The 56,186-nt window shown below is 58.4% G+C and carries 57 protein-coding genes and 2 riboswitches (1 of these 59 running past the window's edge); of the genes, 42 read left to right on the top strand and 15 right to left on the bottom strand.

The window, feature by feature from the left end:
- Positions 1–101 precede the first annotated feature (101 nt).
- Complete coding sequence (locus HMPREF1985_RS06970) at positions 102–1,007, bottom strand: LysR family transcriptional regulator (RefSeq protein ID WP_021771848.1); 906 nt, start codon at positions 1,005–1,007, stop codon at positions 102–104.
- Between the two features lie 146 nt (positions 1,008–1,153).
- Between HMPREF1985_RS06970 and HMPREF1985_RS06975 the strand changes: the two genes are divergently transcribed.
- Positions 1,154–2,380 carry an MFS transporter gene (locus tag HMPREF1985_RS06975; RefSeq protein ID WP_040637377.1) on the top strand — a complete coding sequence of 409 codons (1,227 nt, stop codon included), beginning with the start codon at positions 1,154–1,156 and terminating at the stop codon, positions 2,378–2,380.
- A 151-nt stretch (positions 2,381–2,531) separates the two neighbouring features.
- Here the strand turns inward: HMPREF1985_RS06975 and HMPREF1985_RS06980 are convergent, their stop codons facing one another.
- Positions 2,532–3,353 carry a carbon-nitrogen family hydrolase gene (locus HMPREF1985_RS06980; RefSeq protein ID WP_021771850.1) on the bottom strand — a complete coding sequence of 274 codons (822 nt, stop codon included), beginning with the start codon at positions 3,351–3,353 and terminating at the stop codon, positions 2,532–2,534.
- A gap of 39 nt (positions 3,354–3,392) precedes the next feature.
- On the opposite strand from HMPREF1985_RS06980, the gene HMPREF1985_RS06985 reads away from it, so the two are divergent.
- Positions 3,393–3,596 (top strand): DUF951 domain-containing protein, encoded by a 204-nt coding sequence (locus tag HMPREF1985_RS06985; protein WP_021771851.1) that lies wholly within the window; start codon positions 3,393–3,395, stop codon positions 3,594–3,596.
- 287 nt (positions 3,597–3,883) lie between these two features.
- Entirely contained in the window at positions 3,884–5,146 is a 1,263-nt protein-coding gene (locus HMPREF1985_RS06990) for an S-layer homology domain-containing protein (RefSeq protein WP_021771852.1), read from the top strand.
- 34 nt (positions 5,147–5,180) lie between these two features.
- Here HMPREF1985_RS06990 and HMPREF1985_RS06995 read toward each other — a convergent pair whose 3' ends face one another.
- Together HMPREF1985_RS06995 and HMPREF1985_RS07000 are read right to left on the bottom strand one after the other, a co-directional pair.
- Positions 5,181–5,753 (bottom strand): Gx transporter family protein, encoded by a 573-nt coding sequence (locus HMPREF1985_RS06995; RefSeq protein WP_021771853.1) that lies wholly within the window; start codon positions 5,751–5,753, stop codon positions 5,181–5,183.
- Positions 5,750–6,127 (bottom strand): NusG domain II-containing protein, encoded by a 378-nt coding sequence (locus tag HMPREF1985_RS07000; RefSeq protein WP_021771854.1) that lies wholly within the window; start codon positions 6,125–6,127, stop codon positions 5,750–5,752. Before HMPREF1985_RS07000 ends, HMPREF1985_RS06995 begins: the two co-directional genes overlap by 4 nt.
- 96 nt (positions 6,128–6,223) lie before the next feature.
- On the opposite strand from HMPREF1985_RS07000, the gene alr reads away from it, so the two are divergent.
- Positions 6,224–7,333, top strand: coding sequence for an alanine racemase (gene alr, locus HMPREF1985_RS07005; RefSeq protein WP_021771855.1), 1,110 nt, complete (start codon positions 6,224–6,226; stop codon positions 7,331–7,333).
- A gap of 9 nt (positions 7,334–7,342) precedes the next feature.
- Here the strand turns inward: alr and HMPREF1985_RS07010 are convergent, their stop codons facing one another.
- Positions 7,343–7,834: a hypothetical protein gene (locus HMPREF1985_RS07010; RefSeq protein ID WP_021771856.1), complete on the bottom strand. Its 492-nt coding sequence runs from the start codon at positions 7,832–7,834 to the stop codon at positions 7,343–7,345.
- A gap of 165 nt (positions 7,835–7,999) precedes the next feature.
- On the opposite strand from HMPREF1985_RS07010, the gene HMPREF1985_RS07015 reads away from it, so the two are divergent.
- From HMPREF1985_RS07015 to HMPREF1985_RS07065, 12 genes are all read left to right on the top strand, one after another.
- The gene (locus tag HMPREF1985_RS07015) at positions 8,000–8,827 is read left to right on the top strand and encodes a MurR/RpiR family transcriptional regulator (RefSeq protein WP_051349080.1); all 828 of its coding nucleotides are present in this window, start codon (positions 8,000–8,002) and stop codon (positions 8,825–8,827) included.
- Positions 8,828–8,996: 169 nt separating this feature from the next.
- The gene (locus HMPREF1985_RS07020; RefSeq protein WP_040637379.1) at positions 8,997–10,082 is read left to right on the top strand and encodes a 2-hydroxyacid dehydrogenase; all 1,086 of its coding nucleotides are present in this window, start codon (positions 8,997–8,999) and stop codon (positions 10,080–10,082) included.
- A gap of 142 nt (positions 10,083–10,224) precedes the next feature.
- Positions 10,225–11,133, top strand: a complete 909-nt coding sequence (locus HMPREF1985_RS11730) for a GntP family permease (RefSeq protein WP_021771860.1) — start codon at positions 10,225–10,227, stop codon at positions 11,131–11,133.
- Between the two features lie 43 nt (positions 11,134–11,176).
- Positions 11,177–11,617, top strand: coding sequence for a GntP family permease (locus tag HMPREF1985_RS11735; protein WP_255349303.1), 441 nt, complete (start codon positions 11,177–11,179; stop codon positions 11,615–11,617).
- Between the two features lie 20 nt (positions 11,618–11,637).
- Entirely contained in the window at positions 11,638–13,143 is a 1,506-nt protein-coding gene (locus HMPREF1985_RS07030; RefSeq protein WP_021771862.1) for an FGGY-family carbohydrate kinase, read from the top strand.
- A 132-nt stretch (positions 13,144–13,275) separates the two neighbouring features.
- Entirely contained in the window at positions 13,276–14,115 is an 840-nt protein-coding gene (locus HMPREF1985_RS07035) for a class II fructose-bisphosphate aldolase (RefSeq protein WP_021771863.1), read from the top strand.
- A gap of 505 nt (positions 14,116–14,620) precedes the next feature.
- Positions 14,621–14,908 carry a 30S ribosomal protein S6 gene (gene rpsF, locus HMPREF1985_RS07040; protein WP_040637380.1) on the top strand — a complete coding sequence of 96 codons (288 nt, stop codon included), beginning with the start codon at positions 14,621–14,623 and terminating at the stop codon, positions 14,906–14,908.
- Positions 14,909–14,979: 71 nt separating this feature from the next.
- The gene (locus tag HMPREF1985_RS07045; protein WP_021771865.1) at positions 14,980–15,429 is read left to right on the top strand and encodes a single-stranded DNA-binding protein; all 450 of its coding nucleotides are present in this window, start codon (positions 14,980–14,982) and stop codon (positions 15,427–15,429) included.
- Positions 15,430–15,449: 20 nt separating this feature from the next.
- Positions 15,450–15,680 (top strand): 30S ribosomal protein S18, encoded by a 231-nt coding sequence (gene rpsR / locus HMPREF1985_RS07050; protein ID WP_196805360.1) that lies wholly within the window; start codon positions 15,450–15,452, stop codon positions 15,678–15,680.
- A gap of 251 nt (positions 15,681–15,931) precedes the next feature.
- Complete coding sequence (locus tag HMPREF1985_RS07055; protein WP_021771868.1) at positions 15,932–16,699, top strand: DeoR/GlpR family DNA-binding transcription regulator; 768 nt, start codon at positions 15,932–15,934, stop codon at positions 16,697–16,699.
- Positions 16,696–18,711, top strand: coding sequence for an LTA synthase family protein (locus HMPREF1985_RS07060; RefSeq protein ID WP_021771869.1), 2,016 nt, complete (start codon positions 16,696–16,698; stop codon positions 18,709–18,711). The genes HMPREF1985_RS07055 and HMPREF1985_RS07060 overlap by 4 nt, the downstream gene beginning before the upstream one ends.
- Before the next feature lies 1 nt (position 18,712).
- Entirely contained in the window at positions 18,713–19,624 is a 912-nt protein-coding gene (locus HMPREF1985_RS07065) for a radical SAM protein (RefSeq protein WP_021771870.1), read from the top strand.
- Between the two features lie 262 nt (positions 19,625–19,886).
- Here HMPREF1985_RS07065 and HMPREF1985_RS07070 read toward each other — a convergent pair whose 3' ends face one another.
- From HMPREF1985_RS07070 to HMPREF1985_RS07095, 6 genes are all read right to left on the bottom strand, one after another.
- Positions 19,887–21,377, bottom strand: coding sequence for an ABC transporter ATP-binding protein (locus HMPREF1985_RS07070; RefSeq protein ID WP_021771871.1), 1,491 nt, complete (start codon positions 21,375–21,377; stop codon positions 19,887–19,889).
- Positions 21,374–22,186, bottom strand: a complete 813-nt coding sequence (locus HMPREF1985_RS07075) for an ABC transporter permease (RefSeq protein WP_021771872.1) — start codon at positions 22,184–22,186, stop codon at positions 21,374–21,376. The genes HMPREF1985_RS07070 and HMPREF1985_RS07075 overlap by 4 nt, the downstream gene beginning before the upstream one ends.
- Entirely contained in the window at positions 22,186–23,133 is a 948-nt protein-coding gene (locus HMPREF1985_RS07080) for an ABC transporter permease (RefSeq protein ID WP_021771873.1), read from the bottom strand. Before HMPREF1985_RS07080 ends, HMPREF1985_RS07075 begins: the two co-directional genes overlap by 1 nt.
- Positions 23,130–24,680 (bottom strand): ABC transporter substrate-binding protein, encoded by a 1,551-nt coding sequence (locus HMPREF1985_RS07085; RefSeq protein ID WP_021771874.1) that lies wholly within the window; start codon positions 24,678–24,680, stop codon positions 23,130–23,132. Before HMPREF1985_RS07085 ends, HMPREF1985_RS07080 begins: the two co-directional genes overlap by 4 nt.
- 71 nt (positions 24,681–24,751) lie before the next feature.
- Positions 24,752–26,965, bottom strand: a complete 2,214-nt coding sequence (locus tag HMPREF1985_RS07090; RefSeq protein WP_081695818.1) for a TonB-dependent receptor — start codon at positions 26,963–26,965, stop codon at positions 24,752–24,754.
- Between the two features lie 157 nt (positions 26,966–27,122).
- Positions 27,123–27,295: riboswitch (cobalamin riboswitch) on the bottom strand.
- Between the two features lie 99 nt (positions 27,296–27,394).
- Positions 27,395–29,653 (bottom strand): alpha-galactosidase, encoded by a 2,259-nt coding sequence (locus HMPREF1985_RS07095; RefSeq protein WP_021771876.1) that lies wholly within the window; start codon positions 29,651–29,653, stop codon positions 27,395–27,397.
- A gap of 369 nt (positions 29,654–30,022) precedes the next feature.
- On the opposite strand from HMPREF1985_RS07095, the gene HMPREF1985_RS07100 reads away from it, so the two are divergent.
- From HMPREF1985_RS07100 to HMPREF1985_RS07165, 14 genes are all read left to right on the top strand, one after another.
- Positions 30,023–31,120, top strand: coding sequence for a hydrogenase small subunit (locus HMPREF1985_RS07100; protein ID WP_040637384.1), 1,098 nt, complete (start codon positions 30,023–30,025; stop codon positions 31,118–31,120).
- The gene (locus HMPREF1985_RS07105; RefSeq protein ID WP_021771878.1) at positions 31,121–33,034 is read left to right on the top strand and encodes a nickel-dependent hydrogenase large subunit; all 1,914 of its coding nucleotides are present in this window, start codon (positions 31,121–31,123) and stop codon (positions 33,032–33,034) included. It begins immediately after the preceding gene.
- 25 nt (positions 33,035–33,059) lie between these two features.
- Positions 33,060–33,761 carry a Ni/Fe-hydrogenase, b-type cytochrome subunit gene (gene cybH / locus HMPREF1985_RS07110; protein ID WP_040637386.1) on the top strand — a complete coding sequence of 234 codons (702 nt, stop codon included), beginning with the start codon at positions 33,060–33,062 and terminating at the stop codon, positions 33,759–33,761.
- Between the two features lie 70 nt (positions 33,762–33,831).
- A complete protein-coding gene (locus tag HMPREF1985_RS07115; protein WP_021771880.1) occupies positions 33,832–34,074 on the top strand; it encodes a hypothetical protein in 243 nt (80 codons plus the stop codon).
- Positions 34,075–34,153: 79 nt separating this feature from the next.
- Positions 34,154–34,375, top strand: coding sequence for a hypothetical protein (locus tag HMPREF1985_RS11600; RefSeq protein ID WP_021771881.1), 222 nt, complete (start codon positions 34,154–34,156; stop codon positions 34,373–34,375).
- 80 nt (positions 34,376–34,455) lie between these two features.
- Positions 34,456–34,797, top strand: a complete 342-nt coding sequence (hypA, locus tag HMPREF1985_RS07125) for a hydrogenase maturation nickel metallochaperone HypA (RefSeq protein ID WP_040637387.1) — start codon at positions 34,456–34,458, stop codon at positions 34,795–34,797.
- 19 nt (positions 34,798–34,816) lie between these two features.
- On the top strand, positions 34,817–35,461 hold the full coding sequence (hypB, locus tag HMPREF1985_RS07130; RefSeq protein ID WP_021771883.1) for a hydrogenase nickel incorporation protein HypB: 645 nt from the start codon (positions 34,817–34,819) through the stop codon (positions 35,459–35,461).
- Between the two features lie 11 nt (positions 35,462–35,472).
- On the top strand, positions 35,473–36,057 hold the full coding sequence (locus HMPREF1985_RS07135) for a HyaD/HybD family hydrogenase maturation endopeptidase (RefSeq protein WP_040637388.1): 585 nt from the start codon (positions 35,473–35,475) through the stop codon (positions 36,055–36,057).
- 56 nt (positions 36,058–36,113) lie between these two features.
- The gene (locus tag HMPREF1985_RS07140; protein ID WP_021771885.1) at positions 36,114–36,395 is read left to right on the top strand and encodes a HypC/HybG/HupF family hydrogenase formation chaperone; all 282 of its coding nucleotides are present in this window, start codon (positions 36,114–36,116) and stop codon (positions 36,393–36,395) included.
- A complete protein-coding gene (gene hypD / locus HMPREF1985_RS07145) occupies positions 36,392–37,498 on the top strand; it encodes a hydrogenase formation protein HypD (protein ID WP_021771886.1) in 1,107 nt (368 codons plus the stop codon). Before HMPREF1985_RS07140 ends, hypD begins: the two co-directional genes overlap by 4 nt.
- Complete coding sequence (hypE, locus tag HMPREF1985_RS07150; protein ID WP_021771887.1) at positions 37,485–38,492, top strand: hydrogenase expression/formation protein HypE; 1,008 nt, start codon at positions 37,485–37,487, stop codon at positions 38,490–38,492. The genes hypD and hypE overlap by 14 nt, the downstream gene beginning before the upstream one ends.
- Before the next feature lie 207 nt (positions 38,493–38,699).
- Complete coding sequence (locus HMPREF1985_RS07155) at positions 38,700–39,356, top strand: hypothetical protein (protein WP_021771888.1); 657 nt, start codon at positions 38,700–38,702, stop codon at positions 39,354–39,356.
- Positions 39,357–39,440: 84 nt separating this feature from the next.
- Positions 39,441–39,543, top strand: a riboswitch (SAM riboswitch).
- A gap of 102 nt (positions 39,544–39,645) precedes the next feature.
- On the top strand, positions 39,646–40,836 hold the full coding sequence (metK, locus tag HMPREF1985_RS07160) for a methionine adenosyltransferase (protein ID WP_021771889.1): 1,191 nt from the start codon (positions 39,646–39,648) through the stop codon (positions 40,834–40,836).
- Positions 40,837–41,191: 355 nt separating this feature from the next.
- The gene (locus HMPREF1985_RS07165) at positions 41,192–42,535 is read left to right on the top strand and encodes an anaerobic C4-dicarboxylate transporter (protein WP_021771891.1); all 1,344 of its coding nucleotides are present in this window, start codon (positions 41,192–41,194) and stop codon (positions 42,533–42,535) included.
- Positions 42,536–42,602: 67 nt separating this feature from the next.
- On the opposite strand, the gene HMPREF1985_RS07170 is transcribed toward HMPREF1985_RS07165, so the two are convergent.
- Positions 42,603–43,931 (bottom strand): MFS transporter, encoded by a 1,329-nt coding sequence (locus HMPREF1985_RS07170; protein WP_021771892.1) that lies wholly within the window; start codon positions 43,929–43,931, stop codon positions 42,603–42,605.
- A 633-nt stretch (positions 43,932–44,564) separates the two neighbouring features.
- Between HMPREF1985_RS07170 and HMPREF1985_RS07175 the strand changes: the two genes are divergently transcribed.
- From HMPREF1985_RS07175 to HMPREF1985_RS07230, 12 genes are all read left to right on the top strand, one after another.
- Positions 44,565–45,503: a sugar-binding transcriptional regulator gene (locus HMPREF1985_RS07175; protein ID WP_040637392.1), complete on the top strand. Its 939-nt coding sequence runs from the start codon at positions 44,565–44,567 to the stop codon at positions 45,501–45,503.
- A gap of 41 nt (positions 45,504–45,544) precedes the next feature.
- Entirely contained in the window at positions 45,545–45,976 is a 432-nt protein-coding gene (locus HMPREF1985_RS07180) for a transcriptional regulator GutM (RefSeq protein ID WP_040637394.1), read from the top strand.
- A 41-nt stretch (positions 45,977–46,017) separates the two neighbouring features.
- Positions 46,018–46,572: a PTS glucitol/sorbitol transporter subunit IIC gene (locus tag HMPREF1985_RS07185; protein WP_040637398.1), complete on the top strand. Its 555-nt coding sequence runs from the start codon at positions 46,018–46,020 to the stop codon at positions 46,570–46,572.
- Between the two features lie 34 nt (positions 46,573–46,606).
- On the top strand, positions 46,607–47,620 hold the full coding sequence (locus HMPREF1985_RS07190) for a PTS glucitol/sorbitol transporter subunit IIB (RefSeq protein WP_021771896.1): 1,014 nt from the start codon (positions 46,607–46,609) through the stop codon (positions 47,618–47,620).
- A 38-nt stretch (positions 47,621–47,658) separates the two neighbouring features.
- The gene (locus HMPREF1985_RS07195; protein ID WP_021771897.1) at positions 47,659–48,027 is read left to right on the top strand and encodes a PTS glucitol/sorbitol transporter subunit IIA; all 369 of its coding nucleotides are present in this window, start codon (positions 47,659–47,661) and stop codon (positions 48,025–48,027) included.
- A gap of 38 nt (positions 48,028–48,065) precedes the next feature.
- Positions 48,066–48,884, top strand: a complete 819-nt coding sequence (locus HMPREF1985_RS07200) for an SDR family oxidoreductase (RefSeq protein ID WP_021771898.1) — start codon at positions 48,066–48,068, stop codon at positions 48,882–48,884.
- A gap of 187 nt (positions 48,885–49,071) precedes the next feature.
- Positions 49,072–49,545 (top strand): mannose/fructose/sorbose PTS transporter subunit IIB, encoded by a 474-nt coding sequence (locus tag HMPREF1985_RS07205; protein WP_021771899.1) that lies wholly within the window; start codon positions 49,072–49,074, stop codon positions 49,543–49,545.
- A gap of 27 nt (positions 49,546–49,572) precedes the next feature.
- Positions 49,573–50,379: a PTS mannose/fructose/sorbose transporter subunit IIC gene (locus HMPREF1985_RS07210; protein ID WP_021771900.1), complete on the top strand. Its 807-nt coding sequence runs from the start codon at positions 49,573–49,575 to the stop codon at positions 50,377–50,379.
- 16 nt (positions 50,380–50,395) lie between these two features.
- A complete protein-coding gene (locus tag HMPREF1985_RS07215; protein WP_040637401.1) occupies positions 50,396–51,229 on the top strand; it encodes a PTS system mannose/fructose/sorbose family transporter subunit IID in 834 nt (277 codons plus the stop codon).
- 28 nt (positions 51,230–51,257) lie between these two features.
- Positions 51,258–52,502, top strand: coding sequence for a zinc-binding dehydrogenase (locus HMPREF1985_RS07220; protein WP_021771902.1), 1,245 nt, complete (start codon positions 51,258–51,260; stop codon positions 52,500–52,502).
- 110 nt (positions 52,503–52,612) lie between these two features.
- Entirely contained in the window at positions 52,613–53,449 is an 837-nt protein-coding gene (locus tag HMPREF1985_RS07225; RefSeq protein WP_051349087.1) for a MurR/RpiR family transcriptional regulator, read from the top strand.
- Between the two features lie 84 nt (positions 53,450–53,533).
- Positions 53,534–54,214 carry a fructose-6-phosphate aldolase gene (locus tag HMPREF1985_RS07230; RefSeq protein ID WP_021771904.1) on the top strand — a complete coding sequence of 227 codons (681 nt, stop codon included), beginning with the start codon at positions 53,534–53,536 and terminating at the stop codon, positions 54,212–54,214.
- 88 nt (positions 54,215–54,302) lie between these two features.
- On the opposite strand, the gene HMPREF1985_RS07235 is transcribed toward HMPREF1985_RS07230, so the two are convergent.
- The 3 genes in view from HMPREF1985_RS07235 to HMPREF1985_RS07245 are tightly spaced (at most 35 nt apart) and all read right to left on the bottom strand, a layout consistent with a single transcriptional unit that may run on beyond the window.
- The gene (locus tag HMPREF1985_RS07235; RefSeq protein WP_021771905.1) at positions 54,303–55,151 is read right to left on the bottom strand and encodes a MetQ/NlpA family ABC transporter substrate-binding protein; all 849 of its coding nucleotides are present in this window, start codon (positions 55,149–55,151) and stop codon (positions 54,303–54,305) included.
- Positions 55,152–55,186: 35 nt separating this feature from the next.
- Positions 55,187–55,840: a methionine ABC transporter permease gene (locus HMPREF1985_RS07240; RefSeq protein WP_021771906.1), complete on the bottom strand. Its 654-nt coding sequence runs from the start codon at positions 55,838–55,840 to the stop codon at positions 55,187–55,189.
- Positions 55,809–56,186: the 3' portion of a methionine ABC transporter ATP-binding protein gene (locus tag HMPREF1985_RS07245; RefSeq protein ID WP_040637447.1), read on the bottom strand. Its footprint extends 684 nt past the window's final position; the window shows 378 of its 1,062 coding nt (coding positions 685–1,062); the start codon falls outside the window, past its right edge; its stop codon occupies positions 55,809–55,811. The genes HMPREF1985_RS07240 and HMPREF1985_RS07245 overlap by 32 nt, the downstream gene beginning before the upstream one ends.

Consider the following 56,186-nt stretch of genomic DNA (forward strand, 5'->3'; position numbering starts at 1 on the left):
GGCGCAGCGACGCCTTGCGTCACTGCGCCCGCCGGGAACCCAAAAAGTTGGTTCGGCCTTGCGCGTAGCAGCTGTCATGCTGCTGCGCTTTTTCTATGCGGCTATTGCTGCTCTTCGACTTGCGCTGCCCAGTAGCCGCAGATATAGTCGACGAACGTGTGGATCGCGCGCCGCTTCGGCGCGTTTTTCTTGTAGATGAGCACGGCCGTGATCGAGAGCGGCGGGTCGAGCGGGAACGCGCATTCCGTGCGGCCCAGCTCCGCGAGCAGGCGGTGCGGCAGGAGCGCGCAGGCACGCTCTGCCGCCGCATAGCGGATCATCGCGTACGGCGTCGAGAGACGGGCGCAGACGGTGGGCGTCACGCCACCCGCGCAGAAGTAGCCGGCGACGGTGTCCTGGATGAAGTATTTGGATGGATAGGCGATGAGCGGCAGCTTGGCGAGCTCGGCGCGCGATACGGCTCCTGCGTCCGCCGCGCGGAGGTTCGGGGCGTAGCAGATGAGTTCGTCCCGCGCGAACGGCACGACCTCATAGCCCGCGAACTCCTCGCGGCGCAGGAGGTAGGCGGAGGCGAGGTCGATGTGTTCGTTCTTTAGGCTGGCGAGAAGCTCTTCTTCCTCCATGTCGTAGATGCAGAGGGTCAGTCCGTGATTTTTTTCGGAAAAGTGCGCGACGTGGCGGTTCATGAGCACATCGCCGAGCGTGCGCAGCACGCCGATGTGCAGGTCGACGGGCGCAGCGGCTTGTTCCTGCACGAGCGCCACAGTTTCCGCGAGATGCCCTAGGATCTCCGCTGCCCGCTCGGCGAAGAGAACGCCTGCGGGCGTCAGGTGGCTGCTCTTTCGCGTGCGCTCGATGAGGCGCGCGCCGACCGTCTCTTCGAGTTTCTGGATCTGCGCGCTGAGTGTCGACTGCGCGATGTTCGCCGTCTGTGCCGCCTGCGTGAAATTCCCCGTGCGTGCATACGCGACGAGATACGTGAGCTGCTGGATGCTTGGCAGTTCCATGCGAATCCTTTCTGTTATCGAAAAAAGCGATAAGTCATATTATAATTATCCATTATACAAAGTAGATGGAAATGGTTATAATCTTGCCTGTCGTTACAACTGGAATATTAGATTTATTTATGGAAAAGGGAAGGTATCATCATTTTATGGCAACGAAAGAACCGTTATGGACACGGGACTTTATCCTGGACACACTGGTCAATTTTCTCATCTACATCGTTTACTACATGCTCGTCGTCATCATTGCGTCGGAGGCCATTCACAGCCTGAACGCATCGCTAAGCGAAGCGGGCCTTGCCGCCGGCATCTTTATCCTCGGCACGCTGCTCGCGCGTCTCACGGCAGGCCGCTCGATCGAGCTTTTCGGCCGCAAGAAGATGCTCTATGCAGGGCTCGTTTTTTACCTCGTTACGACGGTCCTCTATCTTTTCGTGAATAGCCTCTCCGTCATGTACGTTGTCCGCTTTTTGAACGGCATCGGCTACGGCGTCACCTCGACGGCGACGAGCACGATCATCGCGGGCTGCATCCCGCTTTCGCGCAAGGGCGAGGGCATCAACTACTACGCGCTGAGCATGAGCCTTGCCGCTGCGATCGGCCCGCTCATCGGCATGGCGATGCAGCAGGTCGTTTCATTCCATTATATCATAGGCTTCAATGTCGCGGTACTCATCATCTGCTGTGTCTCTTCCGTCATTCTCCACGTCGAGGAAGTTCAGCTCACGGCGGAACATCTCGCAGAAATCAAGAAGTTCACCATCGACAACTTCATCGAGCCGCGCGTCTATGGCATTTCGCTCGTCGCGTTCTTCGTTGGGGTCTGTTACTCGGGCGTCCTCGGCTTCCTCGCAACGTACAGCCAGGAGCTCAACCTCCTTGCGGCAGGCACGCTCTTCTTCGCCGTCTACGCGGGCGTCGTCACGCTCGCACGTCCGGTCGCAGGCGTTCTCTTTGATCGCCGCGGCGAGGATTTCGTCACGTATCCGACGTTCGTCTGCCTTGCGATCGGTCTTTTGATCCTCTCCGTCACGACGCAGAGCTGGCAGCTCCTGCTTGCAGGCGTATTCGTCGGTCTTGGCTACGGGACATTCATGTCCAATGGGCAGGCGATCTGCGTCAAGCTCACGCCGCCGCACCGCATCGGCGTCGCCGTCTCGACGTACTTCGTCGCACTCGACCTCGGACTCGGCGTCGGCCCGTATCTGCTCGGCTTCGCAAAGCCGAGCTTCGGATTCACCGGCATCTACTTCAGCACGGGAATCGCGGCGCTTCTCTGCGGCGTGCTGTACTACCTGATCTACGTTCGCCCACGCGACCGCAAGGCGGCGCTTGCAGCGGCGCAGGGCGAGGGCGGCAGCCATCGCCTCAGGTAAAGCGCGGGGCGTGCCGTGCGCTTTACCGTTTGCTTCACCAGGGCTTGCCTGGAAGCATTGCATTTAACCGGAACCGTTTCGATGGAACCACAGGCCTGGCGGATTTGCCGTCAGGCCTGTTTTTCGGTAAAATGAACGATAGGCGCGGATTTTACGATTCCTTGCGCAAAGGCGTGCAGGATACCGGCGGCTTTTGGTAGAGCGCTTCGCGCCAGTCGTCGAAGATGTCGAGCTTTTCCTTGACGCTGCGGCGGCGCGCGAGCGGCAGATCGGCCGTGACGATCGCTTCCGTGCCTGCCGCCTCGCCGAGCGATTCGCCCCACGGATCCAGGAGCACGGAGTGCCCGCCGAGCGTCCTGTCTTTGCTTGCCGCATTGCAGGCGCAGACGAAAATCTGATTTTCGATCGCGCGGGCGCGCAGGAGCACGCGCCAGTGCGGGAGGCGCACCTTCGGCCATGCGGCGGGAAGGAAGAGGACTTCGGCTCCTGCGCGCGCAAGCGCGGAGAAGAGGGCGGGGAAGCGCAGATCGTAGCAGATGGCGACGGCGCATGACACGCCGTCGAGCGCGAACGTCACGAGCCGATCGCCTGCCGTAAAATCGTGGTCTTCGCCGCTCGGCGTGAAGAGGTGGCACTTGTCGTAGGATGCGATGATCGCGCCGCTTCGGTCTGCGATATAGCAGGTATTGTAGGCCTTGCCGCCTTCTAGGCGAGCGACTGAGCCGCCGACGACGTTCACGCCGAAGCGGCTGGAGAGCGCGGCAAGCACGCGCCTGGCACGCGCTCCGCTAGGGTCGGCATGCGCTTTGATCGGGCGCGGGTAGAAGCCCGTCGTCCAAAGTTCGGGCAGCACGAGCACGTCGGGATGCTCGCTTTTATTGCGCATGGCATCTTCGGCGAGGCGCAGGAGCGTCGCGGTATTTTCCGCTTCGCGCGCGAGGCCCACGTTCATTTGCAGCAGGGAAACGCGCATAGGATCACCTCATTATATTGTGCAGGAAGGAGGAATGGCATGGAAAAGATTCCGTACAGGATCGGAGACGTCGTCCGCATGAAAAAGCCGCACCCATGCGGAGCGAACGAGTGGGAACTCCTGCGCACGGGCATGGATTTTCGCTTGAAATGCCTCGGCTGCGGGCATCTCGTGATGCTGCCGCGTCCGAAGTTCGAGAAGATGGTGCGCGCTGTCGTGCGGCGAGCGGATGGACAAGAATAGTATAGCATAAGGAGAGGGGCGCTGCCCCTCCTTTTTTGCGTGGATCATTCTTGGGGGGGACTCAAAAAAAACTTTGCACTTAATTAATTGCCAGTGCAAACTATTTAAGCAAAACATCATGCAAAGATAACATCCCTGTAATTGTAATTGACCTAGTCAACTGTTATACTAAAGGTGTCCTGAGGGAAAGGAGCCAAGAAAAGGCAGAGGAAACATGGATACTCGCCACGGCGGCTCCCATTCGAGGGAATCAAAAACATTTTGGTTTTGAATGGAGGAGATTTACCATGAAAAAGACTCTTGTATCCGCACTCACGGCAGCACTTGCAGTAGGAGCAGCGTCCACGGCGTTTGCGGCGTCGAACCCGTTCTCGGATGTGCCGCAGGGACACTGGGCATACGATGCGGTATCCCAGCTCGCGGCAGACGGCGTCATCGAGGGCTACGGCGACGGCACATACCAAGGCGATAAGACGATCACGCGTTACGAGATGGCGCAGATGGTCGCAAAGGCGATGGCGAAGGAAAGCAGCGCATCGGCGGCTGACAAGGCACTGATCGACAAGCTCGCTGCCGAGTATGCCGACGAGCTCAATAATCTCGGCGTGCGCGTTTCGAACCTCGAACGCAATGCCGACATGGTCAAGTGGAACGGCGAGATGCGCTACACCTATGCGAAGCAGAAGGCAGACGGCCAGGACAACACGAGCAATGAGTTCAAGTTCCGCCTTGAGCCGTCCGCAGAGGTCAACAGCCATTGGCACGTCAGGTCGCGTCTCGATGCGACGACCAATGCGTCGGAAGACGGCGAGTCGAACGTCTCGCTGAAGCGCCTCTACGCGGACGGTGACTATAGCAACTGGAACATCAAGCTCGGCAAGCTCCCTGAGCAGATCGACGGCAATCTCTTTGATACGCAGCTTTCGGGCGGTGCAATCGCAGTCGGCAACGATCTCAAGTTCACGGTCGAGGGCGGGCGCATGAACCTCGGCAGGAACAACTTGACGAATGATCTCGTCAACGAGGCGAGCAACACCGACCATAAGGCGGACGCGTTCGCAGCTGGGCTTCAGTACACGAAGGACAAGTTCTCCATGGGAGCAGGCTATCACTATCTCTCAAGCGATGCGTTCAAGGTGGCAAGGGACTACAATACGAACGGTGAAACAGAGAGCAAGGCGACCATTTGGACGGGCAATATGAAGTATCGCTTTGACAAGAACGTCGCGCTCGGCGGAAGCTACGCGCGCAATACGGCAGCGGATCACTACGACAAAGCGGGCACCGTTGAGCTCGATTATAAAGGCGCGGAGCCTGCAAACCGCGGCACGTGGGGCGCATACGCTGCTTACCGTTACCTCGGGGATTATGCGGCGATCGCACCGACCTATATGAACGGCGATCTCTCCGGCGCAAGGGGCTGGGAATTCGGCACGAATTACACGGTCGCGAAGAACACCGTTTTGAATCTCAAGTATTTCAAGGGCAAGGCGCTTCAAGATAGCAGCAACGCATCCGAAGTGTTCGGTCGCGTGCAGTTCTTCTTCTGAGCTAAGCAGACCTTCATAAGGAGGGGCATCGCATTTATGCGATGCCCTTTTGCTTTGCCCGATCCCCTGCTCCCATGGGCAAGAGGGCATGTGGCAGGCGAGCCAAGATGCGCGAGGCGCAGACGGCGAGGAGAAGCCCGGTCAAAATGCCGCATGGTCCCAAGATGGGGAGGTAGGAAAAGAGGGCTGGCGTGCTTGCGGCGGCTGCGCCGACGGCGAGCTGGGCGGCGTTGTGGAGGAAGCCGCCCGCCGCGCTGATGGCGAAGAGGGAAAAGGCACGTGTTTTTTTGAGCGCAAGCATGCCGAGGAGGCTCACGGTGCCGCCTGCGAGGCTGTAGAGGAAGACGGTCGGCCCGCCGCCGAAGAAGGAGGCGAGCGCAATGCGCGTGAGGACGATGAGCGCAGCCGTTCGCGCTGGCATCGTCAGGATGGCGATGAGCGTCACGAGGTTTGCGATGCCGAGCTTTGCCCCCGGTGCGAGAAACGGGAGCGGGATCAGCCCCTCGAGCAGGAAGAGAGAGAGGGAGAGTGCGACGAGAAGTGCAGCGCGTACGAGCCGCCGCGTCGCGCTTTCCCTTTGCATGCGGTTTTTGCCGATGGTGTTCATGGTGCTTTGACCTCGATGAGGAGCTTGTGCGGGACGCAGGCGATGACGTCGCCCGCGTTTCGTGCCTTGCCGGTCTTGACGCAGATTTTATCGGGGCAGTCCGCCTCCGTGACGGAGATCGTCTCGTCCTCGACGCGGATGGTGTTCGTGCCGTCTGGCGTCTCAATGGGGATTTCTTCCACGCCGTGATGCCCGGCGAGTGGAATGCGGCGCACTTCTTTCCCGGCGACGGTGACGACGGCGTAGGTGCTTGCGGGCGCCTTGCCTAGGAAGAGGAGCGGCGTAAAGGAGAGGAGGAGCAAGATAGCGATGAGGAAGCCATCGTTTCGCTTCCATTTCATGGTCTTCATGGTGGTGTTCATGGTTGTCTTCATGGTCGCGCAGTTTTCCTTGCGAAGATGGGAGGAGCGGAGTAAAATAGTAGAATCGTAGCAGAATAAATCGGTGATTCTCTAGGGGGAGCGTTTCTTATGCCAAATCGCGCGGCTTGGGCGGAGATCGACCTCGGCGCCCTGCGCCATAATTACGAAGCAATCCGGGCACATATCAAGGGCGGGACGCGGCTCTGCGCCGTCGTCAAGGCAGATGCCTACGGGCACGGGGCAATCCCTGCGGCACGCGTCGCCGTTGCGGCAGGCGCCTCGTATCTCGCCGTCGCGACGCTCGGCGAGGCGGCAGAGCTGCGCCGTGCGGGATTTACCGTGCCGATCCTTCTCTTGGGACTCGTGCTGCAAGAGAGCGCGCGGGACATCGTCGATATGGCGGTCACGCAGGTCGTCTGCGAGCTGCCGCTTGCCGAGGCGTTGTCGCGCGAAGCGGTGCGGCAGGGCAGGACGGTGAAGGTGCATCTGGGCGTCGAGACGGGCATGGGGCGCATCGGCGTCCGCCCGGAGGAGGCAGGCGCACTCGCCGCTGCCATCGCGAAGCTGCCGAATGTCGAGATCGAGGGCGTGTTCTCGCATTTCGCGACGGCGGACGCGAAGGACAAGACATTTGCGAAGGAGCAGCTCGCCCGCTTTTGCGCCGCGCTCGATGCCGTCGAAGCGGCAGGCGTCCATCCTGCCATCCGCCATATCGCGGAGTCGGCGGCGATCCTCGAAATGCCCGAAGCGCATTTCGATATGGTGCGCGCGGGCATCATCCAGTACGGGCTTTGGCCGAGCGGGGAGGTCACGCATCCGGTCGACCTTCGTCCCGTCATGAAGCTTTGTGCGAAGGTCGTCTTCGTCAAGACGGTTGAAGCGGGCGAGAGCATCGGCTACGGACGCGCGTTCAAAGCGAAGCGCAGGAGCCGCATTGCGACACTTCCCATCGGCTACGCCGACGGCTATATCCGCGCCTACGGCAGAGCGGGCGCCGTATCGTTCGATGGGAAGCGCGCGCCGATCACGGGCCGCATCTGCATGGATCAGGTGATGGTCGATGTGACCGATCTCCCAGAGGTAAAGGAGGAAAGCACGGCCGTCCTCTTCGGCGGTGCGGGCATCTCGGCAGACGAGGCGGCATCGTGGCTCGGTACGATCAACTACGAGGTGACGTGCCTCGTCTCGCCGCGCGTGCCGCGCAGCTACATCGGCTGACGCAGAGCTTCAGCTGCGCCCCTTGCTGAGCTCGCGCTGCCAGTAGGCGAGATCGGCTTCATTGAGCGGCAGGTCGATGGTCTGCCCATTATCGTAGTAGAAGCGGAACCGGACGGTTTCCGCTTTTTTGATGGCGGGCAGGCTCGATCGCGGAAGCTCGACGAAGAGCTTGTTCTCGTTCTTGTACCGGTTGCCTGGAGCATCGCCGGGCGGCGGCGATTGGCGCGTGGCTGCTTTCATTTCCCATGCGTCGCCGTCTGTGTAGAGCACGGCCTGCGGCTCCATTTTCGCGCCGTCAAAGCGGTAGTCCCAGAGGGAGAGGACGGCTCCTTCCAGTTTTCCGGCGCTCGTGTAGGAGCTTTGGAAGTCGATGCGCGCGTAGGCGGAGAGGCTGTCCGCCGTGCGGTGATCGACGCGCCATGTGTACGATATGCCGAAAATGCCGATGAGGATGCAGAGAAAACCGAATGTGATGATGATGCGTTTGAGCATGGTAGGCATGAAGCGATCCTCCTGTCCAGGTTGATTCTTTCATTATACCATGGTTTCGCGCCCCTTGCATTTTCTGCCGAATGTGAGAAAATAGCGATATAGGGAATGATGCTATATCGCACCCACTTAGGGCGCAGGAAAGTAGGGATTGCCGTGGAGGATCGTGTACTATCCTTGATTCGCGTGAAATACAATACGTTTTCCTCTTCGCAGAAGGAGGTTGCAGACTATGTCCTGAACCATGCAGAGGACGTGATGATGCACACGCTGAGCGAGATTGCTGAGGCCTGCCATGTGAGCGAGACGACGGTCCTGCGTTTCCTGCACAAGATCCATTTCAAGTCGTACCAACTGTTTCGCATCAGCCTGACGCGCGATCTTTCCAAGGAGCATAACCATACGATTTCCGAGGATGTCAAGGCGGGTGATACGGAAGGGCAGATCATGCAGAAGATCATCACGGCTACGATGGCCTCCCTGAAGGACAGTCTCGCCGTCATTGATGCGGACAGCCTGCACGGCTTCGTGGATCGCATCCTGGGCGCACAGCGCGTCCTCATCATCGGTGTCGGGGCATCGGCGGCGGTTGCCTTGGACCTTTTCCATAAGCTCATCAAGCTCGGCGTTTCTGCGGTGCAGGAAAATGACCCGCACCTCATCAACATCCTGGCCTCGAATCTGACCGAAAAGGATTTTCTCATTGTGGTGTCGCATTCGGGCGAGAGCCGCGAGGTGCTCGACGGCACGCACCTCGCGCGGGAGAACCACTGTGCGGTCGGGGCGATTACCAGCTACTCGAAATCGACGCTTTCCCATGCGTCCGACTATGTGCTCTGCAGCTCGTCGCTTGAAACGCGCTATCGATCTGACGCGATGACCTCGCGCATCATCCAACTCGTTATCGTGGACATTCTCTACGTCTCGATTGTTACGCGGCTCGGGAAATCCATCTTCCCCCAGATATATAAAACGCGAATGGCCGTGGCCAAGAACAAAACCTGAAAAACGAGGAAACGCCCTGCACGGACTGCCATGCGGGGCGTTTTCCTATGCGCAAAAGATTTCAATTGACATTTTTGTAAAGGTTGCTATACTATATAACAGTAGCAAAATTACTGTTATATAATATAGCATAGTAGTTTAATTGCAACTATATAAGGAGGATGACATCATGAAGGCGATCTTACTGGGCGACGCGATGATCCACGGCAAGGGGTTTGAGGGCGCATGGAAGAAGCACATGGCAAGGTACGGCTCAGACATCTGCGTGGGCGAGTGGGAAAGTGACTGGGACAAGCTGCAGTATCGGCGGTTGGAAGTCGAAAAGCGCGGTCCCGAGATTGAGACGGTCGACGAGCTCATCCAAAAGGAAGGCAAGGATGCGGACGTGCTCATGGGGCTTTTCGTCCCCGTGTCGAGCAAGGTCATGGACGCGATGCCGAACCTTCGCATCGTCGGGGTGTCGCGCGCTGGTCTGGAGAATGTCAATGTCGAGGAAGCGACGAAGCGTGGCATTTTAGTATTTCATGTCAAGGGGCGCAACGCGCACGCTGTTTCGGACTTTGCCATCGGCATGATGCTCGCGGAGTGCCGCAATATCGCACGCGCGTTTCACGCCATCAAGACGGGAACGTGGCGCAAGACGTTCGTCAACAGCGACTACGTCCCGGAGCTCGGCGGCAAGATGATTGGCATCGTGGGCTATGGATTCATCGGACACTTGGTCGCAAAGAAGCTCTTTGGCTTCGAGGTGGATGTGCAGGTCTATGATCCGTACACGCCTGCCGAGGAAATCGAGAAGAACGGCTGCCGCAAGGTGGAGCTCGATGCGCTGATGAAGACGAGTGACTTCGTCACGATACATGCTCGCCTGACCGAGGCAAATCGGAAGATGATTGGCGCACACGAGATTGGGCTTATGAAGCCGACGGCGTACTTCATCAACACGGGGCGCGCGGGACTCATTGACCAAGATGCGCTCATTGCGGCACTCCGTGACAAGAAAATCATGGGTGCGGCGCTCGACGTGTTCACGACGGAGCCAATCGAAGAAACGAGCGAGTATCTGAAGCTTGACAACGTGACCCTTACGACGCATATTGCCGGCACGACGGCAGACGCGCTCCACAACTCGCCGTATCTTTTGGCGCAGGATGTCGCGACGTTCCTCCATGGCGGCAAGGCGCGCTTTATCGTCAACCCCGAAGTTATCGAGCAGCCTGCGTTCAAGGCATGGCTGGAGAAGGCAAGAGGATAACAATGGAAACGCATGCGGAATATATGGAATCGGCAAAAGTCAAAGGAGATGCATTGGAAAAGGGAAAGGAGAATGATTTTTACAGATGTATTCTGCATTATGGGTTATGTGACATAGAGGAAAAGGCAAGGAGGGAATTGCCATGAGCCTGGGTATCTTGCTTGCGATATTCATGGTCGCTCTTTTGTTTGTTCTCGTTTCTATCATTCGGTTCAAGCTGCACCCGTTTCTTGCGCTTTTGGTTGGCGGCCTCCTCATGGGCATCCTCGCAGGAATGCCGCTCAATAAGACGGCGGCGATGATGGCGGCGGGCTTTGGCGGTACGATGCAGGGGATCGGCATCATCATTATTCTCGGGGTCGCGCTCGGCACGCTGCTTCACGTATCGGGCTGCACGAGCCAGATTGCGGCGCTTTTGCTGCGTGCGACGGGGACGCAGAACGCACCGACGGCAATTGCACTGACGGGCTATATTGTTTCGATTCCCGTGTTCTTTGACGCGGCTTTTGTCATTTTAGTCAATCTCGTCAAGACGCTCTCGCGGCAGGGCAGGATCCCGTTTGCGACGCTGGTGACGGCGCTCGCGGTCGGCCTTATCACGACACACGCGATGGTCATCCCGACGCCGGGACCGATCGCCGTCGCGGCGACGATGGGGGTCAATATTGGCTGGTTCCTGCTCTACGCGATTATCGTGAGCTTGCCCGCCGTCATGGTCGGCGGCGTGCTCTATGGGAAGTATCTTGGGACGCAGGATGCGTACCGGGAGGATTTCGCAAACGCATTTGAAGAGGAGATGGAAGGGGGCGAAGCACCGGTTGGTGCTACGGTGGAGGCAAGGAATCTGCCTTCTGGAAGCCTCGGCATATTCCTCATCTTCTTCCCGATTTTCATTATCTTGCTCGGCACGGTCGCGGGCATGGTTTTTGAGAAGGGAACGGCCGCATATATTTTCTTCAACTTCATCGGCGACAAGAACATCGCGCTTCTTTTGGGCCTTTTCATGGCATTCTTCTGCCTGCGCCCCTATCTGCAGGCAGCCCTTCCATGACTTAGTCAACGAAGCCTGCACGCAGTCGGGGATTATCCTTGCGATCACGGGCGCGGGCGGCGCCTTTGGCAAGATCATTAATGAGACGGGGATCGGCAAGCAGCTTGTCGAGGGCATGACGGGACTGACGGATGGCACGGGCGTCGCGATTTTGATTGCCTGTTTTGTTATCAGTCAGGTGCTCCGTGCCGCACAGGGCTCTACAACGGTTGCACTCGTTACGACCTCTGCGATATTTGCTCCTGTGCTCGCGAGCCTGTCCGGTGTGTCGGCGATCCTCGCCTCGCTTGCCATCTGCGCAGGCGGCATTGGGCTTTCGCTGCCGAATGATTCGGGGTTCTGGGTGATCAACCGTTTTGGCAAGTTTGACGTGCCGGGTACGATGCGCGTCTGGACGGTCGGTGGAACGATTTCCGGCGTGACGGCGCTCGTCGTCATTTTGATCCTCAGTATGTTCACGAACAGCCTGCCTGGGCTGCTGTAAGCAAAGCAGGAGAGAAGAAAATGGAACCTATCGTTACGATTGATATTGGGACAATGAGCATGCGAGCGATTCTCTACGACATGGAGGGGAAATCGCTGTTCATCTCGACGTATGAGTACCATGCAACCTATCTGCCGCGTGGCTATGTGGAACAGGAGACGGAGGATTGGCAGAAGGGACTCCTGCACACCTTGCAGGAAATGGGGGCGTTTCTAAAGGAAAAAGGGATTCATCCAGCGGCCATTTCTGTGACCTCGCAGCGCGCGTCGGTCATTCCCGTTGACCGCGCGGGCAATCCGCTTTACCGTGCGATCACATGGCAGGACAAGCGAAGCGAGCTCATCAGCAATGATCTTGCGGAGGATATGTCCATGCAGGTCATCTATCGCAAGACGGGACTCCGAGCGAATCCGTATTTCTCCCTGCCCAAAATGATGTGGGTGAAAAGCGAGATGCCGGATGTGTATGCCAAAACGTATAAGTTCCTCGGCGTTCAGGACTACGTCATTTACCTCCTGACGGGCGAGTTCAAGACGGATTGGTCGCAGGCCGCGCGCACGATGCTCATGAATATCAAGACGTTCAAATGGAGCACGGATATGCTCGCAGGCTCGAAGATCGACGGGGACCTGCTTCCCGAACTGCAGCCGCCTGGCTCGATCGCAGGAAGTCTCCACGCGGATGTTGCGTCGAGGACGGGGATGCCGGAGAATATCCCCGTCATCATGGCGGGCGGCGACCAGCAGAATGCGGCGCTTGCGCTCCATATTCTGAAGCCGGGCTACGCGGAGGCGAATACGGGGACGGGCTCGTTCGTCATTGCCTTTTCGGGAAAGCCCGTCTTCGACCGCAAGTGCCGTGTGCTCTGCAGCGCGTCGGCGATGCCCGGCAAGTGGATTGTCGAGGCGGGGATATTCAATACGGGTGCGATCTATCGCTGGTACAAGGAACAGTTCTACCAAGGCAAGCAGGCGACGTATGAGAAGCTTAACGAGGAGGCGGCAAACTCGGCGGTCGGAGCGAATGGTGTCCTCCTGATGCCGCACTTCGAGGGCAGTGCCGCTCCGTTCTGGAATCCGCGTGCCAAAGGGATGTTCTTCAACCTCTCGCTTGGCACGACGCGCGGCGATATGGCGCGCTCCATCTTCGAGGGAATCGCGCTTGAGATTGCAGAGAATATCGCGCTCATTGAGTCGATCTCGGGCGAGATTGAAGAGATCAGCGTGGCGGGCGGGATGACGCGGGCGAAGCTCTTTAATCAGATTCAGTCGGACGTCTGCTACAAGCCTGTCGTGCAGTACCGAAACAGCGAGGCAACTTCGCTCGGGGCGGCGATGTCGGCTGGCGTGACGCTTGGTATCTTTGACAGCTATACAGAGGCATTTCGCAAGCTTGTCGGGGAGGAGGGTTCCGTCTGCAAGCCAAACGCAGAAAATCATATTGCGTATCGGCGGATTCAGGAGCGACGCGAGTATCTTTATGACACGCTCGATAAGGCGGAAGTTTATCCGAAATTTGTAAAATGAAATGCTGCGGCACTGGCAATCAGGGGGAATCAGGAGGAAATGCAATCTACGGGCTTGAGGATTTTGCTGCATGTTTGAAAGATGTTCCCAGGCAGTGACAGGCAGTGATATAAGGAAGGGTCGTGACCGAACATGATGACGAATCTGAAGACGATACTCATACCCGCTTACGAGAAAAAGTATGCGGTCGGCTCGTTTAACTCGTACAATTATGAGACGTTCCGGGGAAGTATTGAGGCTGGGGTGGAGACGGGAACGCCAATCATTGCTGCCTTTGGTGCGAAATATTTGGCGAATATGTCCTTGGAGACGGCCAGTGCGCTCGTCCATTCGCTCGCTGAGCCGCTGGACATTCCGATATGCCTCCATCTGGATCATAGTAAAGATATGGAGGTCATCTTCCGCGCAATTCAAGCGGGATTTGGCTCGGTCATGTACGATGGCTCGGCACTCCCCTTCGAGGAAAATCTTGCCAATACGCGTGCGGTCTGCCGCGTTGCGCACGCCTGCGGCGTGTCGGTAGAGGCGGAACTCGGAAGTCTCGCGGCAGGCAGGGAGTCGCATGAGGGTGAGGCAACTGACGTAGAGAAGTATACCGATCCGAAGGCGGCAAAGAAGTTCGTCAGCGCAACGGACGTCGATGCGCTCGCCGTTTCTATTGGGACCGTGCACGGGCTTTATAAGGGAAAGCCCAATATCCGCGTCGATATTCTGAAGGAAATCGATCAGGCACTCGGCATTCCGCTCGTCTTGCATGGCGGCTCGGGGACGCCTAAGGAGGATATCCTGCAGTGCATTGCAAACGGCATTGCGAAAATCAACGTCAATACGGAAATCTCAAGCGACGCGGTTGCGCGGAGCGCTGCGCTGCTCGCAAAGGAGAAACCGCATTTTTCAGTGCTGTCGCTCCATCAAGTCGATTTTGTCAAGGAGACGGTCAAGAAATACATCGCATTTTTCCGCAGCCATTGACGGGAATTTTCGCAAAGAGAGCAGCCCATCCGTGTTGGAGGGTGGAGGGCTGCTCTCTTTGCTGTAGTTTCCCGTATGGTCTGTAGGTTTGTCAATCCTATGTTGCACTGAGCCAAATGCTTTTTCAAACATTCGTTTGGTGAATCCCAGCCCAGTGGACGCATCGGGAATGCATTGCAGATTCGATTGCGCCGAGCCAGCCGCTTCCTGAATTCCGCAAAGGAATCGAACTTGTGGCTCGCATCAAACGCCTCGTTGTCCTTTCGGTGCGAGCGGTAGGCGCGTACGGGAGCTTGCCGTTGTGCCGCGGCGTGCAGGGGTGTATCTTTTCATGATTATTTTGTCACACATGTATTGTAACCCTACAAACTCCTGTTTTGACCGTGCTTCGATTTTCTTGCATGCCGCTTTTTTTCGTGGTATACTGACGTAGTCGCCTTATGGCGAAGGATTGACTCTGCCCTTTCTGCGGGAAGGGCCAAAGACCAAAGAGGGAGGTGATTTCGTGAGGAAGTACGAAGTCATATTTATCGTGAAGCCGCTTGAGGAAGAGGCCACGAACGCCGTCATTGAGAAGTTCTCGAAGCTGATTGCGGCAAACGGCGGCACGATCGACAAGGAAGACCGCTGGGGCAAGAAGCGTCTTGCCTATGAGATCAAGGACTGCACGGAGGGCTATTACTGCCTGTTCAACGTGACGTGCGAGCCGGCATGCGTTGCCGAGTGCGACCGCGTCATGAAGATCACGGACGAGCTCTTGAAGCACATGATCGTCCGCGAAGACGAAACGTGAGGGAAGCCATTCCCTAAAACCGAAAATGAAAGGAACGAGAAGCACACCCTTAGGGTGTCAGGGAGGATGCCATGAACAAGGTCATCTTGGTGGGGCGCCTGACGCGCGACCCAGAGGTACGCTATACCCAGTCCGGGACGGCTGTCGCCACGTTTACGCTTGCCGTCGACCGCCGCTTTGCAAAGCGCGATGCGAATGACGGACGCCCGACGGCGGATTTCATCCCCATCGTCGCATGGCGCAAGCTGGCAGAGATCTGTGGCAACAATTTGGTCAAAGGCCGCCGCATCGGCGTCGAGGGCAGCATGCAGGTGCGTTCCTATGACGCACAGGACGGCTCGAAGCGCTATGTGACGGAAGTCATCGCCGACGACATCGAGTTCCTCGACTCGAAGAACGCCGCGCATGAGGGCGGCTATACCGCTCCCGCTCCGTCGAGTTCGGGCGGAGCCGCACCTGCAGCAAAGCCTGCGGGCGGCGGTTTTGGACCAACCATCGCGGATGAGGAAATCCCGTTCTAAGCAAGGAGGGAACTATCTTGATGAGACGTGACAGAAGCAGAAGACCGCGCAGAAAGGTCTGCTCGTTCTGCGTGGACAAGGTCGAAGCGATCGACTACAAGGACGTGGCAAAGCTGCGCCGCTTCATTACGGAGCGCGGCAAGATCCTGCCGCGCCGTATTTCGGGCAACTGCGCCAAGCATCAGCGTCAGGTGACGCTCGCAATCAAGCGCGCCCGCAATATCGCACTCCTGCCCTTTACGGCGGAGTAAGGAATCAAACCATTCGGGGCTGCGGCAAAATGCTTTCGCATTTTGTCCACAGCCCCTTTTTTTATGCTGTTTCGGATTTCTTTGGATACGATTTTGGTGCGGATGATTTTGGTGCGGATCATGAAATATTTTCTTTTGTTACACCTTGAAAAAAATTCATTCATTTAGTACAATAATTATACAACAATAGGAAACGATTGATCCGTTTCCGTGTTGTATCCCATAAGTCTCGTTTGATTAGGAGGACGGAAATGTTTTTGGAAGAACGGCAGGACATCATCCTGTCCATGCTCGCGCGCGACGGCAAGGTCAAAGTACGCGAGCTCAGCGAGAAGTTCAAGGTAACGGAAGACTGCATTCGCAAGGATCTCGGCGCACTGGAAAAGAAGGGCAAGCTCAAGCGCACCTACGGCGGCGCGGTTCGCCTGCGCGAGAACCGCCACATGGTCGAGGTCAGCAAGCATCGCCATACGGACATCGAGGCGAAGCAGCACATCGCGCGTGCGGCGACCAAGCTCATCCACGAGAAAGACATGGTATTTCTCGACATCTCGACGAGCAACCTTGCGATTGCGGAGCTGCTCGTGACCATGGATTTCGACGTCACGGTCGTCACGAACATGATCGATATCCTCGTCGTGCTCTCGCGCAACCCGAAGATCCACGTCGTCTTTGCGGGCGGCAAGATCAACAAGAGCCGCGACGGCTTCTGGGGCGGCATGACGCTCGACTTCATCTCGAAGCTCAAGCCCGACATCGCATTCGTCGGCGCGGTCGGGGTCGACGTCAAGGAGAACAGCGTCTCGACGTACGACATCGACGACGGCATCAACAAGGCGGCGATCATCCGCCACAGCAAAAAGGCGTACGTCGTTGCCGAGGCGCGCAAGCTCAGCTCGGACGGCAACTACAACTATACGACGCTTGACACGCTCTCCGGCCTCATCACGGACTCTGAGCCTCCGGCGGACATCCGCGCGGCGGCGGACTCCTACGGCGTGGAGATCCTTGTCCCATGATCCACCGCCTTTCATGGGCGAATTGGGGACATTTCTATAGGGCATTTCTAAAGGGACTGAAGGTATGCGTCTTTTACCTCGCAGTCCTTTCCCTTTTCCGCCTCTTCTTTATCGCGTGGCTGCATGCGTACATGGCGCCCGGCACGGGCACTGCGGACGTCATCGCGGCGCTCCTTCGTGGCACGAGACTCAGCATGCAGACGGCAGGCGCGCTCGCCGTCTGTTCCTTCCTGCCGTACCTCGTGCTCGCGGCGCACGCGCAGATGGCGCGGCGCGTCTTTCTCGCGATAAACGGCGTGCTGCTCGCCGTGCTTTCCGTGCTCTACGTCGCGAGCTTTCCGTTCTACCGCCAGTTCCACGCGAATTTCAATCAGATGCTCTTCACGGGCGCGCATGACGATATCGGTGCGCTCTTTTGGACGATGGTGTCCGAGCACGCGCTGCCCGTGCGGCTCGCGGGCGCGCTCTTGCTCGCCTGCATGCTGTGGCGCGTTCTGCGCGCACTCTTTGATTGGAACTTCTTCGAGTGCGTCTTTTCGGCGCGCAGCTTTTCGGCACCTGTCCGCTTTCTTGGCCGGATGGCGTTTCTCGTGCTGCTCTGCCTCGCGGGGCTCCTCGCCGTATTCGGCGGAAGCCTCGGCTGGGAAACTGCGGTAAATTGGGAAAACGCGGGCGTGACGCGCGACGCGTTCCTCAATGAGGCCATTCTTGACAACGCGCAGGCGATTTACCGTGCCCGTGAACTCAACCGCCGCATGCTTGCCTGCAATGGGCTCGATTTTACGGCGGACGACATCCGGCTGCTCGCTGCACGGCTCGCGCACCGAGAGCCGACGAGCGACGATCTCGACGACTATCTCATGCGTACGGCGGAGGGCGCACGGCTCGAAAAACCGCGCCACGTCATCGTCGTGCTCTCGGAGAGCCTTGCGAACTGGCCGCTGCTCGACAAGTACAAAAACATTCCGATAGCGAGCGGCCTTCGCTCGCTCATCGCGGAAGAGGACACCGACTACTGCCCGACCTTCCTGCCGAATGGCGCGAGCACCGTATCCGCTGTCACAGGCGTCGTGACGGGCTTCGCCGATGCGAATCTCTACCTCACGACGATGCCCGAGGCGTTTGCCGCGCCGTATCCGACGGCTTCTGCGCCGCAGATGGAGCGGCTCGGCTACGAGACCAATTTTTGGTATGCAGGACCGGCGACGTGGGAGCGCATCGGCGCATTCACGCAGGCACAGGGCTTTGCGCACTTCTACAGCCGCGGCGACTTCGGCGACGTGCCGGGAAGCGTTTGGGGCTGCGAGGACGAAGTGCTCTACGAAAAGGTGCTCGCGGGGCTGACGGACGAGCCGAGCTTCAACGTTGTCCTGAATGCCTCGAACCATTCGCCCTATGACCTCGACCTTCAGGCAAAGGGATTTGACGCAGCGGCCGTGCGCGCCGCGCTTCCCGCTGAGGCGCAGAAAGACGACTGGCTCGTGAAAGAGCTCGGCCACTACTGGTACGCCGACCGCGAGCTTACGAAATTCGTTCATGCCGTGCGCGAAAAAGATCCGACGGCGCTCCTCGTCATCGTCGGCGACCACGGCGACCGCTACAACATCGACAAGACGCCGCTCCTGTACGAGCGCTACGGCATCCCGTTCATCGTGACGGGCGCGGGCATTCGAAAAGGCGTGCTCTCTGCTGAAAGCGCGGGCAGCCAGATCGACATCCTGCCGACGCTTTTCGAACTCATCGCGCCGAAGGGCTTCGCCTATAGCGCGATCGGCACGAGCCTTACCCAAAACACGCAGGGGGTCAACTACGGCTTTTGGATCACGCGCCATGCGATCGGCAAGGCGGACACCGCGCCGCTCGTGCCCGAAAGCCTTACAGGCGGTGAGCCGCCTGCTATCGACGATGCCGCGCTGCAGGACTACATGGATGCCGTGCGGAGCATCTCGTGGTGGCGGGCGAAGTACGGGAATATCCTGGACGACCGAATCTTAGAAGAAAAGGGGCGCTGACATGCTGAGCCTTACGGCGTGCAACCTGTGCCCGCGCCTCTGCGGCATTGACCGGCGTGCTGCGCGCGGCTGCTGCGGCGCAGGAGAGCGGGCGCGCGTCGCACTCGTCTCGCTCCACAAGTGGGAAGAGCCTTGCCTCATCGGCGCGGACGGGAAAGGCGCGGGCACGGTCTTTTTCTCGCACTGCAACCTGCGCTGCTGCTACTGCCAGAACCACGAGATCTCGCACGGCGGCAAGGGCGAGACCGTCACGGACGAACGCCTTGCCGAAATTTTCTTGGAGCAGCAGGAGCGCGGCGCGGCCACGCTCGACCTCGTGACGCCCACGCACTACGCCGTGCAGATCCTCCATGCGCTCGCCATCGCAAAGGCAATGGGATTTTCTCTGCCCGTCGTCTACAATACGAGCGGATACGAGCGCACGGAGACTCTCGAAGCGCTCGCTGGGCACGTCGCTATATACCTTCCTGACCTCAAGTACGGGGATGAAAAAAGCGCCCGCGCCTACTCGCGGGCGGCGGACTACTTCAAGGTGGCAAGCCGCGCGATTTGCCGCATGGTCGAGCAGGTCGGCGCCGTCGCATTCTCTGCGGACGGACAGCTCCTGCGCGGCGTCCTCGTGCGTCACCTCGTGCTGCCCGGACACCGCCACGAGAGCATGAAGCTCCTCGATTGGCTCTATCACACGTTCGGCGATGCGGTTCAAATTGCCCTCATGAACCAGTACACCCCGCTCTACAAGGCAGGCGCGCATAAGGAAATCAACCGCCGCCTCACGACCTTCGAGTACGAGAGCGTCGTCCGCCATGCGCAGGATCTCGGCATCACGCGCTGCTATGTGCAGGAAGGCCGCACCGCCGACGCGAAATTCGTCCCCGTCTTCGATGGGCGCGGAGTGCGCAAAAACAAATAAAGGAAAAGCTCTCGCGTTTTGCGGGAGCTTTTCTGTCATACCTGTGTCGAGGATCATAAATCCGCCCGTGCTATTGAGCCGTGGCGCAACGCGGCCGAAGATGTTCCACTCGATGCCTTGGCTGCGGGCTAGGCCGTCCATCCCATAGTGCAGCATACGCTGAGGCACTGAGTGCCGTGAGGGCGGTGATGATCGCTGCGGTCAACTGCTTTTCCCCATGGGTGCCATTTCCTTCCTTGATTTCCCTTGCAGGCGTGCGTGCTCATAGCACGCGTCCTGCCTCCAGCAAATGAATCGTGTCGGCAAAGTCACGGAGCAATGCGTGCTCATGTGAGATGAGGAGCATGCCAAGTCCTCGCTCGGTGCGCAGGCGCAGGAATAGATCCAGGATCTGCGCCTGCAGGGAAATGTCGAGCATGGTCGTCGGCTCGTCTAGGAGCAGGATGCGCGGCTTTGTGAGGAGTGCCCGCGCAATTGCCGCGCGCTGAAGCTCTCCTCCTGAGAGCTCGTGCGGATAGCGCGCGAGGATGTGCTCCGTCAGCTCTGCTGCCGAAAGCGCGTCTATGACCTGCTCCCTTTTCGTTCGCCCCGCGCGCAGTAAAATGGGATGGACGGCAAAGACCTCGGCAAGGCTCATCCCGATGCTGCGGCGCGGATCAAACGCCTGTTCCGGGTTCTGTGCGACAAGCTGCACGTCTCTGTGAAAGGCGGGGGCATCGGCACGCGGAAGCGCGGCGATATCACGGCCATTCCAGCGCACGGTGCCGTCATCGGTGGGCAGGAGTCCGAGCAGGATCCGTACGAGCGTGCTCTTTCCTGCGCCGCTTTGCCCTTCGAGCCCAACCGCACGTCCTGTGTCGACCGTCAGGCTGCAGTCCGTGAGCACGCGCATCTGCGCGCCGCTCCTACGGTCGCGCATGTATTTTGTCACGCCCTCTGCTGCAAGGACAGCGTGATCTTTTGGCGGCACGGGATCCACTCGGCGTACCTCCCGCTTGGCGGTGTGGGCGGATTCTTCCACTTGGGCATTCACCGCTTCATCTGCCCGCCCTTGTGTGACGATCTGCCCCGCCTGCAGGACGACGACGCGGTCCGCCAAACGCCGCGCAAGCGGGAGGTCGTGCGTGATGAGGAGAAAGGAGCCGCCTGCGCGTGCGGCGAGGCAGGACAGCTCCTCTGCGACCATCTGCCATACGGCTGGATCGAGCCCTTTCGTCGGTTCATCGGCAAGGATCCATGACGGTTCGCCCGCATCCGCCATCGCACAGAGCACGCGCTGCAGCATGCCACCAGACAGTTCGTGGGGATAGGCGTGCAGGATGCGCTGCGGATCGTCGAACCCGAACCGTTCGAGAAGGGATATATATGCTGCCGCATCCCATGGCGGGCGCCCTGCACCGCGCCGCACGTCCGCTAATTGCCGCCCGATCCGATGCACGGGGCTGAGTGCGGCGCGCGGCAACTGCGGCACGATGCCCCACTGTTTGCCCCAGTACTGCGTACGCAGGATCGCTTGCGGGCAGGCAAGCACATCCATGCCCGCAAATCGGATGCTGCCGCTCGCCTGTGCGCCTGCAGGCAGTGCGCCGTAGAGTGCCTGTCCGAGCGTTGACTTCCCGCTGCCGCTCTCCCCGATGATCGCCGTGACTTCGCCCGCGGGAAAGGTCGCGCTCACGCCGTTGAGCGCCCGCACTCCGTTCGGGTAGCAGACCGTGAGATCGTGCACGGCAAATCCGTTTTCCTGTGCCGTCATCCGCGTACCTCCTGCCGAACGTCGAGACGCCGATGCAGCATCTGTCCGACTAAGTTGAGCGAGCTCACGAGCAGGATGATCGCCGCTCCTGGGACGATGATGAGATGCGGCGCCTGCCGATAGTAGAGCATGGCATCGCTGATCATCGTGCTCCAGTCTGGCGTCGGCGGCTGGACGCCGAGTCCGAGGAAGCTGAGTCCTGCGACTGCAAGCACGCCGCGTCCGAGCCGCAGCGTGCCGAGCACGAGGAGGGTTCCGCCGAGTGCGGGCAGAAGATGGAAGAGGATGATGCGCCCATCACTGCAGCCGAGGACGCGAAGCTGCTCGACGTACGGCTCTGCTGCGCGCTGCATCACCTCTGCGCGCACGATGCGCGAAAAACCTGCCCACGAACCCGCCACGAGTGCGAGCAGGAGCCCCGTGACGCCGGGACCGACGAATCCCGCCACTGCTACCATGAAACTGATGCCCGGAATTCCTTGAAAGATATTGGTCAGCGTTGTGAGTGCGGCATCCGTCCGGCCGCCGAAATAGCCTGCAAGCATCCCTACGAGCGTACCAATGCCGAGCGCGAGCAGCGTCGAGACGAGGGAGAGAAGGAGCGCACTGCGCCCGCCGTAGAGCATGCGGCTGAGCAGGTCGCGTCCGAGTGCGTCCGTTCCGAGGAGGTGCGCCATGGAGGGGGGCTGCAGACGGATCGCCATATTTGGTTCGAACGGATTCATCGGGGCGAGCTGCGGGGCGAAGATCCCCGACAGCACGATTCCCGCCAGCACGAGGAGAGCGGCATAGCCCGTCATTCGATCCATCAGCGCTCACCTCCTAGGGCAATGCGCGGATCCATGCGTGCCAGCACGAGATCCACTGCGAGCGTCACCAAAACGTAGATGCCGCCCAAGAAGAGCACGTAACCCTGCAGCAGCGGATAGTCCCGATAGTGAATCGCCTCGAGCGCAAGCGATCCGATTCCCGGAAGGGCAAAGACCGTTTCTACAATGATCGCTCCGCCGAGCACTGCCGCTGCGAAATTGCCGAGCATGGCCGTCACGGGCACGAGCGCGTTGGGCAGCGCATAGGAGAGGAGCACGCGCGTTTCGGAAAGCCCGCGCAGGCGTGCCGTCTGGGCATAGAGCGAGGAAAGCGCCTCGCGCAGATGCGCATCGAGGAGCTGTGCTGTCATCGCGAGTGTCACAAGGGCGAGCGCGAGTGAGGGCAGGAGATAGCCCGCCGCTGACTCCACCCCGTTGGTCGGCAGGACATGCAGCCAGACGCCAAAGACGAGGATGAGAAGGATCGCCGTCAGGAAGGACGGCACTGCGAGCATGACCTGTGCCATCCCGCGAAGCAGCATCGCTGCCGTCCCGCGAAGCCGCACCATCAAGAGACCGAGACCGATGCCGCCAGCCATCGCCCAAAGGAGCGCCGCTCCCGCAAGGGCCGCCGTCACGGGCAGGCGATCCAAAAGAGCGGTAAAGACCGGAATTCCCAAATGGTAGGACATTCCGCCGTCACCATGCAGGAGACGCCAAAGCCAAAGCCCATACTGCACGTAGGGCGGTGCATCGAGTCCGAGATAGCTGCGCAGCGCGGCGACCTCCGCATCGGACGGCATCCCCGTCCCTGCGCCCTCGAGCAGGATCTCCGCTGGATCGCCCGGCGAGAGCTGGGCAAGGATAAAGGCGAGCAGGCTGATGCCGAAGAGCACGGGCAGCGCACCGAGAAGCCGCCATGCAATGTATCGCTGCCATGCATTCATCGCCAATTTACCTCCCGCAGGGACACGCCATAGCGCAGGGCACGATAGCCCGTCAGGCGCGCCTTGTTATAGACTGCAATGGTTTCATCGTAGTAGAGCGGAACCAGCGGCTGCTCTGCCACGCTGATCGCTTGGATCCGATCAAACATCGCGCGTCGCTTTCCCTCATCGGGCTCGGTGTTCAACGCTGCCAGCAGAGTATCGATCTCGGGGTTGTCATAGCCGAGGGATAGAGCCTTGTTACGCGTTCCGTTTGGCGAGAAAAAACCGTTGAACACGTATAGGGGATCGCCGCTCGGCAGTCCCTGCTGCGAGCGCGCCATATCATAGTCCCCGCGCCGCATTACCGCCGTCATCATGGGCGACTCAAGTGCCTCAATGCGCACATCGAGTCCGAGATCCGCGAGCCAGTAGGCGATCAGCTCCGCCTCGCCCTTGGCGATCGGATCCGCGCCGTTCACGCAGTAGACGACCTTTTGCCGCCTATCGCCGAGCACTTCGTGCGCGAGCCGCTTTGCTTCCGTGGCATCCTGTTCTATAGGAAACGCCTTGTAAAAAGGGCTTGCTATGCTCAAGAGGTTCATTGTCGGTGTCGCGTAGCCGAGATAGAGCGCGTCCACGAGCAGGCGGCGGTTGATCAGGAGACTCACCGCGCGGCGCATCCGCACATCGTCAAATGGATGGCGCGTCCCATTCATCGCGAGATAACGCACCATGATGGAGCGGCTCGTCGAGACGGCGAACCGTTCATCCTGCGCCAGCTCGTCGGCGAGCACGGGCGGCATCGCATTGAGATCCAAGACGCCCATGATCTCCTCCGCCTTGAGCGCAGCGAAGCGTACCTCTGGACTCGGGATGCTGCGCACCATGATGCGGCGCGCGCGCGCCTTCTCGCCGTAGTAGTTTTCATTGCGTTCGAGGAGGACATAGCGGTCCTTCACGTTCTCCACGATGCGAAATGGACCCGTCCCGACCGCAACGCCTGAGAAATTGCCGTCATCCGCAAGACAGGAGGGGGCATAGACCGGGCTGCCGAAATTCATCATATTATAGAGTTGGTTGATGTTCGGTTGGGAGAACGTCATGCGCACCGTCAGCTCATCGAGTGCCTCCACGTGCACGAGATTTGGATAGTAAGTCTTGCGGCTGCGCGCATAGAATGCCGTACTGCGCGGCTCTTTTGCCATCCAGTCCAAATTCGTGACGACAGCCTGCGCCGTAAGGGGCGTGCCGTCGTGGAAGCGGACTCCCGCGCGCAGGTGAAACACCCAGACGCGTCCTCCCTCCAGCATCTCCCATGAGGTCGCGAGGCATGGCGCGGGCTCGCCCGTCTCCTCGTCCGCCGTGATGAGCGGTTCCCAGACATCGAGGATCCTGCTGCAGTAGTAGCCGTCATTTTCGCCTGGCGCAAGCTGGCGGTAGGCGGCGAGCACGATGGTATCCCCGTCTGTCGCAGCATGCTCGGATTCCCCCTGCTCTGCCCTTTGCCCGCAGCCTGCGACGGCGGTCAGGAGTATGAGCAGGAACAGGGCACGCAAAAATCGCATAGGACATCCATCCCCCTTTTGGAGCGACAAAAAGGGCAGGAAAAACGTCTGCCCTCCCTGCTTTTCTTCCTTTAGAGATCCATTGACATCGTGAGCGCGAGCGTGCGCGGCGTCGAGAGAATGAGATTGTTGTTGTCGCGCGAGACCATCCAGTAGTCCTTGTTTAGTGCGTTGTACAGGGTTAAGCCGAACGTTGTTGGCACAGTGCCCAGCTTCGTCTTATACGTCATACCGAGATCGAGCACCGTAAACGAAGGAGCTTTGAACCTTTCGTTCAGTATATAGGCACTGCCCGCATAGGAAATGCGACCGAAGGCACTGAACCGATCATCCGCTGCATACTGTGCCGTCAAGGAGCCATGCCAGCGCGGCTGGCCATCCTTTGCCACACCGTCGAGTACGCCGCCCTTCGTCTTTTCATTTGTTGCATTCATATAGGTCAGCCCCGCCGCAAGTGTCCATTTCGACGCGATCTTCCCCGCCATGCCGAATTCTGCCCCACGGTGACGGTCCTTCCCATCCTGCCGCAGGTAGTTGTTCACGGCTATGTTATTTGCCTGTGTGATGTCAAAGAGTGCGAGCGAGTAGAGAACGCCCTTGTTCGCATACTTGACGCCGATCTCGTTTTGTTTCGTCTTCGCAGGCGGCAGGATCTCGCCGCTATTCACATACGAACTGCCAACCACCGAACCGACATTAAAGTACTCTGCATGGCTGACATAGACCGCTGTATCCTTTGTCGGATGATAGGCCAGCGCAAGCGTCGGGGTCGTCGCACTGGACGAAACGCTCGAGGTTATATGCCCCGCCCGATTGTAGCTGTCCACGTCGGCAGTGTGGTGATGCACCCCGACCATCAGATTCCACTTGTCCAAATCAACCGAATCAACAAAGGAAATGCCCTTGATCGTCGTCTTGCTCTTCGTCCCCGCCACGTAGTCCGTCGGCGGCATCTGCGCCTGATGAAGGATCCCCGTGTAGATATTCCCCGTCCCAAGGCTCGTGGTGGAAAAGCCGAACACACCGCCGAGATTCCGCCATGCGCGGTCTGCCGCAAGCGTCAGCGTATGCTCTGCCCTGCCCGTCCTTGCCTTGCCGCTCACGCCCGCCTGCAGGTAACTCGCACGCTGCGGTGTTCCCGTCGTCTGGGATTTCAGCGCGAAATCCCCTGCGTCGTTTAGGATCGTCACGGCGCTGTACTCAGGCATGACATTCTTGTTCAGCTTGTTCTTGAGATAGCCTGCGTTGACAAACCAGTTCCAATCCTTCGAGAATTTCTGCTCGTGGTTGAGGATCATCATCCAGCCATAGGATTCCTTGTCCATGCCGTCAAACGCGTAGCTGCGCGATGCCTTTGGCACAGACGGGAAGCGGGTCACCCCAGTGCCGAGCTTGAACCAGCGCACGCCGCCGACGACCTCGTTCTGACGATAGCCCGTAAAGAAGTTTGTCTTGCTTTTTGCATCGCTGTGGTCGAGGTTGATATAGATGCTCGACGCCTTTACCTTCTGCCCATCGACTGCGGTCTCGCCGTCCACCTTCTCTGCCATGAGCCGTGCGCCCCAATCCTTGTCCCTGCCAAAGCGGCGGGAGAGGTCGAGATAGGCGCCGCCCATGCTCTGCCCGCCGTGGGTGAGCGTGAAACGTGTTAGGTCACGATAGCCCGCGCGCTTCGTCGTAAGGTTCACAAGACCGCCCGCCGCCGAGGACTCGTACTGCGTCCCAGTGCCCGATAGGCCGCTGTTCGGTCCCGAAACCACGTCCGCCTTCCCGATGACATACATCGGCGCGTTGAACTGCGTGAACATCCCCGGCACGCCATTGACATACAGGCTGGTTCCATTCGCGCGAAAGCCCCGATGCTGGAAATCGTTGTGCAGGATGCTGCCCGTTGCACGAATCGACGGTGAGATGCGGAGCACACTGTCGAGTGGTTGCGTTGGGTCGCCGAAGGCTTGGATCGCCTTCTGCGTCATGTTCGTCGTCGTAAACGGGACATCCATGGCGTCCTTCTCACCGAGGAAGCCGAACGTCCCGTGCCGTGTGACAAAGCCGTCATGTTCCGTGCGGCGCGCTGTCACGACCGTCTCTTGAAGTTCGTGGGCGTTGCTGTCCGCGGCTTTTTCTGCTGGCTGGTCCTCCTGCGCCGCCGGCGTTTCTGCCGCCGCAGGTTCCCCTGCTGCGGCCGGGACGGCGGCATCGCTCTCCTGCGCTGCGGCCGGGTACGTCCACGCCGCGCCGAGCGTCACCAGCGCGGCCACGAAAGCCAAATTTCGTTTTGTCATTTCCATGTCCCCCTAGATCCTTCGTCTTTTCGCCCTGCACAGGATGTGCCAATATGCCCACAAAAAAGCCGCCCCAATAGGACGGCTTTTCCACACGAAAGAATCTGCCGTCCTGTCCATCGCAGGATGCAGTAGGGGGCGCGCCAACGGCACCGCACTCCGACGTACAAGATTCGGTAGGTCTTCCGGCTCTGCTTCATCGTTGCCCTGCCTTCCCAGTCTCCCAGTGACATATTCGGGCATCCTCAGCATTACGGCGGCGGGACCGCATCGGCATTGCACCGATTTCCCTGTTACGCCCCGAGGGGCACCGAACCTGCTAATTTGTATTTGCTGTCGTAGTATACTATACGCCTATCGTTCCGTCAAACCTTCTCGCGGCAACCTCACAGAATCGGCTCCGCTGCTTTCGCGGTTCGCAGGCGGGCGTCAGCCCTTCGCTTTGAGCACGTAGAGGCGCGACCAGTAGTCGGTGCAGTGCTTGCCCGCCTCGCGCGGCGCTTCGCCTGCGGAGAAATCGCTCGTGACGAGACCGGCGCGCATGAGCTCTGCGCCCGTGTAGTCGCCGAAGTCCGTGCGCCCGTCGATCTTGACGGCGTAGTCCGCCCTGGCGTCGAGTCCCTGGAGGCGGAGGCGCTGGAAGGGGCTGCAGGTGGAGTTCAAGACCTTGTAGCAGCCGACGAGGGCTTTTTTCTTGTCTGCGGAGACGACCATCCACGCGGTGACATTGCCCGCAAACGGGCTTTTGAGGCGGTAGAACGTGCCATGCTGGATGAGCTCGCGGTGCTCTTTCATGAAGGCGATCTGCCCGCGCACTTCCGCGAGTTCTTCCGCGGACAGCGTGCCGAGGTCGAGCTCGTACCCGAATGTGCCGAAGTAGGCGACGTCGCCGCGCATCTTGAGCGAGGTCTCGCGGAAAACCTGATGGTTCGGCACGGCGGAGACGTGCGAGCCCATCGAGACGATCGGGTAGGCGTACGACGTGCCGTATTGGATGGAAAGGCGCTCGACGGCGTCCGTGTCGTCGCTCGTCCATGCCTGCGGCGCGTAGTAGAGCATGCCGGGATCGAAGCGCCCGCCGCCCGAAGCGCACGACTCGAAGAGGATGTGCGGGAACTCGGTGCGCAGGCGCTCGTAGAGGTCGTAGACGCCGAGAATGTAGCGGTGGAAGATCTCGCCCTGCCTTTTTGCGGGGAATCCTTTCGAGCCGCATTCCGTAATGCTGCGGTTCATGTCCCACTTGATGTAGTCGACGGAGGAGGCGCGCAGGACTTTCGCGATGGAATCGTGGATGCAGTCGACGACTTCCTTGCGCGAAAAGTCGAGGACGTACTGATTGCGCCCGTGCGACTCGCGGCGCCCGTCGACGTGGAGGATCCAGTCGGGATGGGCGCGGTAGAGGTCGCTGTCCTTGTTCGCCATCTCAAGCTCGACCCAAAGACCGAATTTCATGCCGAGCGCGTGTATCTTTTCGGAAAGCCCCTTGATGCCGTTCGGCAGGCGATCCGTGTTCGGCTGCCAGTCGCCGAGCCCGCTCGTATCGGAGCAGCGCGCGCCGAACCAGCCGTCGTCGAGCACGAAGAGTTCGACGCCGACGTCATGCGCCGTCCTGGCGATCTTCAGGAGCTTGTCCTCGTCAAAGTCGAAGTACGTCGCTTCCCAGTTGTTGATGAGGATCGGACGCACCTTGTCGCGCCATGTGCCGCGTGCAAGGCGCGTGCGGTAGAGCGCGTGGAAGGTCTGGCTCATCGCGTTGAGCCCGCCTGCCGCATAGACCATGACGGCTTCCGGCGTCTGGAAGTGCTCGCCGCGCGCAAGGCACCAATCGAATGCGTGCGGATGGATGCCCATGGAAACGCGCGTGACGTCCATCGTGTCGACTTCCGCCTGCGCAAGAAAGTTGCCGCTGTAAACGAGGGAGAAACCAATCGCCTCGCCTTGGCTTTCATCTGTGTGCGGGCGCTTTAGGATGAGCAGCGGATTGTGGACGTGCCCCGAATGGCCGCGCAGGCTGCCGACGGACTGAATGCCGGGCGCGAGCGGACGCGTGACGAGGTGACGCTCGCGCGCCCACCATCCAGAGAGCTGCAGCATTTCGTAGTCCGCGTCCGGGAGGTCGATGGAGAGGCTCATCGCGCGCGTGATGTCTAGGCCAGCACTTCCGTTGTTTTGGAAGCATGCATGGCGGGCAATCGCATCAAAATCGCGGAAAATCGTATAGGAAAGGACGAGTTCCGCGTCGATTTTTTCGTCGCGCAGCGTGATGGCAAGCGTCTGCGCCTCGTCCGCGCGCTCGGCGTAAGTCGCGGGGAGGCCTTGGAGCTTTGGCTTTCCATCCATGATTTCATGCGAGGCGTAGACGAAGTCCGTAATGCGGCTGCCGTCCTCCTGCCGGATCTCGAACGCCGGCATGCGGTAGTCCGTCGTGCCGTAAGCGGGATACTCCTGCCGTACGTGTTCGAGCGAGAAGGTGAAGTCGCCCTCGTAGACGTACGACGAAGTCGCGCGCTTCACGCCCTCGAAGAGGTAGGTGTAGTCATGTCCCTTCGGCATCTCGCCCGCAGCAGGCAGGCGGCTCCCGAAGTAGAGCTGTCCGAGCTGTCCGTTCCGAAGGACGGCGAGCAGGTAGCTGATGCGGTCGTTGCAGAGGTGGAATACTTGGTGCTTGGCGTCGTACTGAATCCCCATGGTCGGCCCCCCTTATCATAATCATAAAAAAGAAAACGTTTACATAAATAATTCTACCATAAAGAAAAAAGAAGTCAAGGCATACGCGCCATCGTTTCCCGTGTGACGCGAGGAAATGCCCGCGCGCCTTGCAGGCGGGATGGATTTCGAAAGCGAGGTGGATTTCGAAAAAGGAATGAGAGATGCGCGACTTTAGCAGGAGATTGGAATCTGCCTGTCGAAAAAGAAATCGTTGGTGTATGAAAATCTGAAAATCGTCTGTGTGGGAGGAAACCCGCAGGGGGCCTCACTGCGCCGCATGATGGTTTTGCCGTGCGCCAAAGAGCAGGCACACGGTTCATGCGCAAGGAGAAAAGAGGAGGAAAAGACGTGGAAAAACGGGAGAGCATGTGGGATGTATATCTCAGGCGCGGCATGAGCCGTCGCAGCTTCGTAAAGGGCTGCGTCGCATTGACATCCCTGATGGGGCTGTCGACGGACATGCTGCCGAAGGTCGTGGAGGCGGCGGAATCGAAGCCGCTGCCGGTCGTCATTTGGATCCATGGGCATGAGTGCACGGGCTGCGATGAGTCGTTCATCCGTTCGGGCGCCCCGCTCGCGTCGGACCTCATCCTGACGCAGATCGCACTCGAGTACGACCATCTGCTTGCCGCTGCCTGCGGCGAGCCGTTTGAGGCGCATCTCGAAAAGACCATCGAAACGTACAAGGGGAAGTACATCCTCGCAGTCGAGGGCGCCGCCTGCACGAAGGATAGTGGCGTCTACTGCATGTCGGGCGGGCATACGTTCACGGAGACGCTTCGCCGTGCGGCAGCGAATGCGGCGGCGGTCATCGCGTATGGCACGTGCGCTGTTTCGGGCGGCATTCAGGCGGCAAATCCGAACCCGACGGGGTCTTCTGGCATCGCGCAGTTCGTCGGCAAGACGCCGCTGGTGAACGTGCCGGGCTGCCCGCCGATCCCGGAGGTCATGACGGGCGTTGTCATGCACGTCGCGCTCTTCGGCACGATCCCGCCGGTCGACGGCTCGGGACAGCCGAAGCAGTTCTACGGCAACCGCATCCACGATACGTGCTACCGCCGTCCGTTCTTCGACGCGGGCATGTTCGCGGAGAGCTATGACGACGCGGGCTCGAAGGCGGGCTGGTGCCTCTACAAGCTCGGCTGCCGCGGCCCTGAGACGTACAATTCGTGCGGCAACCTGCGCTGGTATCAGGGCATGAGCTATCCGATCCAGTCGGGGGCGCCGTGCATCGGCTGCTCGAACGCGCATTTCTGGGACGATGGCGCGATGAGCGAGCGCCTGCCGAAGTTCGCTTACCCGATCGGCGATGTCGACAAGATCGGCGCGGCGATCGCAGGCGTGACGGCGGTCGGCGTTGCAGCGCACGCAGCGGCAAGCGTCGTGCAGCGCAACAAGCATCGCGCGGAGAAGGCGAAAGAAAACGGGGAGCAGGTGACGAAGTAAATGAAACACGTAGTAATTGATCCAATCACGAGAATCGAAGGCCATCTGCGCACGGAAATACAAGTCGATGAAGCGACGGGCAAGGTGACGGACGCCATTTCTTCCGGCACGGCCTGGCGCGGGCTCGAGCTCGTCATGCAGGACCGCGACCCGCGCGATGCGTGGGCGTACATCCAGCGCATCTGCGGCGTCTGCACGTCGGCGCACGCGCTTTGCTCGCTTCGTGCCGTCGAGGACGCCCTCGGCATCACGATCCCGAAGAACGCGCACTACATCCGAAACATCATGGCCGCGACACTGACGGTGCACGATCACGTCGTCCATTTCTACCATCTTCATGCGCTCGACTGGGTCAGCCCCGTCGAGGCGCTTGCGGCTGACCCCGTCGCTGCGGCGAACCTCCAGAACACGGTTCTCGGCGCATATCGCCTGCCGCTGCACGCGCCGGGCACGTCGAATACGGAAGCCTATGATCACGATTTCCCGAAGGCTTCGCCGCAGTACTACGCAGAGCTCAAGGACAAGCTCAAGGCGATCGTCGAGAGCGGGCAGCTCGGCATTTTCTCGGCGAACTGGTGGGATCACCCCGACTATAAGCTGCTTCCGCCTGAGGTGCATCTCATGGCGGTCGGACATTACCTCGAAATGCTTGACAAGCAGCGCGAGCTCGTCACGCCGCACGTCATATTCGGCGGCAAGAACCCGCACCCGCACTACGTCGTCGGCGGCATGCCCTGCTCCGTTTCGATGCAGGACGGCAACGCGCCGGTGAACACGGCGCGCCTCGACATCGTGGACCGTGCGATCAATCTCGGCCGCACGCTTGCAAACAACTTCTACATTCCCGATGTGCTCGCCATCGGCTCGGCCTACGTCAAGGCAGGCCGCGTCGATGGCGGCGGCCTCGCGAAGACGCGCGTGCTCGGCTACGGCGCGTATCCGATCGAGCCGTCTGCCGGCACGCAGAACGGCGGATTCTTCCAAAACCTCCTCGTACGCTGCAACGGCGTGGTCGAGGACTTCGGCAAGGGGCTTGCAGCGGCGAAGATCTACGAGATCAACGAGGCGGATTTCAACGATCCTGCGGTCTTCACGGAGGGCGTTGAGCACGCATGGTACGAGTACCCCGAAAAGGGACCGAAGGACCGCAATCCTTGGGACGGCGTGACCAGCCCAAAGTACACGGGACCGAAGGATGGAAGCGCGACGGAGTGGAAGGCGCTCGACGAAGGCGGCAAGTATTCCTGGCTCAAGACGCCGAAATGGCGCGGCAGGGTCTGCGAAGTCGGCCCGCTCGCACGCTATATCATCGTCTACGCGAAGGCGCAGAAGGGCATGCTGTCGGAGCCGACTTGGGCAGAGAAGATGATGCTCGATCAGATCGCGGCAGTCTCGAAGGTTCTCGCCCTCGCGCCGGAAGTCTGGCTCCCGACGATGGTCGGGCGCACGGCTGCCCGCGCACTCGACGCGCAGCTTGCCGCAGAGGTCAACAAGTTCTTCTTCGACAAGCTCATCGCGAACATCAAGGCGGGCGATACGCGCATGGCGAACGCGGAGAAGTGGGATCCGTCCTCCTGGCCGAAAGAGGCAAAGGGCGTCGGTCTCTACGAAGCACCGCGCGGCGCGCTTTCGCATTACATCGTCATCAAGGACGGCAAAACGGCGAACTACCAGTGCGTCGTGCCGACGACTTGGAACGCTTGCCCACGTGATGCGGTGAGCGGGCATGGCGCATACGAGCTTGCGATGATGGATACGCACGTCGGGATCCCCGACAAGCCGCTTGAAATCGCGCGCGTCGTCCGCTCGTTCGATCCGTGCATGGCGTGCTCGACGCACATGTTCAACGCGGCGGGCGAGAAGATTCGCGTCTTTACGACCGATCCTTACGCCGGCATCAAGGTCGATGAGTGAGGAAAGGGTGATTCCAATGAAACCAATGAAGGAAGAGAAACGCAAAGTTTACTACATCTTCAGCCCGTTTCTTCGCATTTTCCACTGGATCATGGTCGTCGCGATCGTGACGCTCTTCATCACGGGACTCTTCATCACGAAGCCTCCCGTGGTGCTCGGCATCGAGCCGACGTACACGAGCTTTTTCACGAACTGGGTGCGCAACATCCACTTCCTCGCGGCGTTCACGTTCTGTGCGGCGTTCATCCTGCGCATCTACGGCTTTATCATCAACAAGGGGGATCGGCTGTTCCCGCGCGTTTGGGAGGGGCATTTCTACCGGGAGACGCTTGACGTCGCGCTCCACTACATGCTGCTGAAGCCGACGCATGCGCCGTTTTTGCGCAACCCGCTCGCGCGCGCGTCGTACGCGGGGCTCTACGTCTTGGTGCTCATCGAGATTCTGACGGGCTTTGCGATGTTCTTCGCGAAGAACCCGAACTCGATCGGATCGAGCCTGTTCCTTTGGGTGAACGTCGTGCTCTGTGATGAGATGGTCACGCACTGGGTGCATCACATCGTCGCATGGCTCATCATGGTCTTCGCGATCGGTCACGTCTATATGGTCGCACGCGCGGATATCATGGAGGCAGAGGGCGAGGCTTCGAGCATGTTCTCGGGGGTCAAGTTCCTCGAGCATACGCCGCTCGACGCTTGCGAGCTCGGCAAGGAAAGCGAAGGAAAATAAGAGGAAATCAAGGGAAGGCGGCTGCGGCACGCGTGTGCGGGAGCAGCTTCCGTTATAAGGAGACGGTTTTATGTGTAAGGAATGCGGCTGCGGCGAGACGAATGGCAACACGCGCCTGCAGTTTCAGGTGACAGGCTATACGGAAGCGAGCGCGAAGGACGCGGAAAAGGCGCTGCTGGGGCTTCCCGGTGTATTGTACGTCCACATCCACGCGCACGACGGCGAGACGACCGTCGACTACAGCCCGAAGAAGACGAAGCTCATGGATATTTTGGGCGTGTTTCAGGCTCGCGGGCTCGAGGCGGCGCTCTAAAAGGCTTGGTGGCTTGGCAGCTGATCTGTCGCAGGTGGGCGTATGTCGATGCGGCGTGGTGTGAGACGGCCGCAGGTGGATGCGCGTCGATGCGAACGCATCGCTGCGCGAGCTGACGCCCTCCCGTTTCTCTGCATACCGTCCTCTTGTCAAACGCACGTCGTTTGGACGAGACAATCGGACGGGGGAGAATCGGGAGGGCGTCTTGACGCTTGCTCCACTATGGCTCGCTTATGGACGCCGTGCCACGGCAAGCAGGGCAGGCCGTGCGACAGCTGCGCTGCATCCGATGCGTGCTTGACGCGACAGACGCGTCTGGCTTGATGTGCGGGCTTGGACTTGTGCTTGCGGTGCTTTTGGATGGACGCATGGGAGACGATGATGCACGAGATGGCGATCGCGGAGGGGATCTTGGATATTGCCCTCGACTACGGGAAGCGCAATGACGCGAAGCGCATTGCAGAGATCGGGCTTTTGATCGGCGACATGTCGGGCGTGGTCGTGGACTCCTTGGTCTTCTCCTTTGGGATGCTGGCAAAGGGGACGATCGCAGACGGCGCGAAGCTCGCGATTGAGCACGTGCCGCTTCGCGGGCGCTGTACGAAATGCGGCAGGGAGTTTCCCATTTCGCACTACGATTTTTGGTGCCCCGCATGCGGGGACGGCGTTCTTGAGACGATCTCGGGGCGCGAGATGCAGGTGAAGTATTTGGAGGTGGACTAGCTTGGCAGAAATCGAGGTCATGAAAAATATTTTGGGTGAAAACGACCGCGTGGCGGCGGAGAACCAAGCGCTCTTTCGCGAGAAGAACGTCTACGTGCTCAATCTCATGGGCTCGCCGGGCGCGGGCAAGACATCGCTCCTGGAGCGCACGATGGAGCGGCTCAAGGGAAGGACGCGCATGGCGGTCATCGAGGGCGACCTCTTCACGAGCCGGGACGCCGACCGCATCGAGCGGCACGGCGTGCCCGTCATCCAGATCAACACGGCGGGCGGCTGCCACCTCGACGCGCCGATGGTGCAGAAGGTCGCGAAGAAGCTGGATCTAGGGGCACTTGACCTGCTCCTCGTCGAGAACGTCGGCAACCTCGTCTGCCCTGCGGAATTCGCGGTCGGCGAGGACGAGAAGGCGGTCGTGCTCTCGATCACGGAGGGCGACGACAAGCCGATGAAATACCCGCTGATTTTCAAGGAATCCGCGATCGCGCTCCTCAACAAGGCCGATCTTTTGCCGTACTGCGATTTCGATATGGCGGCAGCGAGGGACGACATCCAGACGCTTCATCCCGGCATGGACATCATCGAATTGTCCTGCACGCAGGACATGGGGCTTTCGGCTTGGTGTGACTGGCTGCTCGCACGCATCGCGGCGAAGGAAGAAGCATGAGGAGGCAGGAGATGGCAGGACGCGAACAGGCGGATTGGAATTTTGTGCTCCACCCGTCGGAGGTCACGATCCTCGGCGTTGGCAATGTCATCCTGCGCGATGAGGGATTCGGCGTGCGCGTTGCGGAGTATCTCGACGCGCACTACACATTTCCGGGCTGCGTGCAGATCGTCGACGGCGGCACGCTCGGCATCGAGCTCACGCAGTACGTGACGGGGACGAAGAAGCTTCTCGTCATCGATTCCATCAACGGCGGCAAGGTGCCGGGCACGCGCTTCGCATTCCGCAACGATGCGGTCATGGCGCATTTTCAGGAAAAGCTCAGCGCGCATGAAGTCGGCATTCAGGACGTGCTCGCCCTGCTCGCGGTGACGGGGAAGAAGATCCCCGAAGTCGCGGTCATCGGCGCGCAGCCGTACGACCTTGAGGCGGGCGTCGCGCTGTCGGACGAGATGCTGGCGCTCGTTCCCGAGGTCGCAGCGGAAGGGATCGCGATCCTCAAGGACTGGGGAATCGAAGCGCGCGGGAAGGAAGCGGCGGGCAGGATGGACTTTCAGACCGTCGCCGAGGAAGAAATCCGAAAATCCATGGCGTAAGACTGTGGCATGGCGAATTGCGGCAGATTGCGGCAGATTGCGGAAAAGGAGGAAATATGTGCTTGGCTGTACCGGCGAAGGTGCTTGAAATAAATGGTTCGATGGGCAAGGTAGAGCTTTCCGGCGTGACGCGCGACGTGTCGATGATGCTGCTGCCGGAGGCAGAGGTCGGCGACTGCGTGCTCGTCCATGCAGGGTTTGCGATGCAGGTCGTGACGGAGAAAGACATCGAGGAGACCAATGCGCTGCTCGCGGAGATGAACGGCGCACCGCGCACGCTGGAGGATATCCCGGAGATGGCATCGCGGCAAGGGGCGCCCGCAGAGGCAGGCGCATGACGAAGGCAGAGGAAAGGGCGCTCGCGAAACGACTCGTCGCAGAGATCGGGCGCATGGCGGATGAGACGGAGAGAAACCTGCGCTTCATGGAGGTCTGCGGCACGCATACCGTCGCGATCTTTCGTGCAGGGCTTCGCCAGATGCTGCCAGAGGGCGTTGCGCTCGTCTCAGGTCCCGGCTGTCCCGTCTGCGTGACGCCCGATGCCTATATGGACAAGGCGATCGCCTATGCAAAACGCACGGACGTGATCCTCGCGACATTCGGCGATATGCTGAAAGTGCCGGGCTCGGCATCGAGTCTCGCCGAGGCGCAGGCGGACGGCGCGGACATCCGCATCGTCTACTCGCCGATGGACGCGCTCCCCATTGCGCGGGACAATCCCGGCAAGAAGGTGGTCTTTCTCGCGGTCGGATTCGAGACGACGGCGCCGACGGCGGCAGGCGCCGTGCTCGCGGCAAAAGAAGCGGGGATTGCGAATCTCTACCTGCTGTCGGCGCACAAGCTCGTGCCGCCGGCGCTTCGCGCGCTGCTCGCGGACCCTTTGGTGGCGGTCGACGGCTTCATCCTGCCGGGGCACGTCTCCGTCATCACGGGGCTTTCGTGCTATTCGTTCCTGGCGGACGAATTCCATACGCCGGGCGTCGTCACGGGCTTTGAGCCACTCCAGATCCTGCGCTCGCTCTACCGCCTCATGAAGCAGGTGTCGGCGGGCGAGGCGCGCATCGAGAACGAGTATGAGAGCGTCGTACGCGCGGACGGAAGCCCCGTCGCGAGACGCGTCGTGGACATGGTCTACGAAGAAGCGGATGCGGCCTGGCGCGGCATCGGCATCATTCCGAAGTCAGGGCTTAGGATGCGCGAAACATTCGCGGACTACGACATCGAGCGGCTCCTCCCGCTCGATATTCCCATGGGGGCGGGGAGACCGGGCTGCCGCTGCGGCGAGGTGCTGCGCGGCATCGTGACGCCGAGGGAATGCCCGCTCTTCGGGGGCGCATGCGTGCCGACACACGCCGTAGGCCCCTGCATGGTCTCCGTCGAGGGCGTCTGCGCGGCATGGTACAAGTATGGACAGGGGAGGTTTTCCTATGGCAGACGATAAGGTGACGATGGCGCATGGCGCGGGCGGCAGGATGAGCCATGCGCTCATGGAAGAAATCATCCTGCCGGCGTTCGGCAATCCGCTCCTGAATGAGCTGCACGATGGCGCACGGCTTGAAATGCGCGGCGAAATCGCGTTCACGACGGATTCATACGTCGTGCGCCCGCTCTTTTTCCGCGGCGGCAACATCGGCAAGCTCGCCGTCTGCGGCACGGTCAACGACCTCGCGATGACGGGCGCTGTCCCGCGCTACCTCTCCGCCGGCGTCATCCTGGAGGAGGGATTCCCGTTTGAAGACCTGCGGAAAATCGTCGCAGCGATGCGAAAGGCTGCTGACGAGGCGGGCGTCGCCATCGTGACGGGCGATACGAAAGTCGTCGAGCGCGGCAAGGCGGACGGCATCTTCATCAACACGGCAGGGGTCGGCGACCTCATCGCGGGCACGCGCATCTCGCCGAAAGCGGCAAAGCCTGGCATGAAGGTGCTGCTTTCCGGCACCATCGGCGACCATGCGGCGACGGTGCTCGCGGGGCGACATGGACTTGCGCTGCCAAGTGAGATCAAGACGGACTGCGCACCCCTCGCCGGGCTGACGCAGGCCGTGCTCGCCGCCGCACCGCACACGGCTGTCCTGCGCGATCCGACGCGCGGCGGCGTCGCGGCGGTGCTCAACGAGATCGCCGAAGCGTCTGGCTGCGGCATCCTCATCGACGAGGACGCGATTCCCGTGCGCGAGGCTGTGCGCGGCGTCTGCGACCTCCTGGGCTTCGACCCGCTCTACCTCGCGAACGAGGGCAAGTGCATCGCCATCGTGCCGGCGGGCGAGGCGGATGCGGCGCTCGAAGCCATGCGCGCGTCGCCGTACGGCACACAGGCGGCGATCATCGGCGAAGTCAGCGAGGAGGCGGCCGGGCAGGTCGGCCTTCGCACGGCGATCGGCGGCATCCGCATCGTCGACATGCCGCTCGGCAACATCGTTCCGCGCATTTGTTGAAACGCGATTGCCCGAACAGGTGCGGCTGGATTTACAGCCGGACACTTTTGGAAATTACAGGCAAATCTAACGCGCTACATATAGACATCAATTTTCATTTCCTTTATACTATAGGAGATCGTTTTCCGGGGATTCTGCAGGATGCGGTTTCCTGCAGATGGCAGGAGAGAGCGATTGCTTTCCCTTGCAAAAGGAGATGTATTTTGGATGGATCGGATTGTCAAATGGAAGAAACTCTCTGCCGTCTTGGTATTCGTCCTCATGGTTGCCGTTGCGGCGGGCTGCAAGCTGCTTTCCAAGCCGGAAGTGGACATCCAGACGTATGCGGAGGCGGTCGGCCATCTCAACGAGTCCGCAGCGAAGGAATTCAACCTCGACCTCGCGCAGCTTCGCGAAGAGCGCGAGGCCTCGTCAAAGCAGGCATTCGCTGCGTTTATACCGGCTGGAATCGATACCACAAAGCTCGATGAAACAACAGATGCCCTATACGAGAAGATGATGACGCTCAACATCAAGACCAAACTCATCTCGAAGGACGGCGATACGGCACGGGTCAAGGTCACGACGGACTATATCGACTACATCGGCATTCTGCCGGGCGTCATGCGGTCATTCCGCGCCGATCTCGCGGCGGATGCGGACAAGATGAATGCGATGAGCCAGCAGGACGCGCTGCATTACGCCATGGGCAAGATGTTCACGAAGATTGCCGACGGCATCAAAAACGCGGAGATCAAGGGGCAGAATACCTTTGAGACCACGGCGAAGTACGACGACAAGCTCGGCAAGTGGGTGCCGGAAGAAGAGCAGGCCTTCCAGCAGACGCTCTATCGCAATATGCTCATGGGCGAGGATAAAAAATAATTCGTTTTGGCGAATGAATCCTGTTCATTTTTGCTTGACAGAACGGAATGGGCGGAGTATGATAAGTCCATAAAACAGAATACAGACTCATCCAGAGCAGCGGAGGGATCGGCCCGATGAAGCTGCGGCAACCATGACGATGTCAAACGGTGCCAATTCCTTTAGGCAATGCCCTATAAGATGAGAGATACGTTGCGCGCTCTCGTCTCACGGGAGCGCGTTTTTGGATGAAGCAGGTTCTGTTCCGTAGATTCCGTAGCGATATTTTGCAGGCTGCAAGGAGGCTATCATGAGCAAGAAACGTATGCTTTTTACGTCGGAGTCCGTCACCGAAGGGCATCCCGACAAGATGGCGGATCAGATTTCCGACAGCATTCTCGATGCGATCCTCGCAAAGGATCCGCAGGGACGCGTTGCGTGTGAGACGCTCGTGACAACGGGACAGGTGCACGTCGTCGGCGAGATCTCGACGTCGTGCTACATCGACATCCCGAAGATCATCCGCGAGACGATCTCGGAGATCGGCTACACGCGCGCGAAGTTCGGCTTCGATGCCGAGACGTGCGGCATCCTCGTCTCGCTCGACGAGCAGTCGCCGGACATCGCGCAGGGCGTCAACAAGGCGCTCGAAGCGCGCGAGGGCAAGATGGATGAGGCGGATGCCGTCGGCGCAGGCGACCAGGGCATGATGTTCGGCTACGCGACGAATGAGACGCCGGAGTACATGCCGCTGCCGATCGCGCTCGCGCATCGTCTCGCACGCCGCCTCGCCGAGGTGCGCAAAAGCGGCGAGCTGGGGTACCTGCGCCCCGACGGCAAGACGCAGGTCACGGTCGCTTATGTGGACGGCAAGGCCGTCGCCGTCGATACGATCGTCGTCTCGACGCAGCATGACGACAATGTGACGCTGGAGCAGATTCGCAAGGATATCATTGAAACGGTCATCAAGCCGACCATTCCGCCTGCGCTTTTGAAGGACGATACGAAGATCTTCGTCAATCCGACGGGCAAGTTCGTCATCGGCGGGCCGCAGGGCGACGCCGGGCTCACGGGACGCAAGATCATCGTCGACACGTACGGCGGCTTGGCGCGCCACGGCGGCGGCGCATTCTCTGGCAAGGACCCCACGAAAGTCGACCGCAGCGCGGCCTATGCCGCACGATACGTCGCGAAGAACATTGTCGCGGCGGGTCTTGCAGATAAATGCGAGATCCAGCTCGCCTATGCGATCGGCGTCGCCTATCCGGTCTCCATCATGGTGGATACGTTCGGCACGCACAAGATCGCGGAGGAGAAGATCGAGGCGCTCGTAGCAAAGCACTTCGACCTGCGGCCGGCGGGCATCATCAAGATGCTCGACCTGCGCCGCCCAATCTACAAGCAGACGGCGGCGTACGGCCATTTCGGCCGCACGGATGTCGATCTTCCGTGGGAACACACGGACAAGGCTGCTGCGCTCAAGGCAGAAGCCGGACTCTAAGCCGCTCCCCGCACCGTTTAGGCGGTTCGAATGGGAAAGGGCGCCTCGCACCATCGCTGTGCGAGGCGTTTTTTGGTGCCGATTCCGATTATCGGGAAATCCTGCATGGCTTTCCGCATTTCCGCACGCAGGCGGTCATCAAAAAATAAGATTTTATAAAAAACAGATGGATTTCGTTTGCGTCATCGAAAAAGGAAGCGTATAATGAGAAAGTCAGTTTGTCCTGCTATAGATTCGGTTGATGAAAGGATAAATGGAGGTTCTCCTTTCCGGTCGAATCAACGGAACGTGTGCGTGGGAAATGGCGCAGGCAGGATAATGGGAAAAGGGATTCCAAGGAAAAGAGAGGGATATTATGGAAATGTTATTCGGATTCGTCGTACTGATCATCTGTTTGTTGGTCGGCGTCCGCCACGGTGGGCTCGGCCTTGCCGTCATCAGTGGCATCGGTCTCGTCATTTTTACCTTCGTATTCGGCTACAAGCCCGGCAAGCCGCCGATTGACGTCATGCTCATCATCATGGCAGTCGTGACGTGCGCGGGATTCCTGCAGACGTCGGGCGGTCTTACGGTCATGCTGAAGTACGCAGAGAAGTTCCTGCGCAGCAACCCGAAGCAAGTCACGATCTTCGCGCCGCTGACGACTTGGTTCCTGACCGTCCTGTGCGGCACGGGGCACGTCGTCTACACGATGTTCCCGATCATCTACGATATTGCGATCAAGCAGGGCATTCGCCCGGAGCGCCCGATGGCGGTCGCGTCCGTCGCTTCGCAGATGGGCATCTGCGCATCGCCGGTCTCGGTCGCCGTCGTCTCGGTCGTCGCATTCCTCGCGGCGGCAGGATACAATTTCTCCGTGCTTCAGATTCTCTCCGTGTCCATTCCGGCAACGGGCTGCGGCGCACTCGCCGCAGCGATTTGGAGCTATCGCCGCGGCAAAGATCTCGCGGACGATGAACGCTTCCAGGAATTCATCAAGGATCCTGCGAACAAGGAATACGTCTACGGCGATTCGGAGTCCCTCATGGGCAAAGAGCTTCCGAAAGAATACTACCGCGCCATGTACATCTTCCTTTTCGGCATCGTCGTCATCGCGTTTCTCGGCAATATGCCGTCGCTCCTCCCGCACTTCGTCATGAAGGAAGGAGCTGCGCCGCAGCCCATCTCGATGGTCGTCGTCATCCAGATGGTCATGCTCTTCGTCGGCGCGCTCATCCTGCTCACCTGCAAGATCAAGGCGAAGGATGTCGGCAACAGCCAGGTCTTCCGTTCCGGTGTCGTCGCACTCGTCTCGGTCTACGGTGTCGCTTGGATGGCTGATACGTACTTTGCGAACCACATGGCATTCCTGAAGCAGTTCCTCGGCGAGGCCGTCAAGTCTTATCCGTGGGCATACGCGATTCTCGCATTCTTGACCTCGAAGCTCGTCAACTCGCAGGGCGCGGCGATCGCGATTGTCGTTCCGATGGCGTTGAACGTCGGCATGGATCCGATCCTGGTCCTTTCCTTTATTTCCGCGTGCTACGGTTACTTCTTCCTGCCGACTTACCCGTCCGACCTCGCCTGCATCGGCTTTGACCGCTCGGGCACGACGCGTATCGGCAAGTACATCCTGAACCACAGCTTCATGATTCCGGGCCTCATCGGCGTCATAACGGGATGCTGTGTCGGCTACGTCATCGCACACATCCTCTACTGATCGGGAACCATGCATCAAAAAATCGGCAAGGCATCGCCTTGCCGATTTTTTGATGCCGTTCTTGCCTTTAGGATTCGGGCGCGACCGCTTCGCCCGGCGTACTTGGCGCAGCTTTGCGCGCGCCGTTCAGCCGGTATCGGATCGTCAGCACGAGGAGCCCCGAGAGGAACATCATCGCGCCCATGATGTAGTAGCCGAGGTCGAATGCACCCGTGCTGACCTTGACCCATGCCATGAGATTCGGCCCGACCCAGCCGCCGATATTGCCGCAGGAATTGATGAGGGCGATTGAGCCGGCGGCGGCAGGCCCCGTGAGAAATGTCGTCGGGATCGTCCACCAAACGCCCATCGAGGCGTGGATGCCAATCGCGGAGAGACAGACGAGGAAGAGCGCAGCGGGGATGCTGCTCGCGTGCGGCGAGAGCGAAAGCCCGATCGCGCCGACGAAGAGCGCGCCCGCGACGTGCCAGACCTTGTCGCCTGTGCGCGTCGCCGTATGGCCGATGAGGATCTGCACGACGAGCGCCGCCGTCATCGGGATCGCGATCGCGCCGCCTAAGAGCGAGGTGGAGAGACCAGAAAGATCTTTCAGCACCGTCGGCATCCAGAAGTAGAACCCCCAGAAACCGACGACCCAAAGGAAGTAGATCAGGCAGAGCTTCAAGACCTTCGGATCGCGGAATGCCTGCAGCACCGTGTACTTCCTGCGGTTCTTCAGGGCGGCCTGCTCGCGTTCGAACTGCTCCGTGAGGTAATCCTTTTCCGCCTGCGTGAGCCAGCTCACTTCAGCGGGGCGATCCTTTACGAAGAAGAAGAAAAAGAGGGCGAAGGCGAGCGCGGGGATCGCTTCCAGGATGAAGAGCTCCTGCCAGCCGTGCAGGCCGAAGAACGAGCTTTCGAGCAGGACGCCCGCAATCGGTGCGCCGATGATGTTCGAGAGCAGCAGCGACGTGAGCATGAGGCTCGTCGCGCGCGCTCTCTCCGCACCCGAGAACCAGCGCGGGAAGAGGACGGAGTAGATGACGGGGTAGAGGCTCGCCTCTGACGCACCGAGCAGGAAGCGGCAGAGGTAGAACTGGAACTCCGTCGAGATGAATGCCATAAAGACGCAGACGAGCCCCCAGGTGAACATGATGCGCGCGATCCACTTCGTCGCGGAGAAATGCGCGGCGACGAGCGAGCCGGGAATCTCGAAGATCAGATAGCCGATGAAGAAGATGCCTGCACCGGCGCCGAATACCTCCGGCGTGATCCACGGCAAATCCTCGACCATCGTGAGCTTGGCGTATGCGACGTTGACGCGGTCGATACAAGCGATGATCGAGACGAAGAAGACGGGCAGGACAATGCGCAGGTCGCGCAGCCGCTTCAAGCGGCCGAAATCGATGTTTTCCATAGTAAAGCCTCCATGTCATCATTGCGTGTCGGTAGTCTTCTTCATCCACTTTCGTAACCTGTTATGGCAATAAAAAAAGCCCGCCCCGAAAGGGACGGACCGATCCGCGTTACCACCCAAATTCCGCCAAGCGGCGGCACTTGCTGCGTACACCAAGCACAACGTACCATCATACGCGGTTCCGCTAACGGGGAACAGGCGCGGCTTCCTACTGTCGTTCAGCGCCGCATCTCGGGGAGGATTTTCCGCTATCGCCCATCGCCGGCTCTCATCAACCGCGGCTCGCTTTGCATGGGAGGGAAAGCGTACTCGTTCCCGTCATCGACTGTTTATCAAATATGGATAGTTGTTTCGACTACGGGTACTATCATAACGCGAACCTGTACCCATGTCAATCCTTTTTTGCGAGACAGTCACACGATCTTAAAACAATTTAAGAGATTGCAGATAACACGTATGTGAAGCTATAGAAACATATGTGAAAGTAAATATAAAAATACCGATAAAATAGTATGCTAATAAAGAAAATCGAGAATTATTGCTTGCAATATATGACTGAATGCGCTACTATGACCGTAGTTACTGAGCATAACTTTCGAGATGCTTGTTCTCATATGTGAAGGCGGTGACGACATGCTCCTTGTCGAAAAGCGGATCTTGATCAAGGTATCCAACATGTATTATGTGGATCATCTGAAGCAAAGTGAAATTGCGAAGCGGATGGGGGTCGACCGCACAACGATAAGCAAATATCTAAAACGTGCACAGGAGAATGGAATCGTGCGCATCATTGTGGAAAGCAATTCGTATGAAGATGTCGAAGCCGCGCTTGAGAAACGGTTTTTCTTGCGAGAAGCCTATGTCGTTCCGTCGAACTATGATCTCCAAGCCGTCAAAACGAATATGGCGCGAGCCGGGCTGACTCTTCTGAGGCGTATTGTTGCCGACGGGCAAGTCGTTGGCATGGCATGGGGAACGAGCATACAGGAATTGACCCGTCAGGCACGCTATGAGAAACTGCCGCGTATCGATGCGGATTTTATACCCGTAGATGGCGGTCCGGAAAACATCGACAGCGACTATCATGTCAATACGCTGTGCTATGAATTGGCACGGGCTTTTGGCGCAAGGAGCCATTATATCTACGCGCCCGCTATCACGCGGACCCCGGAGATTCGGGACGCAATCCTGCAGGATGGGAATTACGAAAAGGTTTCGGCATTTTGGAAGCGATTGGATATTGCGATTGTCGGAATCGGCGCGCCGGTCAAGTCGTCCAATTTGGTATGGGCGGGCGACTTTGGGCGTGAGGCAATTGATTCCCTGATGCGGACGGGAGCCGTAGGAGAGATCTGTTCGATATTTTATGACATCAATGGCAAGCCCGTAAAAACGGATTTTTCAGAGCGAACGATTGCCGTTCCGCTGAAGACGCTTTCGGAAACACCGTACTGCATCGGGATGGCGGCATCGCGCGAGAAAGTCCCTGCAATCCTGGGCGCACTTCGCGGGCGGCTGATCAATGTATTGATCACCGATGAGAAAACAGCCAAAATCCTGCTTAATGAATGAGCGGGCTTGGAATAAAATTTTTGCCGAAAAGGAGGGATATCATGCTGTATGCGTTGATCTTGCTTGCTGTTGTGGCATGGGTGCTTCAGCTCGTTCTTGGGATGCGGCAGCTTCGTCGTTTCCAGCATCATGTCAGGACGCTTCGTGCTGCGAAAGGACGTGTTGCGATTGGCAAGTCGAAAGGACGGATCCTTGCGGGTGCCATCATGCTGCTGTGCATTGATGAAGCGTGTCATATCGTATATGGGGAAGTCATGCAAGGCTTTACCGTGTTTGCGCGGTTCCGCCCGTTTGACAAGCTCAACGGTCTTTCGCTTTTGGCACTTGATGAAGCGATCTGCCGTGCGCACGGATTGGATCGCCAACAGGCGAAAGCGGCGCTTTCCGCACGCAAGGATTATTTGGATTATGAAGCAAAGGTGCAGGAAGAAGGGAAAGGCGCAAAGCAGCCGGTGCACACGGAGGGATTGTAGGAGATGCGTTCAGTAGTTGGATTCATGAAGGAGAGATGAAAATGGACACGTTGATTTTCTTGGCACAGGGATTCATCGGGATGTTCAACAAAGGCGGCGAAACGTTCGTCGGCTGGGTGACCGGGATCATTCCGACATTGATTTGCTTGCTCGTTGCGATGAATTCCATTGTGCTTTTTGTCGGACAGGAAAAGATTGAACGGTTTGCGAAACTTTGCGGCGGGAATCCGATTACGCGTTACGTCGTGCTTCCCGTGGTCGGAACATTCTTTTTCTGCAACCCTATGACACTCTCGCTCGGCAAGTTCCTGCCGTCGTATTACAAGCCTTCGTATTATGCGGCGGGCAGTGCTTCCTGCCATACGCTCAATGGGCTTTTCCCGCATGTCAATCCAGGTGAGCTGTTTGTCTTCCTCGGCGTCGCAAATGGCATTTCGATGTTAGGGCTTCCTACGGTAGATCTTGCGCTTCGTTACTTCCTGATCGGCGTCGTCATCAACTTCCTCCGCGGTTGGATCACGGATTTTACGACAGCGTATGTTCAGAAGCAGCAGGGTGTTTCCTTGGAAAAGGTCCTGGTCGGATCGAAGGACTGATTCTTTTTGAAGCTGGAAAAGGAGTGGATTCATTATGGCAGACTATAAGGACGTAGTAGTGACAGCAGGCAGCGGCGGCTTCGGCGGCCCATTGGTGCTCCATCCTGATGAAAAGCGGAATAAGATCGTAAATATCACGGGCGGCGTCATGTCCCCGGTCTCACAGAAGCTGGCTGAGATGACGGGCTGCGACTTGGTCGATGGATTCAAGACGAGCGTGCCGGATGAAGAGATTCTTGCGGTTGTAATCGATTGCGGCGGAACACTGCGCTGCGGCATTTATCCGCAGAAGCGGATCGATACGATCAATCTGAATCCGACTGGCGCCAGCGGCCCTTTGGCGCAATATATCAAGCCGGATATCTACGTTTCCGCAGTCCGCGAGAAGAATCTTGCATTTGCGGACGGCACCGAGGCTCCTGTCATGGCAGAGCCTGAGACGAAGGAAGATACGGCAGTTTCCGGCAGAGTGGGAAAAAGAACGTATGATACGAGCAAGAAGATCTCCGAGCAGCAGGTCGGCCTGATGGCAAGGATCGGTCAGTTCATGGGCGGCATCGTAGCGGTGTTCTACCAGGCTGGGCGCGATACCATCAACACGATGATCAAGACGATCTTGCCGTTCATGGCATTCGTGTCCATGCTCATCGGCATCATCTTGTCGACCGGCGTCGGTGATGTCATCGCACATTTGTTGGTCCCGCTTGCCGGTTCCATCGGCGGTCTTATCATCTTGTCGTTGATCTGCTCGTTCCCGTTTCTTTCCCCGTTCCTCGGACCGGGCGCGGTCATCGCACAGGTCATTGGCGTACTGATCGGCGTGGAGATCGGCAAGGGTTCCATCCCCCCGCATCTTGCCCTTCCGGCACTGTTCGCCATCAATGCGCAGTGCGCTTGCGACTTCATCCCCGTTGGCCTCGGTCTGGCGGAATCGGATGCGCAGACCGTCGAGGTCGGCGTTCCCTCCGTTTTGTACTCCCGCTTTATCACGGGACCCATTTCTGTCGTCCTCGCTTGGCTCGCAAGCTTCGGGCTTTATGAGGCGTAAGCGTCCATCGCAGTTGATTTTCATATGGAGGAACGAACATGAAGAAGTATTATTCCACTGTCGTGCAGGAGCTCGGCGTTCAGGTGCACGCATTCAAAGAGGCGCGAATGCTGATTCTGTTCAATGAAAATGCACCGAAAGAGTTACGGGAATACTGCGTGCTCCATTGCGGGAACAAATTGGAAGATACCGTTCGGGCAGGCGATGTGTTCTGCTTAGGCAAAGAGGAGTACCGCATCGTGTTCGTCGGGAGTGAGGTGCAGAAGAACCTTCGGGATCTCGGGCACATCACATTGCGCTTCAATGGAAATGAAGAGGGAGAATCGCTCGAAGGAAGCCTGTATCTCGAATCAAAGGGCGTCGCAGATGTAAAAGTGGGCGACGAAATCGCCATCTATCGTCCGTGAAACGTTTGTCTGTAGATGGAATATAGGAGGAAAATGGCATGGCATCGTGGTTGAACTTAGAGGGAAAGACGGCTGTCGTGACAGGTGGCGCTTCCGGGATCGGAAAAGCTGTCGTACAGGCTTTCTTGGATAACGGAACAAATGTCGTCGTTTGCGATATGAACCCCAACGAGCCAACCTTCTCGCGCAAAGAGGGAAGCGGAGAAGTCCTGTACGTCGTGACGGATGTGTCCAAGGCGGACAGTGTCAAGGCAATGGTGGAACAGGCGAAGGCGAAGTTTGGCAAATTGGATATTTTGGTGAATAACGCGGGAATCAATATCCCCTGCCTGCTTGTTGATCCGAAAGATCCGTATGGCAAATATGAGCTCAGTGAAAGGATTTTCGACAAGGTGGTGGGCGTCAACCTAAAAGGCGTCTATCTCATGGCGCAGGCGTTGGGACATGAGTTCGTCAGGAACGGGGCAGGCGTCATGATCAACATGAGTTCGGAGAGCGGCTTGGAAGGCTCGGAAGGACAGAGCATCTATGCGGCGACGAAGAATGCCGTCAACTCGTTTACGCGTTCCTGGTCAAAGGAGCTCGGACGCTATCATGTCCGCGTCGTCGCCGTTGCACCGGGCATTTTGGAAGCGACGGGGCTTCGTACGCCCGCTTATGAAGAGGCGTTGGCCTATACGCGCGGCATCACGGTCGAGGACCTTCGCAAAGGCTATGAGAGCACGAAGACAACGCCGCTCGGACGCAGCGGGAAGCTCAGGGAGGTTGCAGACCTTGTTCTGTTCCTTGCGAGCGACCGTGCATCCTATATCCATGGCGTTACGTATAATATCGCAGGCGGAAAAACGCGCGGATAAGTCCTCTCCTCTATACGGGTTATGGGGAAAATGCTGCAGAAATGCAGCATTTTTTCATGTGCAAGAAATTTAGCTCTCAGAAATTTTCATTGACAAAATTTTATTTTATCAATTATAATACCGATAAGAAATAAAACTCTTTGATATGGAATGATAAGAAATAAAATTTTTCAAGGAGGGGATACGGATGAAGATCAAATTATGCAGGATTGATGATCGGCTCATTCACGGGCAAGTTGCTACGGTATGGGCACATGAGGCAGATGCAGAACGGATTGTCGTATGCAGCGATGAGGTTGCGAACGATGAAATCCGCAGGACGCTTTTGAAGCAAGTCGCACCGCCGGGCATCAAGGTGAATGTCGTTGCGATCGAGAAGGCCATACGCGTTTACAACAATCCGAAGTATGAAGAAGATAGTGTATTTTTCCTCTATACTTGTCCACAGGATGTTTTGCGGATGGCGAAAGGCGGGGTTCCGATTAAGAGCGTCAATATTGGGGGGATGTCGTTCAAGGAAGGGAAACAACAGATCACGAAGGCGATTTCGGTGGATGAAAGCGACAAAGAAGCGTTCCGTGCATTGCATGCTATGGGGGTGGAACTGGAGATTCGTACCGTGGCAACAGACCCAAAAGTCAATTTGATGGATAAAATTTAATTGGATTGGGAAGTGGAGGGATGAGCTATGGAAATCAGTACGTTGCAGGTTGCTCTGATTGTTCTTGTTTCGGCTATTGTGGGAATGGGCAGTGTTCTCGATTCGTTCCAAACGCATCGGCCGCTGATTGCTTGCACACTGATCGGATTGATTCTCGGTGATGTTACGACGGGCGTCATCCTAGGCGGCACGTTGGAATTTATTGCATTAGGCTGGATGAATATTGGCGCGGCGCAGTCGCCGGACTCGGCGTTGGCAAGCATCATATCCACGATTTTGGTCATTGTTGGAAACCAGTCCATTGCGACAGGCATTGCCATTGCGCTGCCGCTTTCCGCTGCAGGACAGGTATTGACCGTCATTGCCAGAACCATTACCGTGTTCTTCCAGCATGCAGGTGATCGTTATGCGGAAGAAGCGAATTTCAATGGGATTGATTTCTGCCATGTCTGCGCGTTGGTGGTGCAGGCACTTCGCGTCGCCATACCGGCGTTTCTCGTCACGATTTTCGCCAGTCCGGAAGCGATCCGGTCCATGCTGGATATGATACCGGCATTCATCACGCATGGCCTTCAGGTGGCAAGCGGGTTCGTCGTGGTCGTCGGGTTCTCCATGGTCATCAATATGATGGGCGCGAAGTATCTGATGCCGTTTTTCTTCTTGGGCTTTGTATTCGCAAGCTTCACCAGTTTCAACCTGGTCGCCTTTGGCGTGATTGGCGCAGTGATGGCGATCATCTATGTGCAGCTGAATCCAAAGTTCCAAAAGAATGCAGCAGCTCCTGCCGCGGCAGTTGGGACAAATGCTGCAGACGATGAATTTGATGATGATTGATTGGGAGGCAAATGACATGGAACAAGAAAAGAAGCAACTAACGAAGGCCGATTTGTTCAATATGTTCCTGCGTACCAATCTGCAGCAAGCCTCTTTCAATTTTGAGCGCATTCATGCGCTCGGCTTCTGCTTTGACATGGTTCCCGCAATCAAACGCCTATACCGTGACAAGAAGGATCAATCGGCGGCATTGAATCGACATATGACCTTCTTCAACGTAACGCCTGCGTGTGTCGGCCCGGTATTGGGCGTTACTGCCGCCATGGAAGAGGCAAAGGCAAATGGCGCGGCTGTTGAAGACGGTGCGATCAGCAGTCTGAAGATCGGTCTTATGGGGCCGCTCTGCGGCGTAGGTGATCCGATTTTTTGGGGTACGCTGCGTCCAATCACGGCTGCGCTCGGCGCGTCCATGGCAGTTCAGGGGAGCTTGCTTGGTCCGGTGCTCTTTTTCCTGCTGTTCAACATCGTGCGATTGGCGGCATTGTGGTTTGGGCTCGTATATGGGTATGAGCGCGGACTGCAGGTCGTCCTGCAGAATTTAGGTGGGAATCTGCTCCAAAAGATCACGGAAGGTGCTACGATTTTAGGCATGTTCGTCATGGGTGCGCTCGTATCGAAGTGGACGGTTATCAAGGTTCCTGTCGTCGTATCGACGATTACGGGACCGGACGGCAATACGGTTGTGACGACGGTACAGAATATTTTGGATCAGCTTATGCCGGGCTTGCTTGCGCTATGTTTGACACTCATCGTCTGCAAACTGCTCAAGAAGAACATCACGCCGATCACGTTGATTTTCGGGCTATTTGCCGTCGGCATCATCGGCGCGGCATTGGGACTTTTGGAGTAAAGAAGGATCGGGATAAGGGAGTGATTCGATGCGGACGCGGGCAGTTCGGTTATATGGCAAGCAGGATCTGCGGTTGGAGGAATTTGATTTGCCGGAGCTTCGTTCGGATGAAATCCTTGCAGAGGTGTATACGGATAGTCTCTGCATGTCCACGCTGAAAGCCGTGGATCGTGGGGCGGATCATAAAAAAGTACCCGACGATATTGCGGAACATCCGATTATACTGGGGCATGAGTTTTGCGGCAAGATCATCGATGTTGGAATGGATTGGAAAACGCAGTACCATGCGGGCGATCGATTCGTCATTCAGCCGAACATTGGAGACGCGCGAAGCTATGCGCCGGGCTATTCATTCCCTTATGTCGGCGGGGATGCGACCAAGGTCATCTTTCATGCGCAGGTCATGCAGAATGGAAGCCTGCTTCCGTATGCTGGGAAATCGTATTTTGAAGGATCTTTGGTAGAACCGCTTTCCTGCGTGACCGGTGCGTTCAACACCAATTATCATCTCCCCGATCAATATAGTCATAAGCATATCATGGGGATTAAGCGCGGCGGAAACATGGCGCTTTTGGGCGCTACAGGGCCAATGGGGTTCCTCGCGATTGACCTTGCGCTGCATGGGAAGCAGCGTCCGAGGCATTTGGTCGTCACGGGACATACGCAGTCCAAATTGGATATGGCAGAGCGGCTTTATCCGAAAGAAGAGGCAAAAGCATGCGGCGTAGAGCTGCACTACATCAACACCGATAGGATGGAAGACTTTTCACCGGCGCTGCAGGCTCTTTTGCCAGCGGGTGAGGGATACGATGATGTCCTTCTCTTTGTAGCAGATCCGTCCATGACGACGCAGGCAGTACAGATCCTTGGAATGGATGGATGCCTGAATTTCTTTGCGGGCCCATTGGATAAGAATTTCTCTGCAAAGATGAATTTCTTTGATGTGCATTACAATATGATCCACATTGTCGGAAATAGCGGCGGGAATACCGAGGATATGAGAGAAGCGATTGCTTTGATTGAGCAGGGAACGGTGCAAGCGAACAAAATCGTAAGCCACATTATGGGACTGGATCAAGTCGTGCCCTCCACGCTGCAGCTTCGGACCTTGCCGCCTGGCAAGAAAGTCGTTTATACGCATTTGGAGTTTCCTAGGTATAGCTTGGCGGATTTGATGGAAGGCGCCATGGGGAAAGACCTTGCGAAATGCGTGCAGGAGGCGCAGGGATTTTGGAATGCGGAAGCGGAAGCCTGCCTGCTGAAGCAGATGTAAAAGGAAGGCTTTCAGGAGAAAACAGCGTCTTGTCGGGGCGCGCCTTTTGCGATAAGATAGGATGGAAAGGGAGGCCGATCTTATTGCAAACGGAAGACAATATATCGGTCTTGGATAAAGTCCTGTCCAATTATTCGAGCTTGTTTGAAGCGGAAAAAAAGGTTGCGGATTTTGTCTTGGACCATTCCACAGAAGTCATTGATATGACGGTGGCGGAAGTGGCGAACGACTGCAGCGTGAGCGAGGCAACCGTTATTCGCTTTTGCAAACGATGCGGCTGTCAAGGGTTTCATCGTCTTAAGCTGGATTTGGCGCGGGAATCCGATACGCATGGCATCAAGAAAGACATTCCGAACGAGCTGCACGCGAATGATATCGGAAGTTCGATACGGAATATTTTGGCAAACAAGCAGGAGGAACTGCAGGAAACGTTGGCGGGAATTGATCCGAGCCAATGCGACCGCGTCCTGAATCTGCTGCAAGGGGCGCGCACGGTCGTTTTTTCCGCCGTCGGCAATACGATCCCGATTGCCTTGGACGGCGCGTACAAGTTCAATGAGCTGGGCATCACGTCCTTTACCTCATCCGTATGGGAAAACATGCTGGCGATGCTGCGGACATTGCCGTCGGATGCCGTCATGATCGCGCTGTCCGCATCTGGGGAATCCAAGCATCTGCTTTACATGGTCGACTGCGCAGTGGAACGCAAGATTCCGATTATCGCCGTTACGAATCACATCCATTCCTCTTTGGCAAAGAAGAGCACCTACGTTTTGCGGTCTGTGTCCAGGGAAAGGATGTTCTTTCGGAATCATAGTTTCCTATCGACGCGGCTGTCTATGATGGCTGTGGTCGAGATTTTATATTTTTTATTGTGCAGCAGAAAGGAGGACTCCTTTCATTGTATTGACGTGCATGAGCAATCCATCGCAGATGAGAAGATGTGAGAGGATGCAGCTTGGACGTTTGCCATGTGCTGCGGTGCGAGACGGGCAATGGGATGATAAATCGGGTGGCAAGGAGATGGGGCAATGAAATTCCTGATCGATCATGCTGACATGGAACAAATCAAGAGGATATATGCGATCTATCCAGTGGATGGCGTCACGACGAATCCTTCTATTCTGGCTGCGGGAACGAAGCAGCCGTACGAGGCACTGCGGGAGATCCGTGCCTTTATCGGAGCGGATGCGGATTTGCACGTGCAGGCAGTGGCGAATACCGTTGCGGGAATTTGTGCGGATGCTGACCGCATACGCGCGGAGGTCGGCGAGCAGACGTACATCAAAGTGCCGGCTACGACGGTAGGGCTTGCTGCGATGAAGAAGCTGAAGAAGAAGGGCGCCCGGATTACGGCAACGGCGATCTATGCGCCGTTGCAGGCATTCCTTGCGGCGAAGGCAGGCGCGGACTTTGTCGCACCTTACGTCAACCGCATGGACAACCTTGGCGTGAATGGAATCCAGATGACGAAGACGATGCAGGATATTTTGGACAAGAACAGACTCAAAACCCAAATCCTGGCAGCGAGCTTCAAGAATTCGCAGCAGGTGCTCGAGCTTTGCGAATACGGGATCGGCGCGGCGACGATTGCGCCGGATGTCATCGACGGGCTCATTCGAAACGATTGCGTGGAACAGGCCGTTTGTGCGTTTGTAAAGGATTTTGAATCCCTTTGCGGCAAGGGCGTAACAATGAAAGACGCACATTAAAAAGCATTTGCGAAAAAGGCTCCCAGCCTTTGGTTGAAAGACTGGGAGCCTTTTTCACGGTTTTTGCCGATTGGATTCCTTAGATTCCTTAGAACGCCGGTACGACAGCACCCTTGTACTTTTCATTGATGAAGTCCTTGATCTCTTGGCTGTGGAGCGCCGCAATGAGCGCTTGGATCTCCGGCCGGTTCTCGTCGCCCGCGCGGACGGCGACGATGTTGACGTAAGGCGACGTGCTGTCTTCCATGAAGAGCGCGTCCTTCGTCGGAACGAGGTTTGCCTGCATCGCGTAGTTCGTGTTGATGACGGCAGCATCGACGTCGTCAAGCGTGCGCGGCACCTGCGCTGCCTCGACTTCTTGGAAACGGAGGTTCTTCTTGTTCTCGATGATGTCGTGGAGCGTTGCTTTCTCGTTGACGCCGTCCTTGAGTTTGATGATGCCGGCCTTTTCGAGGAGGAGCAGCGAGCGTCCGCCGTTCGTCGGATCGTTCGGGATGGCGACGGTGGCGCCGTCCGCGAGCTCGTCGAGCTTCTGGATCTTTTTCGAGTAGACGCCCATCGGCTCGATGTGCACGCCGGCGGCGTTCACGAGCTTGACTTCGTGATGCTCTTCGATGAAGTTCTTGAGGTAGGGCTCATGCTGGAAGAAGTTCGCGTCGAGTTCCTTGTCGTTGACAGCGAGGTTCGGCTGGACGTAGTCGTTGAACTCGACGATGTCGAGCTTGATGCCCTGCTTTTCGAGGATCGGCTTGACCTTTTCGAGGATCTCGGCGTGCGGCACGGCCGTTGCGCCGACCTTGAGCGTCTTCATGCCAGAGCTCGACTGCGCGACGGCATTCGTGCCCGAGGAGCTCGAGGCGCCGTTGTTTGCACCGCAGCCTGCGAGCGCGAGCACGGCGATGGAAAGCGTCGTGATGAGTGCTAGGATTTTCTTCATGGAATGACCTCCTTTTTGCGTCCGAATGAATGGATTTATCGCTTGTCCAAACGCGCCGCGATCCGATTGCCCACGAATTGGACGGCTTGGACGAGGATGACGAGGATGATGACCGTCGCGACCATGACTTCGGGACGGAAGCGCTGGTAGCCGTAGCGGATCGCGAGATCGCCGAGACCGCCGCCGCCGACGGCGCCCGCCATGGCGGACTCGCCGACGAGGGCGATGAGGGTGGTCGTGAGCTGTGCGACGATGCTCGGCATCGCTTCAGGAAGCAGGACGCGCCATACGATCTGCGCAGGACTTGCGCCCATGGATTCCGCCGCCTCGATGAGACCGGACGGAACCTCTTTGAGGCTCGTTTCGACCTGCCTGCCGATGAATGGGACGGCAGCGATGACGAGCGGCACCATGGCGGCCGTCGTGCCGATTGCCGAGCCGACGATGAGGCGCGTGAACGGGATGATCGCGACGAGCAGGATGATGAATGGGATCGAGCGGATCGTGTTGACGACGGTGGAAATCGCGCGGTTGAACACGGGGGCGGCAAGGATCTGCCCCGTTTCCGTCGTGTGCAGGAGCACGCCGAGCGGCACGCCGATAGCGGTCGCGATCGCCATCGAGACGAAGACCATGTAAATGGTTTCGCCGAGTGCCTTAGAGAGAAGCGGCATCATGTCTGCGGGCATAGCCGATCACCTCCTCCTGAAGTTCCTGCTCGCGCAGGTAGGCGAGCGCGGCGTCGATTCGTTCCTTCCCGCCGCGCATGCCGATGATCATGCGGCCGAACGGCGTCGCCTTGATTTGGTCGAGGCTGCCGAACAGCATCGTGACCTCGACGTCCGGGAAGCGGCGTATCATGCCCGCGAGCACGGGATCGTCCGCCGACTCCCCGATGAACGTCAGGCGCACGAGCAGGTAAGCGTCCGCCTGCGGCTCTTTCGATACCTTGCCGCCGCGGAATGCCGCAGGGAGGTCGTTTGAGAGCAGGACGCTGATGAACTCTTTCGTGATCGGCTTTTGCGGATGCGTGAA

Source organism: Mitsuokella sp. oral taxon 131 str. W9106 (genome assembly GCF_000469545.1).
Lineage (GTDB): Bacteria > Bacillota > Negativicutes > Selenomonadales > Selenomonadaceae > AWVT01.

Coding starts and splice junctions, on each gene's coding strand:
- HMPREF1985_RS07135 (WP_040637388.1), top strand. CDS start 35,473: ATGGCAGGACGCGAACAGGCGGATTGGAATTTTGTGCTCCACCCGTCG.
- HMPREF1985_RS07220 (WP_021771902.1), top strand. CDS start 51,258: ATGCGGACGCGGGCAGTTCGGTTATATGGCAAGCAGGATCTGCGGTTG.
- hypB (WP_021771883.1), top strand. CDS start 34,817: ATGAAAAATATTTTGGGTGAAAACGACCGCGTGGCGGCGGAGAACCAA.
- HMPREF1985_RS07065 (WP_021771870.1), top strand. CDS start 18,713: ATGCTGAGCCTTACGGCGTGCAACCTGTGCCCGCGCCTCTGCGGCATT.
- hypD (WP_021771886.1), top strand. CDS start 36,392: ATGACGAAGGCAGAGGAAAGGGCGCTCGCGAAACGACTCGTCGCAGAG.
- HMPREF1985_RS07155 (WP_021771888.1), top strand. CDS start 38,700: ATGGATCGGATTGTCAAATGGAAGAAACTCTCTGCCGTCTTGGTATTC.
- HMPREF1985_RS07080 (WP_021771873.1), bottom strand. CDS start 23,133: ATGAATGCATGGCAGCGATACATTGCATGGCGGCTTCTCGGTGCGCTG.
- HMPREF1985_RS07105 (WP_021771878.1), top strand. CDS start 31,121: ATGAAACACGTAGTAATTGATCCAATCACGAGAATCGAAGGCCATCTG.
- hypA (WP_040637387.1), top strand. CDS start 34,456: ATGCACGAGATGGCGATCGCGGAGGGGATCTTGGATATTGCCCTCGAC.
- HMPREF1985_RS07000 (WP_021771854.1), bottom strand. CDS start 6,127: ATGAAGACAACCATGAACACCACCATGAAGACCATGAAATGGAAGCGA.
- HMPREF1985_RS07190 (WP_021771896.1), top strand. CDS start 46,607: ATGGCAGACTATAAGGACGTAGTAGTGACAGCAGGCAGCGGCGGCTTC.
- HMPREF1985_RS07115 (WP_021771880.1), top strand. CDS start 33,832: ATGTGTAAGGAATGCGGCTGCGGCGAGACGAATGGCAACACGCGCCTG.
- HMPREF1985_RS07235 (WP_021771905.1), bottom strand. CDS start 55,151: ATGAAGAAAATCCTAGCACTCATCACGACGCTTTCCATCGCCGTGCTC.
- HMPREF1985_RS07020 (WP_040637379.1), top strand. CDS start 8,997: ATGAAGGCGATCTTACTGGGCGACGCGATGATCCACGGCAAGGGGTTT.
- HMPREF1985_RS07185 (WP_040637398.1), top strand. CDS start 46,018: ATGGACACGTTGATTTTCTTGGCACAGGGATTCATCGGGATGTTCAAC.
- HMPREF1985_RS07075 (WP_021771872.1), bottom strand. CDS start 22,186: ATGGATCGAATGACGGGCTATGCCGCTCTCCTCGTGCTGGCGGGAATC.
- HMPREF1985_RS11600 (WP_021771881.1), top strand. CDS start 34,154: ATGCGCGTCGATGCGAACGCATCGCTGCGCGAGCTGACGCCCTCCCGT.
- HMPREF1985_RS06995 (WP_021771853.1), bottom strand. CDS start 5,753: ATGAACACCATCGGCAAAAACCGCATGCAAAGGGAAAGCGCGACGCGG.
- HMPREF1985_RS07035 (WP_021771863.1), top strand. CDS start 13,276: ATGATGACGAATCTGAAGACGATACTCATACCCGCTTACGAGAAAAAG.
- HMPREF1985_RS06975 (WP_040637377.1), top strand. CDS start 1,154: ATGGCAACGAAAGAACCGTTATGGACACGGGACTTTATCCTGGACACA.
- HMPREF1985_RS07055 (WP_021771868.1), top strand. CDS start 15,932: ATGTTTTTGGAAGAACGGCAGGACATCATCCTGTCCATGCTCGCGCGC.
- hypE (WP_021771887.1), top strand. CDS start 37,485: ATGGCAGACGATAAGGTGACGATGGCGCATGGCGCGGGCGGCAGGATG.
- HMPREF1985_RS06990 (WP_021771852.1), top strand. CDS start 3,884: ATGAAAAAGACTCTTGTATCCGCACTCACGGCAGCACTTGCAGTAGGA.
- HMPREF1985_RS07095 (WP_021771876.1), bottom strand. CDS start 29,653: ATGGGGATTCAGTACGACGCCAAGCACCAAGTATTCCACCTCTGCAAC.
- HMPREF1985_RS07195 (WP_021771897.1), top strand. CDS start 47,659: ATGAAGAAGTATTATTCCACTGTCGTGCAGGAGCTCGGCGTTCAGGTG.
- HMPREF1985_RS07210 (WP_021771900.1), top strand. CDS start 49,573: ATGGAAATCAGTACGTTGCAGGTTGCTCTGATTGTTCTTGTTTCGGCT.
- HMPREF1985_RS07200 (WP_021771898.1), top strand. CDS start 48,066: ATGGCATCGTGGTTGAACTTAGAGGGAAAGACGGCTGTCGTGACAGGT.
- HMPREF1985_RS07240 (WP_021771906.1), bottom strand. CDS start 55,840: ATGCCCGCAGACATGATGCCGCTTCTCTCTAAGGCACTCGGCGAAACC.
- HMPREF1985_RS07180 (WP_040637394.1), top strand. CDS start 45,545: ATGCTGTATGCGTTGATCTTGCTTGCTGTTGTGGCATGGGTGCTTCAG.
- HMPREF1985_RS07175 (WP_040637392.1), top strand. CDS start 44,565: ATGCTCCTTGTCGAAAAGCGGATCTTGATCAAGGTATCCAACATGTAT.
- alr (WP_021771855.1), top strand. CDS start 6,224: ATGCCAAATCGCGCGGCTTGGGCGGAGATCGACCTCGGCGCCCTGCGC.
- HMPREF1985_RS07010 (WP_021771856.1), bottom strand. CDS start 7,834: ATGCCTACCATGCTCAAACGCATCATCATCACATTCGGTTTTCTCTGC.
- HMPREF1985_RS07045 (WP_021771865.1), top strand. CDS start 14,980: ATGAACAAGGTCATCTTGGTGGGGCGCCTGACGCGCGACCCAGAGGTA.
- HMPREF1985_RS07170 (WP_021771892.1), bottom strand. CDS start 43,931: ATGGAAAACATCGATTTCGGCCGCTTGAAGCGGCTGCGCGACCTGCGC.
- rpsR (WP_196805360.1), top strand. CDS start 15,450: ATGAGACGTGACAGAAGCAGAAGACCGCGCAGAAAGGTCTGCTCGTTC.
- HMPREF1985_RS07230 (WP_021771904.1), top strand. CDS start 53,534: ATGAAATTCCTGATCGATCATGCTGACATGGAACAAATCAAGAGGATA.
- HMPREF1985_RS06970 (WP_021771848.1), bottom strand. CDS start 1,007: ATGGAACTGCCAAGCATCCAGCAGCTCACGTATCTCGTCGCGTATGCA.
- HMPREF1985_RS07030 (WP_021771862.1), top strand. CDS start 11,638: ATGGAACCTATCGTTACGATTGATATTGGGACAATGAGCATGCGAGCG.
- HMPREF1985_RS07140 (WP_021771885.1), top strand. CDS start 36,114: ATGTGCTTGGCTGTACCGGCGAAGGTGCTTGAAATAAATGGTTCGATG.
- HMPREF1985_RS11730 (WP_021771860.1), top strand. CDS start 10,225: ATGAGCCTGGGTATCTTGCTTGCGATATTCATGGTCGCTCTTTTGTTT.
- HMPREF1985_RS07205 (WP_021771899.1), top strand. CDS start 49,072: ATGAAGATCAAATTATGCAGGATTGATGATCGGCTCATTCACGGGCAA.
- HMPREF1985_RS06980 (WP_021771850.1), bottom strand. CDS start 3,353: ATGCGCGTTTCCCTGCTGCAAATGAACGTGGGCCTCGCGCGCGAAGCG.
- HMPREF1985_RS07215 (WP_040637401.1), top strand. CDS start 50,396: ATGGAACAAGAAAAGAAGCAACTAACGAAGGCCGATTTGTTCAATATG.
- HMPREF1985_RS07070 (WP_021771871.1), bottom strand. CDS start 21,377: ATGACGGCACAGGAAAACGGATTTGCCGTGCACGATCTCACGGTCTGC.
- HMPREF1985_RS07060 (WP_021771869.1), top strand. CDS start 16,696: ATGATCCACCGCCTTTCATGGGCGAATTGGGGACATTTCTATAGGGCA.
- HMPREF1985_RS07085 (WP_021771874.1), bottom strand. CDS start 24,680: ATGCGATTTTTGCGTGCCCTGTTCCTGCTCATACTCCTGACCGCCGTC.
- HMPREF1985_RS06985 (WP_021771851.1), top strand. CDS start 3,393: ATGGAAAAGATTCCGTACAGGATCGGAGACGTCGTCCGCATGAAAAAG.
- cybH (WP_040637386.1), top strand. CDS start 33,060: ATGAAGGAAGAGAAACGCAAAGTTTACTACATCTTCAGCCCGTTTCTT.
- metK (WP_021771889.1), top strand. CDS start 39,646: ATGAGCAAGAAACGTATGCTTTTTACGTCGGAGTCCGTCACCGAAGGG.
- HMPREF1985_RS07090 (WP_081695818.1), bottom strand. CDS start 26,965: ATGACAAAACGAAATTTGGCTTTCGTGGCCGCGCTGGTGACGCTCGGC.
- HMPREF1985_RS07165 (WP_021771891.1), top strand. CDS start 41,192: ATGGAAATGTTATTCGGATTCGTCGTACTGATCATCTGTTTGTTGGTC.